General features: G+C 65.3%; 55 protein-coding genes, 2 pseudogenes and 1 riboswitch (2 of these 58 running past the window's edge). Of the genes and pseudogenes, 23 read left to right on the top strand and 34 right to left on the bottom strand.

Annotated features, from left to right (window positions below; all coding sequences use genetic code 11):
- The 8 genes from ACR652_RS01265 to ACR652_RS01230 form a co-directional block, all read right to left on the bottom strand.
- Nucleotides 1–2770 carry the 5' portion of a toprim domain-containing protein gene (locus tag ACR652_RS01265; protein WP_434504702.1) on the bottom strand. 794 nt of this gene lie to the left of the window's left edge, so the window shows 2770 of its 3564 coding nt (coding positions 1–2770); the start codon lies at nt 2768–2770; the stop codon falls past the left edge of the window.
- A gap of 136 nt (nt 2771–2906) precedes the next feature.
- Nucleotides 2907–3332, bottom strand: a complete 426-nt coding sequence (locus ACR652_RS01260) for a hypothetical protein (protein ID WP_434504701.1) — start codon at nt 3330–3332, stop codon at nt 2907–2909.
- Nucleotides 3333–3401: 69 nt separating this feature from the next.
- Nucleotides 3402–3596 (bottom strand): helix-turn-helix domain-containing protein, encoded by a 195-nt coding sequence (locus tag ACR652_RS01255; RefSeq protein WP_434504700.1) that lies wholly within the window; start codon nt 3594–3596, stop codon nt 3402–3404.
- 195 nt (nt 3597–3791) lie between these two features.
- Nucleotides 3792–4547, bottom strand: coding sequence for a hypothetical protein (locus ACR652_RS01250; protein ID WP_434504699.1), 756 nt, complete (start codon nt 4545–4547; stop codon nt 3792–3794).
- The gene (locus tag ACR652_RS01245; RefSeq protein WP_434504698.1) at nt 4547–4798 is read right to left on the bottom strand and encodes a hypothetical protein; all 252 of its coding nucleotides are present in this window, start codon (nt 4796–4798) and stop codon (nt 4547–4549) included. Before ACR652_RS01245 ends, ACR652_RS01250 begins: the two co-directional genes overlap by 1 nt.
- A gap of 70 nt (nt 4799–4868) precedes the next feature.
- Complete coding sequence (locus ACR652_RS01240; protein WP_434504697.1) at nt 4869–5054, bottom strand: hypothetical protein; 186 nt, start codon at nt 5052–5054, stop codon at nt 4869–4871.
- A gap of 91 nt (nt 5055–5145) precedes the next feature.
- On the bottom strand, nt 5146–5385 hold the full coding sequence (locus ACR652_RS01235) for a DNA-binding protein (RefSeq protein ID WP_434504696.1): 240 nt from the start codon (nt 5383–5385) through the stop codon (nt 5146–5148).
- Between the two features lie 64 nt (nt 5386–5449).
- A complete protein-coding gene (locus tag ACR652_RS01230; RefSeq protein WP_434504695.1) occupies nt 5450–5638 on the bottom strand; it encodes an Arc family DNA-binding protein in 189 nt (62 codons plus the stop codon).
- A gap of 98 nt (nt 5639–5736) precedes the next feature.
- Here ACR652_RS01230 and ACR652_RS01225 point away from each other — a divergent pair, with 98 nt between their 5' ends.
- From ACR652_RS01225 to ACR652_RS01215, 3 genes and pseudogenes are all read left to right on the top strand, one after another.
- Nucleotides 5737–6117: an Arc family DNA-binding protein gene (locus tag ACR652_RS01225; protein ID WP_434504694.1), complete on the top strand. Its 381-nt coding sequence runs from the start codon at nt 5737–5739 to the stop codon at nt 6115–6117.
- Between the two features lie 2 nt (nt 6118–6119).
- Nucleotides 6120–6473: pseudogene (locus ACR652_RS01220) on the top strand (site-specific integrase); the annotation flags it as partial.
- 9 nt (nt 6474–6482) lie between these two features.
- Nucleotides 6483–7325 carry a tyrosine-type recombinase/integrase gene (locus tag ACR652_RS01215; RefSeq protein WP_434504841.1) on the top strand — a complete coding sequence of 281 codons (843 nt, stop codon included), beginning with the start codon at nt 6483–6485 and terminating at the stop codon, nt 7323–7325.
- A gap of 85 nt (nt 7326–7410) precedes the next feature.
- Here the strand turns inward: ACR652_RS01215 and ACR652_RS01210 are convergent, their stop codons facing one another.
- Both ACR652_RS01210 and ACR652_RS01205 read right to left on the bottom strand, forming a co-directional pair.
- Nucleotides 7411–8013 (bottom strand): OmpP1/FadL family transporter, encoded by a 603-nt coding sequence (locus ACR652_RS01210; RefSeq protein WP_434504693.1) that lies wholly within the window; start codon nt 8011–8013, stop codon nt 7411–7413.
- A 117-nt stretch (nt 8014–8130) separates the two neighbouring features.
- A complete protein-coding gene (locus ACR652_RS01205) occupies nt 8131–8358 on the bottom strand; it encodes a sulfurtransferase TusA family protein (RefSeq protein ID WP_434504692.1) in 228 nt (75 codons plus the stop codon).
- 201 nt (nt 8359–8559) lie between these two features.
- On the opposite strand from ACR652_RS01205, the gene ACR652_RS01200 reads away from it, so the two are divergent.
- The gene (locus ACR652_RS01200) at nt 8560–9303 is read left to right on the top strand and encodes a L,D-transpeptidase (RefSeq protein WP_434504691.1); all 744 of its coding nucleotides are present in this window, start codon (nt 8560–8562) and stop codon (nt 9301–9303) included.
- Between the two features lie 517 nt (nt 9304–9820).
- Here the strand turns inward: ACR652_RS01200 and ACR652_RS01195 are convergent.
- The 3 genes from ACR652_RS01195 to ACR652_RS01185 form a co-directional block, all read right to left on the bottom strand.
- A complete protein-coding gene (locus tag ACR652_RS01195) occupies nt 9821–10024 on the bottom strand; it encodes a hypothetical protein (RefSeq protein ID WP_434504690.1) in 204 nt (67 codons plus the stop codon).
- Between the two features lie 121 nt (nt 10025–10145).
- Nucleotides 10146–10631, bottom strand: a complete 486-nt coding sequence (gene dsrE2, locus ACR652_RS01190) for a sulfur carrier protein DsrE2 (protein WP_434504689.1) — start codon at nt 10629–10631, stop codon at nt 10146–10148.
- Nucleotides 10632–10649: 18 nt separating this feature from the next.
- Nucleotides 10650–13133: a cation-translocating P-type ATPase gene (locus ACR652_RS01185; protein ID WP_434504688.1), complete on the bottom strand. Its 2484-nt coding sequence runs from the start codon at nt 13131–13133 to the stop codon at nt 10650–10652.
- 142 nt (nt 13134–13275) lie between these two features.
- Nucleotides 13276–13369: riboswitch (TPP riboswitch) on the top strand.
- A gap of 193 nt (nt 13370–13562) precedes the next feature.
- On the opposite strand from ACR652_RS01185, the gene thiC reads away from it, so the two are divergent.
- Complete coding sequence (gene thiC / locus ACR652_RS01180; protein WP_434504687.1) at nt 13563–15383, top strand: phosphomethylpyrimidine synthase ThiC; 1821 nt, start codon at nt 13563–13565, stop codon at nt 15381–15383.
- Between the two features lie 150 nt (nt 15384–15533).
- Here the strand turns inward: thiC and ACR652_RS01175 are convergent, their stop codons facing one another.
- Nucleotides 15534–15686, bottom strand: coding sequence for a hypothetical protein (locus tag ACR652_RS01175; protein WP_434504686.1), 153 nt, complete (start codon nt 15684–15686; stop codon nt 15534–15536).
- A gap of 105 nt (nt 15687–15791) precedes the next feature.
- Between ACR652_RS01175 and ACR652_RS01170 the strand changes: the two genes are divergently transcribed.
- The 9 genes from ACR652_RS01170 (at nt 15792) to cysG (ending at nt 26510) form a co-directional block, all read left to right on the top strand.
- Nucleotides 15792–16004 carry a hypothetical protein gene (locus ACR652_RS01170; RefSeq protein WP_434504685.1) on the top strand — a complete coding sequence of 71 codons (213 nt, stop codon included), beginning with the start codon at nt 15792–15794 and terminating at the stop codon, nt 16002–16004.
- A gap of 116 nt (nt 16005–16120) precedes the next feature.
- Nucleotides 16121–16663, top strand: coding sequence for a molybdopterin adenylyltransferase (mog, locus tag ACR652_RS01165; RefSeq protein WP_434504683.1), 543 nt, complete (start codon nt 16121–16123; stop codon nt 16661–16663).
- Nucleotides 16664–16813: 150 nt separating this feature from the next.
- The gene (gene dapB, locus ACR652_RS01160; RefSeq protein WP_434504682.1) at nt 16814–17629 is read left to right on the top strand and encodes a 4-hydroxy-tetrahydrodipicolinate reductase; all 816 of its coding nucleotides are present in this window, start codon (nt 16814–16816) and stop codon (nt 17627–17629) included.
- A gap of 13 nt (nt 17630–17642) precedes the next feature.
- Nucleotides 17643–18269 carry a 2,3-bisphosphoglycerate-dependent phosphoglycerate mutase gene (locus ACR652_RS01155; RefSeq protein ID WP_434504681.1) on the top strand — a complete coding sequence of 209 codons (627 nt, stop codon included), beginning with the start codon at nt 17643–17645 and terminating at the stop codon, nt 18267–18269.
- Between the two features lie 30 nt (nt 18270–18299).
- The gene (locus ACR652_RS01150) at nt 18300–18923 is read left to right on the top strand and encodes an alpha-ketoglutarate-dependent dioxygenase AlkB family protein (RefSeq protein WP_434504680.1); all 624 of its coding nucleotides are present in this window, start codon (nt 18300–18302) and stop codon (nt 18921–18923) included.
- A gap of 229 nt (nt 18924–19152) precedes the next feature.
- The gene (locus tag ACR652_RS01145) at nt 19153–19548 is read left to right on the top strand and encodes a cytochrome c-554 (protein WP_434504679.1); all 396 of its coding nucleotides are present in this window, start codon (nt 19153–19155) and stop codon (nt 19546–19548) included.
- 279 nt (nt 19549–19827) lie between these two features.
- Nucleotides 19828–22296: a TonB-dependent receptor gene (locus ACR652_RS01140; RefSeq protein WP_434504678.1), complete on the top strand. Its 2469-nt coding sequence runs from the start codon at nt 19828–19830 to the stop codon at nt 22294–22296.
- Nucleotides 22297–22480: 184 nt separating this feature from the next.
- Nucleotides 22481–24907, top strand: a complete 2427-nt coding sequence (locus ACR652_RS01135) for a TonB-dependent receptor (protein WP_434504677.1) — start codon at nt 22481–22483, stop codon at nt 24905–24907.
- Nucleotides 24908–25091: 184 nt separating this feature from the next.
- Nucleotides 25092–26510, top strand: a complete 1419-nt coding sequence (gene cysG, locus ACR652_RS01130; RefSeq protein WP_434504676.1) for a siroheme synthase CysG — start codon at nt 25092–25094, stop codon at nt 26508–26510.
- Between the two features lie 4 nt (nt 26511–26514).
- Here cysG and mazG read toward each other — a convergent pair whose 3' ends face one another.
- The 6 genes from mazG to metG form a co-directional block, all read right to left on the bottom strand.
- The gene (gene mazG / locus ACR652_RS01125) at nt 26515–27315 is read right to left on the bottom strand and encodes a nucleoside triphosphate pyrophosphohydrolase (RefSeq protein WP_434504675.1); all 801 of its coding nucleotides are present in this window, start codon (nt 27313–27315) and stop codon (nt 26515–26517) included.
- A gap of 78 nt (nt 27316–27393) precedes the next feature.
- Nucleotides 27394–28071: a cold-shock protein gene (locus ACR652_RS01120; RefSeq protein ID WP_434504674.1), complete on the bottom strand. Its 678-nt coding sequence runs from the start codon at nt 28069–28071 to the stop codon at nt 27394–27396.
- A 589-nt stretch (nt 28072–28660) separates the two neighbouring features.
- Nucleotides 28661–29455 carry an MBL fold metallo-hydrolase gene (locus ACR652_RS01115; protein ID WP_434504673.1) on the bottom strand — a complete coding sequence of 265 codons (795 nt, stop codon included), beginning with the start codon at nt 29453–29455 and terminating at the stop codon, nt 28661–28663.
- The gene (locus tag ACR652_RS01110) at nt 29452–30243 is read right to left on the bottom strand and encodes a TatD family hydrolase (protein WP_434504672.1); all 792 of its coding nucleotides are present in this window, start codon (nt 30241–30243) and stop codon (nt 29452–29454) included. The genes ACR652_RS01115 and ACR652_RS01110 overlap by 4 nt, the downstream gene beginning before the upstream one ends.
- Before the next feature lie 134 nt (nt 30244–30377).
- Nucleotides 30378–31187, bottom strand: a complete 810-nt coding sequence (locus tag ACR652_RS01105; RefSeq protein ID WP_434504671.1) for a class I SAM-dependent methyltransferase — start codon at nt 31185–31187, stop codon at nt 30378–30380.
- Nucleotides 31188–31312: 125 nt separating this feature from the next.
- Complete coding sequence (metG, locus tag ACR652_RS01100; protein ID WP_434504670.1) at nt 31313–32878, bottom strand: methionine--tRNA ligase; 1566 nt, start codon at nt 32876–32878, stop codon at nt 31313–31315.
- A gap of 150 nt (nt 32879–33028) precedes the next feature.
- On the opposite strand from metG, the gene ACR652_RS01095 reads away from it, so the two are divergent.
- Both ACR652_RS01095 and ACR652_RS01090 read left to right on the top strand, forming a co-directional pair.
- Nucleotides 33029–33268 carry a hypothetical protein gene (locus tag ACR652_RS01095; RefSeq protein WP_434504669.1) on the top strand — a complete coding sequence of 80 codons (240 nt, stop codon included), beginning with the start codon at nt 33029–33031 and terminating at the stop codon, nt 33266–33268.
- A gap of 220 nt (nt 33269–33488) precedes the next feature.
- Nucleotides 33489–35297: an alkaline phosphatase family protein gene (locus ACR652_RS01090; protein WP_434504668.1), complete on the top strand. Its 1809-nt coding sequence runs from the start codon at nt 33489–33491 to the stop codon at nt 35295–35297.
- Between the two features lie 42 nt (nt 35298–35339).
- Here ACR652_RS01090 and ACR652_RS01085 read toward each other — a convergent pair whose 3' ends face one another.
- Nucleotides 35340–36542 (bottom strand): MFS transporter, encoded by a 1203-nt coding sequence (locus ACR652_RS01085; protein ID WP_434504667.1) that lies wholly within the window; start codon nt 36540–36542, stop codon nt 35340–35342.
- Nucleotides 36543–36746: 204 nt separating this feature from the next.
- Here ACR652_RS01085 and ACR652_RS01080 point away from each other — a divergent pair, with 204 nt between their 5' ends.
- The 4 genes from ACR652_RS01080 (at nt 36747) to ACR652_RS01065 (ending at nt 40126) form a co-directional block, all read left to right on the top strand.
- Nucleotides 36747–37208 carry a hypothetical protein gene (locus ACR652_RS01080; RefSeq protein ID WP_434504666.1) on the top strand — a complete coding sequence of 154 codons (462 nt, stop codon included), beginning with the start codon at nt 36747–36749 and terminating at the stop codon, nt 37206–37208.
- A 340-nt stretch (nt 37209–37548) separates the two neighbouring features.
- Nucleotides 37549–38475, top strand: coding sequence for a hydroxymethylbilane synthase (gene hemC, locus ACR652_RS01075; protein ID WP_434504665.1), 927 nt, complete (start codon nt 37549–37551; stop codon nt 38473–38475).
- Entirely contained in the window at nt 38472–39185 is a 714-nt protein-coding gene (locus ACR652_RS01070; RefSeq protein ID WP_434504664.1) for a uroporphyrinogen-III synthase, read from the top strand. The genes hemC and ACR652_RS01070 overlap by 4 nt, the downstream gene beginning before the upstream one ends.
- A 380-nt stretch (nt 39186–39565) precedes the next feature.
- On the top strand, nt 39566–40126 hold the full coding sequence (locus ACR652_RS01065) for a cytochrome b (protein ID WP_434504663.1): 561 nt from the start codon (nt 39566–39568) through the stop codon (nt 40124–40126).
- A 259-nt stretch (nt 40127–40385) separates the two neighbouring features.
- Here the strand turns inward: ACR652_RS01065 and ACR652_RS01060 are convergent, their stop codons facing one another.
- From ACR652_RS01060 to dusB, 11 genes and pseudogenes are all read right to left on the bottom strand, one after another.
- The gene (locus ACR652_RS01060; protein ID WP_434504662.1) at nt 40386–40712 is read right to left on the bottom strand and encodes a DMT family transporter; all 327 of its coding nucleotides are present in this window, start codon (nt 40710–40712) and stop codon (nt 40386–40388) included.
- 4 nt (nt 40713–40716) lie between these two features.
- Nucleotides 40717–42063 (bottom strand): GTPase HflX, encoded by a 1347-nt coding sequence (hflX, locus tag ACR652_RS01055; RefSeq protein ID WP_434504661.1) that lies wholly within the window; start codon nt 42061–42063, stop codon nt 40717–40719.
- Nucleotides 42064–42068: 5 nt separating this feature from the next.
- Nucleotides 42069–42332: an RNA chaperone Hfq gene (hfq, locus tag ACR652_RS01050; protein ID WP_434504660.1), complete on the bottom strand. Its 264-nt coding sequence runs from the start codon at nt 42330–42332 to the stop codon at nt 42069–42071.
- A 165-nt stretch (nt 42333–42497) separates the two neighbouring features.
- Entirely contained in the window at nt 42498–43034 is a 537-nt protein-coding gene (locus ACR652_RS01045; protein ID WP_434504659.1) for a hypothetical protein, read from the bottom strand.
- Nucleotides 43035–43143: 109 nt separating this feature from the next.
- Nucleotides 43144–43650 (bottom strand): hypothetical protein, encoded by a 507-nt coding sequence (locus ACR652_RS01040; protein ID WP_434504658.1) that lies wholly within the window; start codon nt 43648–43650, stop codon nt 43144–43146.
- A gap of 60 nt (nt 43651–43710) precedes the next feature.
- The gene (locus tag ACR652_RS01035) at nt 43711–43938 is read right to left on the bottom strand and encodes a hypothetical protein (RefSeq protein WP_434504657.1); all 228 of its coding nucleotides are present in this window, start codon (nt 43936–43938) and stop codon (nt 43711–43713) included.
- Between the two features lie 562 nt (nt 43939–44500).
- The gene (locus ACR652_RS01030) at nt 44501–45865 is read right to left on the bottom strand and encodes a sigma-54-dependent transcriptional regulator (protein ID WP_434504656.1); all 1365 of its coding nucleotides are present in this window, start codon (nt 45863–45865) and stop codon (nt 44501–44503) included.
- Nucleotides 45865–48120: an ATP-binding protein gene (locus ACR652_RS01025; RefSeq protein ID WP_434504655.1), complete on the bottom strand. Its 2256-nt coding sequence runs from the start codon at nt 48118–48120 to the stop codon at nt 45865–45867. Before ACR652_RS01025 ends, ACR652_RS01030 begins: the two co-directional genes overlap by 1 nt.
- A 230-nt stretch (nt 48121–48350) precedes the next feature.
- Nucleotides 48351–49826 carry a nitrogen regulation protein NR(I) gene (ntrC, locus tag ACR652_RS01020; RefSeq protein ID WP_434504654.1) on the bottom strand — a complete coding sequence of 492 codons (1476 nt, stop codon included), beginning with the start codon at nt 49824–49826 and terminating at the stop codon, nt 48351–48353.
- A gap of 28 nt (nt 49827–49854) precedes the next feature.
- A pseudogene (locus ACR652_RS01015) lies at nt 49855–51041 on the bottom strand (two-component system sensor histidine kinase NtrB).
- Nucleotides 51038–52084: a tRNA dihydrouridine synthase DusB gene (dusB, locus tag ACR652_RS01010; RefSeq protein WP_434504653.1), complete on the bottom strand. Its 1047-nt coding sequence runs from the start codon at nt 52082–52084 to the stop codon at nt 51038–51040. The pseudogene ACR652_RS01015 and the gene dusB overlap by 4 nt, the downstream one beginning before the upstream one ends.
- 97 nt (nt 52085–52181) lie before the next feature.
- Here dusB and ACR652_RS01005 point away from each other — a divergent pair, with 97 nt between their 5' ends.
- From ACR652_RS01005 to ACR652_RS00995, 3 genes are all read left to right on the top strand, one after another.
- Nucleotides 52182–53387 (top strand): bifunctional 2-C-methyl-D-erythritol 4-phosphate cytidylyltransferase/2-C-methyl-D-erythritol 2,4-cyclodiphosphate synthase, encoded by a 1206-nt coding sequence (locus tag ACR652_RS01005; protein ID WP_434504652.1) that lies wholly within the window; start codon nt 52182–52184, stop codon nt 53385–53387.
- 316 nt (nt 53388–53703) lie between these two features.
- Nucleotides 53704–54126: an alternative ribosome rescue aminoacyl-tRNA hydrolase ArfB gene (arfB, locus tag ACR652_RS01000; RefSeq protein WP_434504651.1), complete on the top strand. Its 423-nt coding sequence runs from the start codon at nt 53704–53706 to the stop codon at nt 54124–54126.
- A gap of 5 nt (nt 54127–54131) precedes the next feature.
- Nucleotides 54132–54629 (top strand): CinA family protein, encoded by a 498-nt coding sequence (locus ACR652_RS00995; protein ID WP_434504650.1) that lies wholly within the window; start codon nt 54132–54134, stop codon nt 54627–54629.
- Between the two features lie 117 nt (nt 54630–54746).
- On the opposite strand, the gene ACR652_RS00990 is transcribed toward ACR652_RS00995, so the two are convergent.
- Both ACR652_RS00990 and ACR652_RS00985 read right to left on the bottom strand, forming a co-directional pair.
- Nucleotides 54747–54962 carry a hypothetical protein gene (locus ACR652_RS00990; protein ID WP_434504649.1) on the bottom strand — a complete coding sequence of 72 codons (216 nt, stop codon included), beginning with the start codon at nt 54960–54962 and terminating at the stop codon, nt 54747–54749.
- Nucleotides 54959–55595: the 3' portion of a hypothetical protein gene (locus ACR652_RS00985; RefSeq protein ID WP_434504648.1), read on the bottom strand. 110 nt of this gene lie beyond the right edge of the window; only the last 637 of its 747 coding nucleotides appear in the window; its start codon lies off the right edge, out of view — the gene reads right to left on this strand; its stop codon occupies nt 54959–54961. Before ACR652_RS00985 ends, ACR652_RS00990 begins: the two co-directional genes overlap by 4 nt.

Raw genomic sequence — 55595 nt, 5'->3', positions numbered from 1 at the left:
GCGGCACATCGTTGAACACCACGATGTCGAGGGGCTCGTGGGCCTTCCGATTGACACCGCGCCCCCGGCCGATGGCCTGAGTAATCTCGTCGACGCAGGAGGCCCGCACGAGGGCGTCGACAAGCGGGCTTGGGTGAACCCATGTCGTGACCCATTCCTCGACCACGCGGCCGTCCCTGAGCCTGCGCAGGCGCTTGCGGCGTCCCTTCCTGAAAAACTCGCCGTCGCGGACGGTAAGGTCGGGGGCGGCGCCCGTCAGGATGCCAAGCTGTTCCTCGTAACTTGCCGGTGATCCAAGTTGCCTGCCCAGGATGACGACAAGGCGAGCGTCTCCATATTTGTTGCTGCCGCGGATGTTCCCGAAATGCTCGACGCCGATGTTCAGTTCAGGGTCAAACTGAAATTCCTCGGATTCCTCGACTGCCTTGTAGGTGACGACAAGAGTCTTGCCGCCGAACTTTTTGGCAAGGCGGATGATCCGGTCGCGAGCCTCGATCCGGTTCTTCTTGCGCTCTTCCTGCTGTTTTTCCGTCGGCTTGTCGCTTGGGCATAGCTGGTTCATCGCGTAGGACCGGCCTTCGGACTGATGAACGGTCTGATATGGAGCATCAACCCTGACGACGCCGAAATTCTGCGCGAGGCCGCCAAGATATTGGTGAAGCAATTCCGGCTTAAGGTCGGCGTCAATGAAGAGCTTTGGCGTGATCAGATAGTCCATATGGATTTCGTTGCGCTTATGGATCACAAGCTCGCGATGGCCGGTCTTACGGTTCTTCGCGATCTTCAAGAGCCCGGAACGCTCGGGACCATCCTCACCTAGCAATTTCGCGATGGCGGTGAACATATTCACCCTAGCGCGAACGAACCTATTAATCGTGCGCAGACGCCAGTCCTTCTGTTCGTTCTTCCTGATCACGAACTTCCATTCGTCGACGGCTGCGGCCACCATCATCTCGCTCGTGACGCCGAGCTTTGAGAACGACTCGCGCCTGACATATCCAAGCGGTTCGTCCTTCAACGCCTCGAATACGGCGCGCCGCGCCAGATGAAGGTGGTGCGCGATTGCCGATAGCTCGTCTACTACATTGCCCGGCGCTTTTGCCTTCTTGGACCCTCTCTTCTTTTGGGCCATCTCGCCGTCGATCTCGTCTATGGCGATCTTTCTTGTGTTGCTATCGCTTGCGATAGCGGGAATGAAATCCTCGTCAATGACGACGGCGGCGACGCCATTCGTGACATCCCCCCTGTCTATAGGGACATACTTCTCGGAGATTTGCTTTAGGATAGGCCGAAAAAGCAGATGGTGCGAACTAACAACAACGTCGATATTGATAACTCTGAATTGGTCGATATACGGACATCCGTCGCGATGCGGACAATCCTTGTTGCAGACATCATCTTCGCTTAAAAGCTCGGTCGCTTCCTCGTGCTCTTTCGCGATCGCGCACATTTTGGGGCTTTTTTGGTCGTCGTCGAACGGGTCTATCTTTACCTGACGCCCCTTTATGACTTTGACAACGAACTGATCCTTATATCCTCTCCGCGCAAATTCTTCCCTTATGTCGTCTACGATCTCATGGGACAGCATGTGGTTCGGCACGAGATATTGCACGACGCCTTTGTTTCCGTCGCGGCGAAGCTCCAATGTCAAATCAACGAGAAACCGTATTGCCGTCTTCGATTTGCCGACGCCGACATCGGGAGAAAACAGGTAGAAGGGAATTTGTCCGACAATCTCAAATTTGTTCCAGCGTTTGGCGTCGGCGAACATCTCGCAGATGACGGATGTTGTGATCCTGCGGGCTTCGTCCGCGGTCTCGAATCTGACGACGCCGGTCTGTTCCCTCTGATTGCTCTCCTCAGCGTTTATTCCGCCGCCCTGCGGGTCGTTTCCGTCGGGGACTGGCGGGAAGAAGCAGTCCATAACCGCGAGGGGGCCGTATATGGCAGCGTAGTCGTTCCAATCGCTCGGCGCTTTGTAGTCCTCATCCTCGACGATGCGCGCCTGGTATTGCTGGCGATCGAAGGGCGGGATCATCTCCTTGGTGCCAACAAACTCGGCGACCTTCTCCGCAGCCTCAATGCCGGGATTGAATCCGCGCCTTATCTCGGTCCCAAAGTCGTCGTCGGCCGCGACGACGATCTCTGCACCCGGATGCAGTTCCAGCAGCTTCTCGGCAACCGGCATGAGATTTCCGGCGTCGAAAGCGACGACCACCGGAATCCCGGTCGTCTCGAACAACGTCGCGCCCGTGGCGTAGCCTTCACAGATGATGAGCCGCTCGCCAATCTCGCCGATGGTGAAATAGGAGCCGCTCATGGGGGCGTCTTTCTCAAACAGCTTTTTGCCGCCCGGAAAGATACGCTGGATGTTTACGGGCGCGCCGTCGCGATAGACCGGGACGAGCAGGGTGTTGCCAGACTGGCGTAAGCCATGCGCCAGGACGCCCTTGCGCGTCAGGTAGGGGTGATCGTTCTTGGCGGGTCCGGCGGCGCTCCAGCGCCTGCCTACGCGGGCTATGGCGGTGGCGCGCTCCGCCTCCTCGATGCGCTCACGCTCGGCTTTCTCTGCCGCGTAGCGGGCGCGGTCGGCGTCCGACAGCGTGCGAACGCCACGCGCGTTCCACGTGAAGTAAGAGTTGGGATCGCGGTGGCTCTTGGCCCAACCGCCCGGAAACTCGCCGTCGTAGAACCTATATTCGCCGGCGTCGTTGCGCTTGTTCTTCGGATCAACTGAGAAGCGGTGCTTCTTGCCGTCGGCGATGATCATGCTCGGCGCGCAGCCGAGACGCCTCTCTATCTCTCTTTGAACGCCCCTTCAGGATCAGCACACGGGACGGCGCGGTAGTGGTCGTCTTCGATCTCAATGTCGTAAGGGTCGAACCAGTCGTCGTTGTTGAAATTGGTCACAGCGCGCCCCCTTCGGGAGAGGCGATTACGCGCGGGGCGGCCGGGCCATCGCTGGACGACGTGCTCGCCAATGCGGCCTTGGCGGGCCTGCGGGCGGGCCTGCGGACGGGCCTACGCGCGCGCGCCAAATGGCGAGGGGCGAAGGCGCGCTTGGCGGCCGCGACGCGACGGGCGGCAATTTTCCGGCGCAGCGCGATCGCTGCGTGGTGCTGCGCGATCACGACATTATGGCGCCGGATTTCATCTCGGCATTGCTCGATGCCGGACTCGATCTGAGCCTTGATGGCGGCGTCGGCCTCGACGGCCTTGGCGGAGTAGATTTTGTGAAGCTCGCTGAAATAGGCGCGCCAGTATTTTGCTTTGGCTATTTCGACGGAATCGACACCCTCGGATTTGCGCGGGGGCGCGTTTGTGCTAAACATTTTTCGTTCTTTCTTGTTGCTGCGAAATACTCCCCCGGATTGCCGTCCGGGGGTTTCGCGTTTTACGGGTTAGGCGGCAGCCGGAAGTCCTTCGGACGCGATGCGCGCAACCTCCTCGTCGGGGATCGCTGTGCATCCACCCATTTTGATGGTCCTCACGCGCCGCTGTGCGATCCACCTGTAAACACTCGGGACGCTAACGCCCCAAGCCTTCGCGGCCTCCGGAACGCGCCATGCCTTGCGGACTGTTGATACGGCGCTCATGCGATCATCTCCTGTATTGCGATCGATTGTTGCTGATTGGCTGTGAGAATACGCCTTGCTGAGTCGGAGGCAAGATATTGTGTCGAATATTAACAGGCAGACAGTGTGTGGAGAAAACCAGCTCCGAATTTACGGTATCAGTAAATCGAAAAAAGTAAGGCCAGCCGTTGCTGGCGAGCCCTTGGTGGCGGCGGCTTAGGCGGCAAAAATTCCCGGCCGCACAGCCGGATGGTTCCTTTTCAGGAACGCCCGGATAGACGCTCCTGAGAAGTTCTCGAAAGACGTGTGCTCGTGCTCGGTATCTTCTTCCTGATAGGGCTCGTATTCGCTCATCCACGCAGCCAGATCGGTGACGGCGGGCCAGATACGGGAGTCTGCCATCAGCAGTTGCGCGTAGCGCCACGCATAGGTTTCGAGCGCGTAACGGAAGTATGGCGAGCGGTCCAAAACGCTCTTTCCGATTTTAGAGATGCCATCGTGGTCGCTTTCCGACGAGAAGAGCGTCCTGATCGGGAGCTTTCTCTCCAGGCAATACATCCGCTCGGCGGCGGGGCCGGCGGCGATGGCTATGGCGGTCGCGGCAAGGACTGGCGCATAAGCGCGGCGCCTGGTGAGGCTGGCGACCTTTCTGACCTGGCTCGTGGTCCTGGAGGTGTGCCCGAACGACGCAATGGTGGCCTCGCCGGGGTTGTATTCCGCGCAGATTTGAATGCCGCCTCGGCCGATGCCGAGACCGAGCACGTAGAAGGCGACCGTATGGCCGGCCTCGTGGATGCAAGTGACTTCGTTCGCCCACATAACAGCGTGGGGGGCCTGCTTCTCATCGGCAAACATGCCGGCGTGGTAATCGCAAAAGGCCGGGCGCGGCGGCTCTGATGTGAAGCGCGCAATGCGCTCTCGCTCCTGTGCGATGAATGACTCGAATGCGTCTTTGACGGCAGCGGTCTGCATCACGCCGCCTCCCTTTCGAGAACGCCCGTCATAACGAGCAAGCGCCGCCGGAGCACGATCTCGGGCTCCGCAGTCGGTTCTGAAATCGCGATCCTGAGAAGCAGCACGGAGCGTCGCATCTCAAGCTGGCGGGCCTGAGATTTGCCGGCGGCGGTGCGCGGCAGGCTCCAAACCTCCCTCGAAAGGGCGGCGTAGCCGTCGACCAGACTTTTGATAGTGGGGGCGGACGATGTATGCGTGTCGTAAGTCATAACCAAGCCTCTTCCTTGATTGTGGCTAGGGCGTCCGACGCGCTTGAGACCGCACCGGACGCCCGCTTTCTCAGGCGGCTTTATTGGCGATATTCCATTTTCCCCAATCAACAACATCTTCATGATCGACAGCCATCGACTGGCCCAGCGCGGCGTTGATCGGCTCGATAACGATCTTGTCGCCAACTTCAGTCATCCTCACGCGGACGGTGACGATGTGGCCTTCGGACTCGTTGCGCTCTTCGTTATTTGACATTGTCTTTCTCCATTTACGTGATGTGCGCCGCAGACCCCGGCGCTGGGGATTCCTTCGGCTCGCCTCGGCCTTGGGCGTCTGGTGAGCCGCCTTACGCGGCCTCCTCATCTTTTACGGAAGGCGTAACTGCCCGAACTTCGCGCTCGGCGATGAACGCCAGGAGGACTGACTTGCGGGCGTGAATGCCAGCGCCGAGGCGGAACACAGGAAGCTCTCCACGTTCGATCAGGTGATATACGCGACGGCGTTTCTTTGGGTCGCCGAAGAGGAAGACGGCGATTTCGTCCGCGCCATCGAGCACGTCGCCGGCGATGTTGTTTTCCTGAGCCATGGCAAACCTCTCCCGATCGCCGCGAATGTCGGCGTCTAAGTCCTCGAACATCTGGTAGCTGGCCTTATTCAGCCGAGCGGGCGGCCCCTCGGCGCGAGGCTTTCGCCTTGGCCTCGTTGGCGACGAAGTTCCTGAAGATGTGCACGGCCTCCTGATTGAGGCTGCGCACATTGTCCTCCGCGCGCTCCTTTAGAGCAGCCAGCAGCGTAGCCGGCACGCGCAGTCGAATGTGGATAGTCGGCTCCCGTGACATATGCCCTCACACCAAAATGGCACACTGGGTGCCTGTATGTGCCTAGACATATGACAGGGTTCGGCCTATGTCAAGAACACTATGTGCCGGAGTGTGCCATGACGGATGAGGGCGAAAAGAGACGGCGGCCTTGGGATAGGGCAACACCGAAAGAATCGGGCGAAAGGCCAGGGCGGCCGTGGGAGAAGACGGGACCGGAATCGGACGACAAAGACGAGACGCACATGCGCATCCGCGTGCCGGGCGCGCTGCGGCAACAGCTTATCGCGCTGGCCGAACAAAACGGACGCTCGCTCAACGCCGAAGTGGTCGCGCGACTCGTGGCGTCTTTAAGAGATAACCGTGAGCTTGAAGATGTGGTCAGGCTCGCGGATTACCACGGTAAGCGGCTCGACAATCTCGAAAACGCGATGCGCGACGTATTTGCTCGGCTCCTGCCGGGTGAGAGGTTTTTCAAGCCTAAAAATAGAGAGGATTGAGCATGTCAGTCCGCAAACGCCAATGGATAACAGGGCAGGGCGAAAACCGCGAAGCCTGGGTCGTTGAATATACGGACGCGATCGGCAAGCGTCGGCGGAAGACGTTCAAACGCAAGAAGGAGGCCGACGCCTACGACGCCAAGGTGCGAGTCGATGTTCGAGCCGGGGTGCATGTAGCGGACTCGGCGTCTGTGACGGTCGCGGAAGCTGCGGACCTATGGCTTGATGCGTGTCGGAACCGAGGGCTCGAACGCACGACGATTGCTCTATACGCCGACTACTGCCGGTGTCACATTGTCCCATTCCTCGGGAAGACTCGCCTATCCAGCCTAACGCGCGCCGCCGTCCGCGACTTCGAGGACCGGTTGCGCCGCGGCGACGGGCCAGCGGTTGGTCGCGTGTCGGGGCCGCGCTCCTCCTTCACCGTCAAGAAGGTGCTGGTCGCCCTCTCTTCACTTATCAGCGACGCCCAAGAGCGCGGCTTGGTCGCGATCAACGCCGTGCGCGATATGCGGGCCCGGCGCGTCCGCGGCCTTGAGACGCGTGCCGAGAAGCGCCAGCGGGGGAAACTCAAGGTTGGGGTGGACATTCCCTCGCCCGAGGAAATCCGGTCGCTTATCGGCAACTTGAGAGGGCGATGGCGGCCGATCCTGCTGACGGCGATCTTTACCGGGCTGCGCTCGTCGGAGCTTCGGGGCCTTCGTTGGGGCGATGTAGATTTCAAGAAAAGCGAAGTCCACGTTCGTCAGCGCGTCGATCGATTCGGCGAGATGGGTGCGCCGAAGAGCGCAGCCGGAGAGCGGGCCCTACCGGTCCCCCCTAGTCTCGTCTCGGCGCTGAAGGAATGGCGGCTGGCCTGTCCGCTGGGCGAACTCGATCTTGTTTTCCCGACCAGCACTGGCCGGCCACTTGGTCATGGCGACGTAGTTGATCGAGGGCTGTTGCCGACGCTGGTCGCGGCCGGCGTTGTCGACCGCGAGGGCAGGGCGAAATATGGCGGGCTGCACGCGCTGCGCCACTTTTATGCGTCGTGGTGCATCAACCGCAAAACCGATGGTGGGCTCGAATTGCCGCCAAAGGTTGTGCAGACGCGGCTAGGCCATTCCACGATCGCGATGACGCTCGACGTTTACGGCCACTTGTTCCCGTCTGGCGACGATGGCGCAGAGCTTGCGGCGGCCGAGACGCTACTTCTCTCAGGCGGCTGAGCGGCCGATTTTCATGCGACAACGCCGCGACATGATGAGCTTTCAAGAGAACCAATATCTTACAAAACAATGAGTTAAGCAGCGACTAGAAAAGATTGAACATCTGGACCGCAAGCGTCGGCGCGAAACCGAAGGTGAGGGGGCCCAGCGGCGTATTGAATCGGCGCGCGTAACCGAAGCTCGTGAATCCCTGTTGCAGATCGACCCCCGTGAAGCCGCCGCCGAACAGGCCGCCTCTGGGCGGATGCCAGTATCCCCAGCCGTAGGACGTGTTCACGCCGCCATTGGAATAGCTGGCGACGCTCCATGCGGACGCATCGTCGATGGGCTGGATGTAGCCGCCGTTGGGCACGGGAAACCAGGGGCGGCCGCTTTCGACGCGCCCGGGCGAGATGACGCGCACCGGGCCGTTCGTGTCATAGCCGCGCTCGACATTGACGACCGTCATGCCGACGCCGAACTGCCGATCCAGACCGACGATGCCGGCCGGGTTCACGGAGAGGGCCATGGCGTCGCGCTGATCGGCCGTGCCGGCGCCCCCGAGCGCCTTCTGGCGCGGGCCGTAGCCGATCAGGAAATAACCATCGGCGGCTTGCGCGCCGGGGGCACCGGCCAGAAAAAGCGCCATGAGGGCGAGCGAAAGACGGCGTTGGGAAAATCTGTGCTGCATCGGCGTGACCCAAATCAAAAGTCACGCCTACGTTAGCACCGCCGCCTTGTGTCGGCATTATGGTTAACAACGGATCGCCGAAAACCGGGCCGCTGTGCCCTCCGCGCAACAGGGCGCAGAGGCGCAAGACGGGAGTCAGGCCTTGCGGCGCAGCACGTAGCGGAAATGGCCGTCCGCCTCCTCGGCGCTGACCAGCTCGTCGCCGGTCTGCCGCGCGAAGGCGCTGAAATCGGCCATGGAGCCGGGGTCGGTGGCCAGCACTTCGAGCGTCTCGCCGATTCCGATTTCCTTGAGCGCCTTTTTGGTGCGCAGAATCGGCAGGGGGCAATTGAGGCCGCGCGCGTCGACGGTCCGTTCAGTCATGATTCGTCCATTGCTGATCTGGGCGACAGGCGCGTCGCCATTCGGTGAACCCCTGCATAATGCGCCGGCGGTTTCGATCGCAAGCGTCACGTGACCGGCCATATTTGCGCCCCGGCCGCGAAACAGCGTAAGCTTTCGGCGGACGCGCACGCATGGCGCGGCCTCACATAGTCATCCATCCACACAGGGCAGGTGGAGCCGATGTCGCTACGGACCTATTGCAAAGCGGCCGCATGGGCTGCGCTTGCCGCGAGCGCCGGACTCGCCGGATGCGCGAGCACGCAAAGCAGCCAGACTGTCGTCGCCGCGGCGCCCCCGCCGGTCCTCCGGCCCGCGCCGGACCCCCGCGTCGCGGAGCCTGCCGCCGCGCCGGCCGGAGCCGTCTACGCCGAGACAAAAGACGGCGCCTTCACCGTGCCCGGCGTGAAGCCGGGGCAGGTGGATCAGGCCTTCCTGCGCAAGAATGTCGCCTATTCGACCAAGGAGCCGCCGGGGACGATCGTGATCGATCCGGTCAACCACTATCTCTACCATGTCGAGGAGGGCGGCCGCGCCACCCGCTACGGCGTAGGCGTGGGGCGCGAGGGCTTCGCCTGGGCGGGCGAGGCGACCATCAAGAGCAAGCAGGAATGGCCCGACTGGTATCCGCCCAAGGAAATGGTCGAGCGCCGGCCCGATCTGAAAAAGCAGCTCGTCGAACTGCAAAGCGGCCTCGGCATGCACGGCGGCCCCGGAAATCCGCTGGGCGCCCGCGCCATGTATCTCTGGCAGGGCGACAAGGACACGCTGTTTCGCATCCACGGGACCAATGAGCCCTGGACGATCGGGCAGAGCCAGTCCTCGGGCTGCATCCGCATGATCAATCAGGACGTCATGGACCTCTATGAGAAGACGCCCGCCGGCGCGCGGGTCGTGGTTCTTCCCGCGAGGGTCGCAGGCCGCTGACGCAACGCGTCAGCCGCCCGCGAATTTCACGACGGCGGTGACGATCTCGGTGACCAGCATCGAGAACAGGACGGCGTTGGCAATGGGCGCGCGGATGAACATGCCGGGAAGATGGGGCAGGGGGCGGGCGCTTCAATAAGCAAAAGCCGAGCGTTCAAATGCCGCAGGCGCCGGCCACAGGCGTTGGCGCGCGAAATGCTGGCGAGCTTCCCGCGCCAGCCGGCGTCGCGGCGCGCACGGAGCCGGCGCTCAGGGGCCGACCGCGAAAACCAGCGAAATCAGAAAGACGACGAGCGAAAACTGGAGCGCTAAAACCACCGGGTCTTGCGCGATGTTTGAGAGAATCGTCTTCAGGCGCCGCATCCGGTGAAGAATGCCCAAAATCTTGCGGTTTAGATAGAGCCCGCGAGCACAGCCGGGATGAGACCAGGGCTCCGGCGAAAGCGCGCCGAAAGCCTCGTCCCGGCGGCCTCTCCCCCTCCCGCATACGGAGAGGGGGAGACGTCGCGCGGGCGCGTTACTTCTTTTCCGGCTCGGCGGCGGCGGGAGCCTGCTGCTCCTGCTTCTGCTCCTGCTGTTGCCGCTTGTAGTCATGCGAGGCCTTGGTCCCGCGATGGATGCGGACCTTGTGCTTGTGGCTGTAGCCGGTGACATGGGCCGAAGCCGCGACGGGCGCGATGGCGACGGCGGCGGCGAAGACAGCGAGAATGAGTTTCTTCATCTTTTCCTCCCGATCAGGGCTGACGAAGCGCTTGAACGGCGCTTCGCGGCTCGGCAGAACACCACTTCATCCCCCCTGAAAAGAGGGTGGGCGCTCAAATTGGCCGAGCCCGGCCCGACAATCAGACAAAAAGATTTATGTGCGCTTTCGCCGCTTCCTCAAGATAGGTCGCCGCGCCGCCGAAGCAGACGCCTTCGATCATGTCCTCATTCTTGAACTCGAAGAGGTCCATGGTCATCTGGCAGGCGACGAGCTTCACGCCGCTTTCGAGCGCGATGTCGCGCAGCTCCTCGATGCTGGCGACGCCCTTCTTGGCGATCATGTTCTTCATCATCGCGGTGGCGCCCATGGTGACGCCCGGCAGCGCGGCGACGAGGTTGGGCATACCCATATGCATGCCGCCCATGGGCATTTTCATCGCGGGGTTGCCGAGCGGCGAAACCTCCAGATCGAGCGTCTTCTTCAGCAGGCCGAGGCCGTAGAAGGTGAAGAACAGCGTCGCGTCCATATCCATCGCCGCCGCCGTCGTCGCGAGGATGAAGGGCGGGTAGGCCCAGTCGAGCGTGCCTTTTGAAACGATGATGGACAAAGACTTGCGATCGGACATGGGGCCTCCTTGCCGGCGTCACATGTCGATGAGCCGGCGCCACATCCCATACCAGCCGCCCGCGCTCATTGCGAGCAGCGCGGCGACCGCGAGATCGGCGGTCTCCGGCGCCTCGAAGCGCAGAAGTCCGGCCAGCGGCGGAAAATAGAGCCCGGCCGCCACGACCGAAAGCGCCGCCGCCGCGATCGCCCAGAAAAACAGATTCTCCCGCGCGAAGGGCGAGACGCCCCTGGGGAGCGCGTCCGAGAGGGCGAGCGTCAGATTGGCGACGATCAGCGTGGCGAAGGCCAGCCCGCGCCCTCTCGCTTCGGGGACGCCGACGCTCGCCGCGAGGACGTAAACGCTGAGCACCGCCAGAAAGACAACGAGGCCCTGAATCGTCCCGAGCACCAGGTCGCGCGTCCCGAACAGCGGCTCGTTCTGCGGGCGCGGGGGGTTCAGCATCGCGTCCCGCTCGCCTGGCTCGGCCTCGAAGGCGAGCGAGCAGGTCGGGTCGATGATCAGCTCCATGAGCACCACATGCGCGGGCAGCAGCATGGGCGGCAATCCCATCAGGATGGGCGCCAGCGCCAGCCCGGCAATGGGCACATGAATCGCCGTGATATAGGTCAGCGCCTTGCGCAGATTGGTCGAAATGCGTCGCCCCAGCGCGATGCCCGCGACGATCGAGGCGAAATTGTCGTCGAGCAGCACGATATGCGCGGCCTCGCGGGCCACGTCGGATCCCCGCTGCCCCATGGCGACGCCGATATGCGCCGCCGCGAGGGCGGGAGCGTCGTTCACGCCGTCGCCCGTCATGGCGACGATATGGCCGTCCGCCTTGAACGCCTCGACCAGCGCGAGTTTGCTTGTCGGCATGACCCGCGCGAAGACGCGGATGTCCCGGATCTTGTCCGCGAGCCCCTCCGCCGTCGTCCCGGCGATTTCGGCGCCGGTCAATACGCCGCCGGACGTGTCGATGCCGGCGGCGCGGGCGATGGCGAAGGCAGTCGCGGGGTAGTCGCCGGTGATCATGGCGACCGAAACGCCCGCGCGCCGGGCGGCGGCGACCGCCTCGGGCGCGTCGGCGCGAATCGGGTCCTCGAACGCCACGAGTCCGCGCAGGACGTAAGGCGCGCCGTCCGGCTCCCCGGCGTCCGGCTCTGTCTCTGCGACCGCCAGAACGCGCATTCCGTCGCGCGCCATCTCGTCGATGACGGCGTGGTAGCGGGCGCGCGTCCCGGGATCGGCGCCGGCGAGACGCAGGATCGCCTCCGGCGCGCCTTTCGCGGCCTTCAGCGCGCCGCCTTCGACCCGCCAGCTCTGGATGAAGGCGAGCAGCTCGGGCTTGATCGGAAAACTTTCCGTCGCCGTCCCCGCCGCCGGAATCTCCAGGCGCTCGGCAAGCGCATGAACCGCCCGGTCCATGGGGTCCACGGGATTTTGGGAGGAGGCGCGCAAGGCCGCGAGGATCAGCCGGTGCTCTTCGGCGTCCGGCGCGTCGGGAACGGGCTCGATGGCCCCGCCCGTGTAGAGCGCCGAGACCGCCATGCGGTTTTCGGTGAGCGTGCCGGTCTTGTCGACGCAGAGCAGCGAGGCGGAGCCGAGCGTCTCCGTCACGGAGGACCGGCGCACGAGCACGTTGCGGCGCGCCAGCCGAAAGGCCCCGAGGGCGAGAAAGATCGCCAGCACCATGGGGAATTCTTCCGGCAGCAGGCCAATCGCGAGCGTGATGCCGGCAATCGCGCCCTCGAACCAGTCGCCGTGGACGAGACCATAGGTCACGATCACCAGCGCGCAGAACGACAGCGCGAAGGCGCCGAGTTTCGCGACAAGCGCGCCGGTGCGCTTTTGCAGCGGGCTCGGCTCCCCCTGAATGGCGGCGAGCGAGGCGCCGAGGCCGCCGACCGCCGTGCGCGGGCCGGTGCGCGCCACCCGGGCCACGCCCGAGCCGCGCACGATCAACGAGCCGGCGTAGAGGAACGGCGTATGATCGCCGCCGGGATCGGGAAAATCGGATTGCGCGGCCTCGTCGGCGAAGGTCTTGGTCACGGGCGCCGACTCGCCGGTCAGGATCGACTCGTCGACGACCAGAGCGTCGCCCGCGATCAGCAAGGCGTCGGCGGGAACGCGCTGGCCCTCGCCCACGAGAACGATGTCGCCCGGCACGAGGTCGCGGGCCGGGATGCGCCGCTCCGCGCCGTCGCGACGCACCTGCGCCATGGGCTCGGCAAGCCGCTGCAACGCCTGCAGGGCGCGCTCGCTGCGCAACTCCTGAAACACGACGAGGGAGATCGAGGCGCTCGCGCCCGCCACCATGAACAGGCCCTCGCCCAGATCGCCGACGAACAGATAGAGCGTCGCCGCCGCCGCCAGCAGAAAGAACATCGGCTCCTTCAGCGTGCGCAGGGCGATCTTCAGGACGCCGGGGGGCGGCGATTCGGGTGGAGCGTTTGGACCGAATTGCGCAAGCAGCCTTGCGGCGTCTTCGGAAGTCAGGCCCGAAAGGCTCGGCTGCGTCATGGAGAATCCGGCTTGGAGAGGTAAGTCGGAATGTAGTTCACCGCGCGGCAAAGTTGAAACCCGGGCTGCAGAGACCCAGTCGCATGAAGCGGGGGCGGTGCGCCGCCGCCTTGCGACGCCACGGCGAACGCGCTAGCTTTCATCCAATGGCGAGGGGCGCCGCCTGCGCGGCTGAGAAGCACCCGTCGAACCTGATCCGGGTCATGCCGGCGGAGGGAATGCCAGCTTGAGACCATCCGCGGTCTTGATGTCGATTCCCCGCTTTGGCTTGACCCCCTCCCTGACCCTCCCCCTTGCAGGGGGAGGGAACGGGGTTGGCGAAACCCTCCCCCCTTTCAGGGGTGGGAATGACCGGCGCCGCCGCCTCTCCCTCCCCCTGCAAGGGGGAGGTCGGGGTGGGGGCCGCTCGGAGGCGAAGGAAGCGCGACCATGAACCTGCACGACAAACGCACCCCTCTGAGCGTCACCACCGGCCCCATCGGCAGGTCGCGCAAGGTCTATTCGTCGCCGGCCGGGCGCCCCGACATCCGGGTGCCCTATCGCGAGATCCCGCTCGACCCCTCATCCGGCGAGGAGCCGCTGCGCGTTTACGACCCCTCGGGCCCCTATAGCTGCGAGAATTTCACGCCCGACCTGTCGGCGGGACTGCCGGCGGCGCGGCCGTGGCTGGCGACGCGCGCGGGGCTGGAGACCTATCAGGGCCGCGACGTGAAGCCCGAGGACAATGGCTTCGCCGAAGGCGACAGGCTCGTGCCGCCATGCCCGGCCGAGCGCAAGCTTTATCGCGCCGCCGGCGCCGCCCCGGTCACCCAGCTTGAATTCGCCCGCGCCGGGATCGTCACCGAAGAGATGATCTATGTCGCGCATCGCGAGAACCTGTGCCGCGAGCGCGCGCTCGACGTGGCCAGGGAGCGCATCGCCGACGGCGAGAGTTTCGGCGCCGACATTCAGGAGTTCATCACCCCGGAATTCGTGCGCGAGGAGATCGCGCGCGGCCGGGCGATCATTCCCGCCAATGTGAACCACCCCGAGCTGGAGCCGGTCGTCATCGGCCGCAACTTCCTCGTGAAAGTGAACGCCAACATCGGCAATTCGGCCGTGACCTCCTCCGTGGCGGAGGAGGTCGAGAAGATGGTCTGGGCCTCGCGCTGGGGCGCGGATACGGTGATGGACCTCTCCACCGGCCGCAACATTCACAACATCCGCGACTGGATCATCCGCAATTCCTCCGTGCCCATCGGCACCGTGCCGATCTATCAGGCGCTGGAGAAAGTCAGCGGCGACGCGCTGAAGCTCGATTGGGAGGTCTTCAAGGACACGCTGATCGAGCAGGCGGAGCAGGGCGTCGATTACTTCACCATCCACGCCGGCGTGCGCCTCGCCTATGTGCCGCTGACGGCGAGCCGGGTGACGGGCATCGTCTCGCGCGGCGGCTCGATCATGGCGCGCTGGTGCCTCTCCAAGCACAAGGAAAGCTTCCTCTACGAGCGCTTCGACGAGATTTGCGACATCATGCGCAAATATGACGTCTCCTTCTCGCTCGGCGACGGCCTGCGTCCGGGCTGCAACGCCGACGCCAATGACGCCGCGCAATTCGCCGAGCTGGAGACTCTCGGCGAACTGACGAAGATCGCCTGGGAGAAGGGCTGTCAGGTCATGATCGAGGGCCCCGGCCATGTGCCGATGCACAAGATCAAGGCCAATATGGACAAGCAGCTCAAGGCCTGCGGCGAGGCGCCGTTCTACACGCTCGGCCCGCTCGTCACCGACATTGCGCCGGGCTACGACCACATCACCTCGGGCATTGGCGCGGCGATGATCGGCTGGTTCGGCACGGCCATGCTCTGCTACGTCACCCCGAAGGAGCATCTCGGACTGCCCGACCGCGACGACGTGAAGACAGGCGTCATCACCTATCGTATCGCGGCCCATGCGGTCGACCTCGCCAAAGGCCATCCGGCGGCGCGCGAGCGCGACGACGCCATGAGCCGCGCGCGTTTCGATTTCCGATGGACGGACCAGTTCGAGATCGGCCTCGATCCGGATACGGCGCGCGAGTATCACGACGAGACCATGCCGAAGGAAGCGCACAAGGTCGCGCATTTCTGCTCCATGTGCGGCCCGAAATTCTGCTCCATGCAGATCACGCAGGACCTGCGGAAGGAGGCCGCGGCCATCGCCGAGCGCGGCATGGCGGAGAAAGCGGAAGAGTTCCTGGAGAAGGGCGCGGAGATTTATGTGAGGGAGTAGGCCCCGCACCCCAACCCTCTCCCGCTTCGCGGGAAACGGGCCTTCATCCAGAACGCAGATCGCGAGCGTCCCCTCTCCCGCCAAAGCCCGTCGAAAGACGGGCGTCCTCACGGACACCCTATGGCGGGGGAGGGACAGGGAGGGGGTCTCTCAGGCGCCGTAAACCCGCGAAAGCGCCAGCTCGATTCCCGGCGGATCGAGCGTTACCGCGCCTTCACGGAGAATATGCGTGAGAATCTGGCCATTGGAGCGGCGCTCGTGATGAATGATCAGCGGCGCATCGGGGTCGATGACAACGCCCATTTTGGCGAAGAACGCGCCCGTTTTGACCACAAATCGCCTGTGCGAGAGGCCGACAAGGGCGCACCCTCACAATAGAAATTGGTTCGACCTTGGGAGGAAACGTCAATGTCCAATCACGAAACGCACCTGCCAAAAGACAAATACACGGGCATGCGGACCTTCGACTTCGCCATCACGCCCAACGTCATCATCTGCGCGGCCGCCGGCGCGGTGCTGGGGGCGATCCTCGCTTATTGGGGAACCACGGACATCGGCATCGTCGGAGCGACGAGCTTCGTCTTCCTGATCCTTTCGGGCATCTTCGGAATGTTCGTCTGATCCGGGCGGCTGGGGGGCCGACGGTTCAAAGCGCCCGGTCGTAAGGCCGGGCGCTTGCTTTTTCGGCTGCTGACAAACATCCCGTGATGCGCCAAAAGGCGGCGGGAGATTTCGTCATGACTGAAACGCAACGTTCCGCCGTCATCGGCGTCGTCACCGCCTCCGACCGCGCCAGCGCCGGCGTCTACAAGGATGAGAGCGGCCCGGCCATCGAGGCCTATCTGACGGCGGTCCTGACCACGCCCTTCCGCATCGAACGGCGGATCATTCCGGACGGCTTCGAAAGCGTGCGCGACACGCTCATCGACCTCGCCGACACCGTCGGCTGCGATCTGATCGTCACGACGGGCGGGACGGGACCTAGCCCCCGCGACCTGACGCCCGAGGCGACGCTCGCCGCCTGTCCGCGCGAACTGCCCGGCTTCGGCGAGCTGATGCGGCAGGTCTCGCTCTCACAGACGCCGACGGCCATTCTCTCCCGGCAGGTCGCGGCGCATCGCGGCAAATGCCTGGTCATCAATCTGCCGGGCAAGCCGGCGGCGATCGAGCTCTGCCTGAACGCCGTCATGCCCGCCGTGCCCTATTGTCTCGACCTCATCGGCGCCGCCTGGATCGAGACCGACCCAGCCCGCGTGAAAGCCTTCCGGCCGAAGAAGTAACTGCCCGTACGGGCAGGGCATCCTGTCCCGCCGCGACAAATCGAAGGCTTCTCTTGGCCGGTTGCGGTCTGTATAGGGAGATGCGCGTCTGAGGGCCCGAGTCGCCTGTTCGCGCGTTGTGAAGAGTGTCGCAGGCGAGGGCTTCGAAAGATGAGCGAATTGCGTCTGGTCGTGGTGGGCGCCGCGGGCCGCATGGGCCGTATGCTGACGCAGACCATCCCCGACACGCTGGGCGTCCGGCTCGTCGGGGCGCTTGAGAGCGCGGGGGCGCCGTCGCTCGGCGCGGATTGCGGCTCTGCCTTCGGTTTGCCGAAGACGGGCGTCCCGATCACCTGCGACATCGGGGCCGCGTTGGCCGGAGCCGACGCAATCATTGATTTCTCGACCCCCGCCGCCACGCTCGCGGTCGCCCAGGCCGCCGCGCAGGCGCGCGTGGCCCATGTCATCGGCACGACCGGCCTCTCGGCCGACGAGCTGGCGCTGATCGCCGAGGAGGCGCGTGAAACCGCTGTTGTGCGGTCCGGCAATATGAGCCTCGGAGTCAATCTGCTGGCGGTGCTGGTCGAGAAGGCCGCGAAGGCGCTCGGTCCCGGCTGGGACGCCGAGATCGTGGAGATGCATCACAAGCTGAAGGTGGACGCGCCCTCGGGCACCGCGATCCTCCTCGGTGAGGCCGTGGCGCGGGGCAGGGGAATCGAACTCGCCGAACACAGCGCGCGCGGGCGCGACGGGCTGACCGGCCCGCGCAAGGCCGGCGACATCGGCTTCGCGGCGCTGCGCGGAGGCACGGTCGTCGGCGATCACACGGTGATTTTCGCGGGCATGGGCGAGCGCATCGAGTTCTCGCACCGCGCCGAGGACCGGGGCATTTTCGCGCGCGGCGCCATCGCCGCGGCGCTCTGGACCCGCGGCAGGGGGCCGGGTCTCTACTCCATGGCCGACGTTCTCGGCCTCTCCGGCGCCTGATCGCGAGGCCTCCATGAGCATGCATCGCACCCTCGTCCTCGTCCGTCACGGTCAGAGCGAATGGAACGCGAAAAATCTTTTCACCGGCTGGAAAAATCCGGACCTGACGCCGCTTGGAATCGAAGAGGCCCGCCGCGCCGGGCGCGAGCTGCGAAAGCTCGACCTCCTCTTCAGCGTCGGCTTCACCTCCTCGCTCTTGCGCGCGCAGCACACGTTGCAGCTCATCTTCGAGGAGCTGGGCCAGTCCAATGTGCCGACGGTCAAGGACCGCGCGCTCAATGAGCGCCACTACGGCGACCTCTCCGGCCTCAACAAGGACGAGGCGCGCGAGAAATGGGGCGAGGAACAGGTGCGCCTGTGGCGGCGCTCCTATGACGTGCCGCCGCCCGGAGGCGAGAGCCTCAAGGATACGGTGGCCCGCGTCGTGCCCTTTTACGTGCAGCGCATTCTGCCGCCGGTGATGCGCGGCGAGCGCGTGCTGGTCGCGGCGCATGGCAATTCGCTGCGCGCGCTGTGCATGGTGCTGGAGCAGATGACGCCGGAAAGCATCCCGACGCTCGAACTCGCGACCGGCGTGCCGATCATCTACCGGCTCAACGCCGACTCGACAGTGGCCACGAAGACGGTGCTGGAGCCCTGATGGGGCGAAGGGCGCCCTCGTGAGGCGTGCATGCCAGAAATCGCCCCCGGCGCTTTCCATTATTCCGGCTTCCTCGACGCCGGGGCGCAGGCGCGGCTGGCGCGCGACATCGCGGAGGTGATCGCGCAGGCGCCGCTCTTCGTCTCGCGCATGCCGAAATCCGGCCTGCCCATGTCGGTGCGCATGACCAATTGCGGCCCGCTCGGCTGGATGAGCGACAGGGACGGGGGCTACCGCTATGAGCCCGCCCATCCCGAAACCGGCGCGCCCTGGCCGCCCATGCCGCGAATGTTGCTCGACATATGGGCGGAACTGACCGGCTATCCGAAGCCGCCCGAGGCCTGCCTGATCAACGTCTATTCCGACGAGGCGAAAATGGGCCTGCATCAGGACCGCGACGAAGCGGATTTCAACGCGCCGATCCTCTCCCTGTCGCTTGGCGCCGATTGCCGTTTCCGCCTCGGCGGACCGAAGCGCGCGGACCGGACGATCGCCTTCACGCTGTCGGGCGGCGACGCGCTGGTGTTGTCCGGCCCCGCCCGCCGCTCGTTCCATGGCGTCGACCGCATCCTGCCGTCGATTCTCACGCCTTTGCCGGCGCCGCTCATGGGCGTCGGCGCGCGGGTGAATGTGACGATGCGGCGCGTAACCTGACGGCCGCCTCGGGGCAGGAGCCTGTGACCCCGGTTCAGACGCCGTTCAGCCGCATGCGGATACAAGCAGGCAAGGAGACGGCAGGGTGGCGGTATTGTGTCGGGGCGCCCCACGTTGTAGTTTCCAAGCCGTCTAAAGTGCGCTGATAAGCGCGACCTTTGGTAAGGCGCGTTTCAAGAATAGGACGGTCGCGCCAAGCGGGCCGTCGAGGAAGAGGAAAGGATCAAGGATGAAGACGATTTCCCTGCTGACGTTCGCTGCGAGCGTCGCTTTCGCCGCTTCCGCCGGCCAGGCCTTCGCCGCTGGCGACGCCGCCGCGGGCGAAAAGGTCTTCGCCAAGTGCAAAGCCTGCCATCAGGTCGGCGAAGGCGCCAAGAACGCCGTCGCGCCGGAGCTGAACGGCCTGAACGGCCGCAAGGCCGGCTCGGTCGAGGGCTACAACTATTCGGAGCCGATGAAGACCTCCGGCATCACCTGGGACGAGGCGTCCTTCAAGGAGTTCATCAAGAACCCGAAGGCCAAGGTTCCGGGCACCAAGATGATCTTCCAGGGCCTGGCCTCGGACGGCGATCAGGAAAACGTCTGGGCGTATCTCTCCCAGTACAACGCCGAGGGCAAGAAGTAATCCAGCCCGCGCGCGTTTCGTGACGAAAGCGGCCCTGATTCAGGGCCGCTTTTTGTTTCCTTTATGCAACAGTCAATAAATAAAAGTATTGTCTGAAAAGAACGCTTCCAGACAACGCCTATGTTGTCTTTCTCTCAGAAAAAGAGACAAATCTGTAAGATTTCCAAGGTTGCGGACTTCAGGTTGACTGGGCTTTTCGCGCTGCAATACTCGACAGGAGAGGGCGGCTGGCGACAAGCCTCGCAAGCGGCCCGTCGACATCGGGAGCGTTTCGCGGCCATGCGCAGTAAAGTCTATAACGGATACGGCTTTCGTCTCTGCGCCTCCACCGCCGCTCTGATTTCCTTCGCGCACTCCGCCTCGGCCCAGCAGGCTTTGCCGACCATCGAGGTCGGTCACGCGCGCAAGACGGTCGCCCATGTCCAGGCGCCGCGCCCGGCGCGTCCCGTCAACGCCGCCCCCGCCGCCGCCGCGCCGGCAACGAGCGCGGCGCCATCCTCGGGGCAGGGCGACGGCTTCGTGCCGGCGGGGATGACGCTTGGCGGCGGCCCGAGCGGCGTCGTCGGCTATGTCGCGCGCGGCACTTCGACGGCGACCAAGACCAATACGCCCATCATCGACATTCCTCAGTCGATCACGATTCTCACCAAGCAGCAGCTACAGGATCGCGCCAGCTTCAGCCTCCAGCAGGCGCTGACCTATGTGCCCGGCGTCACGGTCACGGCGGGCGAGGGCAACAAGGATCAGATGACCATTCGCGGCCAGAGCACCTCGGCCGACTTCTTCAAGGACGGCGTGCGCGACGACGCGGAATATTACCGCGACCTCTACAACATTCAGGCGGTCGAGGTCCTCAAGGGTCCGAGCGCGCTGACCTTCGGGCGTGGCGGCGGCGGCGGCATCGTCAACCGCGTCACGAAAAAGGCCGACGGCGAAACGATCCGCGACATCGAGGCGAGTTCCGGCAGTTTCGGCCGCAAGCGCGTGACGGTCGATCTGGGGCAGGCGCTGTCGGACACGCTGGCCGTGCGCCTCAACGCGCTCTACGAGCAGTCCTACGGCTTTCGCAACTTCTTCAAAATGGAGCGCTACGGCGTCAATCCGACGCTGACCTGGAAGCCGCTGGAAAAGACTTTCGTCACGCTCAGCTACGAGCATTATCACGACCGGCGAATGAACGACCGGGGCATTCCGTCGCTCGGCGTGGGGTCCTTCGTGGAGGGCTTTCCCGCCGGACTCGCCGCTTACATCCCCGGCTATCCGGCGAAAACGCCCAATTACACTTTCTTCGGCGATGTGTGGCCGAGCCCCACGACCAACAATTACGCGCGCGTCGACGTGAATTCCGTCGACCTCAACATGGAGCACAAGACCGACTTCGGCCTCGAAATCCGCAACCACACGGTCTTCGCCAATTATCAGAAGCGTTATGCCAACACCTTCCCCGGCGAAAACGTCCTGCTCTTCGAGGGGCCGCCCGGCGGGCAGATGGAGATCGAGGGCTATGTGCACAACACGCCTCGGCGCAACGTCTTCAACCAGACGGATCTCGTCTATCGCTTTCAGATGACGCCGGAGATCAAGCATACGCTGCTAGCGGGCTCGGAGATCGGCAATCAGCGGTCGGCGAGCGAACGCAACCTCTCCTGCTTCGGCACGCAGCAAACGAATTATCTGATCAACTGCGATGGCTCCGCGACCGTGGTGGACGCGCCCTTCCTCGCGCCGTCCATTCTCAATCCCATAGCCTATGGCGACCCGCGCGAGCGCCGCTACACGGACCTGAACGTCGCCTCGGGCTATGTGCAGGATCAAATCGAGGTGACAAAATATGTCGACATCCTCGCCGGCGTGCGGTTCGATCACTTCGATCTGACCTTCCGCGGCGCGGATTTCCCGCTGCCGCCGGGCGCCGATCCCAACGCCCAGGCCACCGAGCAGGCGGAAGGCGAAATCGTCGACAGCCTCAACCAGACCATCCACAGCGTGACCAACAAATGGTCGCCGCGTCTGGGCGTGGTCTTCAAGCCGATTCAGGACCTCTCCTACTATTTCGCCTATTCGCGCTCCTTCCTGCCGGCGTCGAGCGACCAGTTCGTCGTTCTGACCCCCTCGCTGGCCGCGTTGCAGCCGCAGGGCTTCGAGAATCTCGAAGTCGGCATGAAGTATCAGATCACGCCCCGCCTTCTGCTCACCGGCGCGCTCTATCAGCTCAACCGCTCGAATCAGCCCGTCACCGTGAACGCCTTCAACGCCGTCGCCGCCAATACGCGGACGCGGGGCGGTGAAATCGGCCTCGTCGGCTATGTCACCGACCTCTGGCAAGTCTCGCTCGGCTACGGGCTTCAATCGGCGCGTGTGCTGAACGCCAACGCCGCGCCCGACCCCGTCGATCCCTGGCTGACCTACGCCGGCAAGGTCACGCCGAACGTGCCGCGCAACACCTTCTCCTTCTGGAACAGATATGACGTATCGTCCGTCTTCGACGCGGAGCCGGGCGTGCTCGGCGTCGGCGCGGGCGTCGTCTACAACGCCAAATTCTATGCGGCGATCGACAACGCCGTGATCGTGCCGGGCTACGCCCGCGTCGATGCGGCCGCCTATCTGAAGTTGAGCAAGACCGTGACGGCGCAGCTGAACATAGAAAACCTCCTCGGAGCGAACTATTACGCTGGCGCGACCAACAATAATAATATCATGCCAGGAGCGCCACGCTCGGCTTTCGTAACTGTAAATGCGAAGTTCTGATAAATTCTTTCAATGAAGCAATAATGGCCAGCCATCGCTGGCCTTTTTTATTTATCGGATTCGTTCCAAAATTAGAACATTTCTGATTTATTGCTGAATCTATTTGTCGAAACAAGGCGGAAACAATAGCCTGAGGGCATGAGCGTGGTTGGAGCCGCGCAGATTTTTGCTCTTCAGGATGCCGATGATGACGACATGGAACCGCTCACGTAACGCGCGTCTCCTCACCAGCCTTTGCGCGATCACCGCCGCCCTGGCGGCCGGCGAGGCCGCAGAGGCGCAGACAACCTTGCCCGCGATCCACGTTGGCGGCGGCCGTGCGGCGACGCGGGGTCCCGCGCCGCGCGCGGCGGGTCCCGTGCGCGCCACGCCGCTCGTCGCCGCCGCGCCTCAGCCCGGTTCGAACGACGGGTCGGGCTCGGGCTTCATTCCGGCGGGCGCGCAGGTGTGGCGCGGGCCGACCGACGTCCATGGCTATTTCGCGGGCGGCACGTCGACGGCCACCAAGACCAACACGCCGATTCTCGACATTCCGCAGTCGATCACCATTCTCACCAAGCAGCAGCTCGAGGATCGCAACAGCCTGACGCTCAATCAGGCGCTGACCTATGTGCCGGGCGTGACGGTGGCGCAGGGCGAGGGGCAGCGCGACCAGGTCACCATTCGCGGCCAGCCGACGACGGCGGATTTCTACACGGACGGCGTGCGCGACGACGCCGAATACTACCGCGACCTCTACAACATTCAGGCGGTCGAAGTGCTCAAGGGGCCGAGCGCGCTGATCTTCGGGCGCGGCGGCGGCGGCGGCGTGGTCAACCGCGTGACCAGGAAGGCCGACGGCCTGACGCGCCGAAACATGCAGGTCAGCACCGGCAGCTTCGGCCGCAAGCGCCTGACGATCGACGTGGGGCAGGCGATCAACGATCAGCTCGCCTTCCGCGTGAACGGCCTGTTCGAGCAGTCCTACAGCTTCCGCGACTTCTTCAACATGCGGCGCTGGGGAATCAATCCGACCTTCACCTGGAAGCCGCTCGAAAAGACCTTCATCACCCTCAGCTACGAGCATTACCAAGACCATCGCGAGATGGATCGCGGCGTGCCGTCGGTCAATTTCATCCGCGATCCGGCCGTGCTCGCGGCGCAGGCGCTCGGTTTCGGCTATCTCTATCCCGGCTATCCCGCGCCGACCGGGCGCTCGACCTTTTTCGGCAATCCGGCCGTCAATTACGCCAAGACGGACGTCGACCGCGCCGTCGTCTCATTCGATCACACGACCGACTTTGGCCTCAACATCAAGAACCAGACCGTCTACGCCAATTACGAGAAATTCTACCAGAACACCTTCGCCAACAGCGGCGTCAACTTCCTCAACGGCGCCTGCGCGGGGACGACGCCGCCCTGTGTGCAGCTCTCGGGCTACAACCACAACACGCCGCGCCAGAATGTCTTCAGCCAGACGGATCTGACCTATACGCTTGAGATGACGCCGCAGATCAAGCACGTCCTGCTCGGCGGCATGGAGTTCGGCAACCAGAAAACCGACAGCAACCGCAACAATGCGCGCTGGCTCGATCCCTTCAACGGGTCGGTGACCTACAACACCTCTTTCGGCTTGCCGACCGTCTTCGCGCCGGTCGTGTTCAACAATGCGCTGGTCGGCGGATTCCGCCGCCACACCGACCTCGATCTCGCCGCCGGCTATGTGCAGGATCAGATCACCATTACGAAATATATCGACGTCATCGCGGGCGTGCGCTTCGACAGCTACAATCTGAAGTTCGTCAATAATCTGGCGATTCCAAACCCCACGCCGACCAATTACTGGGGCCAGACGCTCTACAGCAACACCGGCAAATGGTCGCCGCGCGTGGGCCTTGTCGTGAAGCCCTTCGAGCAATTGTCGCTCTACGGCTCCTATTCGCGCTCGTTCCTGCCGGCGGCGGGCGATCAGTTCAACACCATCAGCATTTCAGCGGCGAACCTTCAGCCGCAGGGCTTCGAGAATGTGGAGGCGGGGTTCAAGGCGGAAATCACGCCGACGCTGCTGTTCACCGGCGCGCTCTACAATCTGAACCGCTCGAACCAGGCGATCGCCATCGACGCCTTCTACAATGTTCTCACCAACACCCGCACCACGGGCGGCGAGCTGAGCCTCGTCGGCTATCTCACGAAGGAATGGGAAGTCTCGCTCGGCTACGGCAACCAGCACGCCTATGTGACAAGCTCCGACCGCAATGCGGCGCAGGCAGGGGGCGCGCTGTTCTTCACCGAGAAGGGCAAGAACGTTCCCTCCGTGCCGCAGAACACCTTCTCGTTCTGGAACAAATATGACGTCTCGTCTTTCGTCGGCCTCGCGCCCGGCGTGCTCGGGGTCGGCAGCGGCGTGATCTACAATGACAAGTTCTATGCGGCGCTGGACAACACCGTCATCATCCCCGGCTATGCGCGTTGGGACGGCGCGGTCTATCTCAAGATCAGCGACAACCTGTCCGGGCAGGTGAATGTGGAGAACATCCTCGGCGCCTTCTATTACGCCTCGGCGAACAACAACAACAACATCATGCCCGGCGCCCCGCGCTCGGCCTATGTTACGGTCAACGCCAGGTTCTAAGAGCGAGAAGAGGAGGGGGCGCGAATGGCTCAGGCGACAGCGGACAACCGTGAGCTTCAGGCCACGGCGATCGCGGTTCTGTTCTCCAAAGGCGAATGAGGACCGTCGTCCGAGGGGCGGCCGGCGCCTTTTGCCGCGCTGCGCAATGGGCTATGCGTGAGCCATCATCAGACAGGCTCCGACCGTGACGCGTAAACCCGACGAAGTCTCTTCCGACATCATGCAGCCTCTCGAAACGCTGCCGGTTTTCTACCCGCTCGCCGGCAAGCGCGTGGTGGTCATCGGCGACGGGGAGGGGGCGGCCTGGAAGGTCGGCCTCGCCGCCGCCACGGGCGCGCAGGTGGAGGTCTTCGCCCGCGACGCCTGCGAGAAGCTCAGGGAGGTCGTGGAGGGGCGGGACAATGTCACGCTGCACGAGCGCGCCGCCGCCGCCGGAGACTTCGCGGGCGCGACCCTCGCCTTCGCCGCGACCTTCGACGACGCCGAGGCCGACGCCGCCCGAAAGGCCGCCGACGCCGCGGGCGTCGCGCTCAATCTCGCCGACCGGCCGGCGATGAGCGACTTCATCATGGGCGCCATCGTCAACCGTTCGCCGCTCGTCATCGGCGTCTCGACCGGCGGGGCCTCGCCCGTTTTCGCGCAAGCCGTGCGCGGGCGGATCGAGTCGCTCGTGCCGGCGAGCTTCGCGGCCTGGGCCAGGGCGGCGCAGGACTGGCGCCCGCAGGTGTTGTCCTCCGGCCTCGACTTTCTCGCCCGCCGCGATTTCTGGCGGCGCTTTACGCGCCTGGCCTTCCGCGACATCGAGCGCGCGCCCTCCGGGACGGATCGCGACACCCTGCTGGCCGAGGCCCGCGCGGCGGGCGAGGACGCCCAGCGCGGTCGCGTCACGCTGGTCGGGGCAGGGCCGGGCGATCCCGAATTGCTGACGCTGAAGGGCATGCGCGCGCTCGCAGGGGCCGATGTGGTGCTGTTCGACGATCTGGTGCCGGCGAGCATTCTCGATTTCGCCCGCCGCGAGGCGACCCGGATCAATGTCGGCAAGCGCGGCTATGCGCCGTCCGTCCGGCAGGAGGAGATTACGGCGCTGCTCGTCGATCTCGCGCGGGCGGGCAAGAACGTCGTGCGGCTCAAGGGCGGCGATCCGCTCATCTTCGGCCGCGCCAATGAGGAAATCGCCGCGCTACGCGAGGCGGGTTTCGACATCGAGATCGTGCCGGGCGTGACCGCCGCCTGCGCCGGCGCGGCCGCGCTCGGGGCCTCGCTCACCAGCCGCGAGACGGCGCGGCGCGTGCAGTTCATCACCGCCCACACCAAGGACGGCGAGTTTCCCGAGGATTTCGATTGGGGCGCGCTCGCCGACCGGCGCGCGACGACGGCCGTCTATATGGGCAACCGCACCCTGCCCGCCCTGTCCCGGCGATTGCTGGAGGAGGGCATGGCCCATGATACGCCCGCCTTCCTCGTCGAGCGCGCGTCAACGCCCGAGGAACGCATCATTCGCGGCACCATCGCCAGTCTGCCGGAGACGGTCGCCACGGAGAAGCTCGTGGGGCCGGTCATGGTGCTGATCGGCTGGGCGCTGCTGGAGAGCCTGGCAGGGTAGAGCGCTACCGCTTCTCCAGCTTCTTCGCCTCGACCCAAAGCGTTTCCATCTCATCAAGGGACGCCGCCTCGGGCGTGGTTCCCATTTCGCTCAATCGCCGCTCGATATGATGGAAGCGGCGCTCGAACTTGGCGTTGGCGCCGCGCAGCGCCTGCTCGGGATCGACATTGGCGTGGCGCGCCAGATTGGCGACGACGAAGAGAAGATCGCCGATTTCTTCCTCGACCGCCCTGGCGTTGACCTCGGGCGCCGCGAGTTCCTCGGCGATTTCCCCGGTTTCCTCGCGAATCTTGTCCATGACATGCGCCGCATTGTTCCAGTCGAAGCCAACTTTCGAGGCCTTCTGCTGAAGCTTGACGGCGCGGGTTAGCGCGGGCAGGGCGAGCGGCGCCCCGTCGAGAAGGCTCTCCGGCGCGGAGCCGCCCTTTGCGGCGCGCTCGGCCGCCTTGATCTCATCCCATTGCGCCGTCACGCCCTCGGCGGTCAGATCGCCGCCCCCGGCGAAGACATGAGGGTGGCGGCGGATGAGCTTGTCGCAGATGGCGGCGACGACGTCCGGGAAAGCGAAGACCCCCTGCTCCTGCGCCATGCGCGCGTGGAAGACCACCTGAAGCAGAAGATCGCCGAGCTCGTCCCGCAGGTCATCGAGATCGCCGCGCTCGATGGCGTCGGCCACCTCATAGGCCTCTTCGACCGTATAAGGGGCGATGGAACGGAAATCCTGTTCGAGATCCCAGGGGCAGCCGGTCTGCGGGGTGCGCAGGGCGGCCATGATCTCGATGAGACGGGCGATGTCGCCGGACATGCGGGCGAAGTCCTCTCACAAATGGAAAACGCCGCGTCCCTTGGCGGAACGCGGCGTCGAAACGCGGTCGATCGGCGATCAGTCCAGCGTGATGGACAGCGCCTCGCGGCCCTTGGCCGTGTCGACCACCTGCATGGTGACCGGCTGGCCTTCGAGCAGGCGATTGACGCCCGACGGGCCGAGGATCGAGATGTGGACGAAGACGTCCTTGCCGCCGTCGTTCGACTGAACGAAGCCGAAGCCCTTGGTCTCGTCGAACCATTTGACCTTGCCGGACACCGGCACGGCGCTCGACGGATCGGGAGCCTGGCGGCGGGGGCGGGGACTGTCAAAGCCGCCACCACCGCCTCCACCGCTACGCGGCGGCGGGGCGCGCTCGGAGGCTCCGGCGAGATCCACTTCGAGAATGCGGGAGACCTGCTGGCCCTTCACGGAGCTTGTCACCTGCACCTGCAGCTTGGCGCCCGGCGGGAGAGCGTCATAGCCCGCCGCCTGAACCGCGCCGATGTGGAGGAAGGCGTCGCCCGTGCCATTGGCGAGCTCGACAAAGCCGAAGCCCTTGTCGGCCTTGAACCATTTGACGATCGCGTCAACGGCCGGCTCGTTGCTCATCACCGGGGGCGCCATATCCGGGAAGCCGCCGCCGCCGAATGACGTTCTTGGCGAACGGCTGGGCCGCGGGGCGTCGTAGCCATACGGACCGTCGTCATCGAACCCGCGCTTGCGAGGTCCCCGGAAGTCTCTACCTTTGCTCATCTTTTACCTGCTCGTCTCCGCCAAAAACGGCAAGACTTTTATGTCAAACGCGTGCGCCCAAGCGAACCCCTTCGAACTCGCAATCTGAGTCCGTTGGAAGACGATGGGATGTTGCCAGTTGAATGCCATATAGTCCCGCGCGGAAAGCCTTTTACCAGATAAAGAGCCAATCTGGCCAGAATTTTTCGTGGACATGCTGAAAAAACCCAAGAATTCCTTACCCGTGGCCAGGCTCGCGCCGCTTTCGGAGCTGTTTCCAACTGTCACCGCCGGCCTCGCCGAAGCGTTCAACAATTTCAATTAAATCGCCCCGTCAATGCCTTGAGACGATCGCCGAGTCACGGCCGGTAACAGTTCCGCACATGGCGGGCGCATGCGGCGATCGCGGGGGTTGGCGACGCTCGCGGTCTTCGATGACCGCCGCGTCCGCGCCTGTGACCTTGGACAGGGCCGGACACTGATGGACGACCCCGAAAGACAAGCGGCTGCTCAGTTCGGCGAGTGGCGGAGAACCATCCCAAGCGCCGATGGGGAAGCGTCGCCGCTTCGGTGAAAGGACGAATCGCATAATCGATATTATGGAACCTAATCAGACCTCAATCCGGAGCCCGTCATAGGCCGGCTGGACATTGGCCGGCAGGACGGCGGTCAGCGCGTCATAGTCGAGATCGACGTGAAGGTCGGTCAGGATGGCGCGGCGCGGCCGGTACTGATCGATCAGCGCCAGCGCCTGATCGACGGACAGATGCGTGCCGTGACGCTGCCAGCGCAGCGCGTCGATGATCCAGAGGTCGAGCCCTTCCAGAAAGCGCGCGCTTTCCGGCGGAATGGCGTGAAGGTCCGGCGTATAGGCGATGTTCCCGAAGCGGAACCCGAGCGCGTCCATGTCGCCGTGATCGAGGCGGAACGGCGTGGCCTCGATCGCGCCGCCCGGACCCTCAATGGTCACCGGACGGCCGGGATGCAGCCTGTGCTCGGTCATCAGCGGCGGATAAAAGCTGCCCGGCGGCGTGACGAAAATGTAGCCGAACTTGTGCGTAACGTCGCGCGAGGTCGGCTCGTCCATCCAGGCCGGGATGCGGCGGCCGTTGCGGATTACGAGGCCGCGCACGTCGTCGATGCCATGCGTGTGGTCCGCATGCGGATGCGTGTACAGGACGGCGTCCAGACGGATGACCTCCGCCGCGACGAGCTGTTCGCGAAGGTCCGGTCCGGTGTCGACCAGCGCCTGCGTCCCATCCTGCCAATGGCCTCGCGTCACCAGGATCGAACAGCGGCGGCGGCGATTCTTGGGGTTTTCGGGATTGCACTTGCCCCATCCCTGCCCGACGCGCGGCACGCCGCCGGAGGAGGCGCAGCCGAGAATGGTGACGGCGAGAGTCACGCGGCGGCATCCAGCGGCGGCATCCTGGAGAACAGCCGGAGAGCGTTTTCCGTCGTCGCCCGCGCCAGCTCGGCCTCGGAAACGCCCTTGATCTCCGCCAGCAACCGGGCCGTGTCGACGACGAAAGCCGGCTCGTTGCGCTTGCCCCGATGTGGCACGGGCGCGAGGAACGGCGCGTCGGTTTCCACCAGCATCCGCTCCAGCGGCGTCGCCTTCGCCGTCTCGCGCAGCTCGGCCGAGTTCTTGAACGTCACCACGCCGGAGTAGGAAATGTAGAGGCCGAGGCTGATGGCCGTCTCCGCCAGTTCACGGCTGGAGGTGAAGCAGTGGAGCAGGGCCGGGAAGGCCCCCTTCCCCATTTCCTCCTTCAGGATCGCCGCGCAATCGGCGTCGGCGTCGCGCGTGTGGATGACGAGCGGCAGCCCGGTTTCGCGCGCGGCCGCGATATGGGTGCGGAACACCCGCTGCGCCACCTCGCGCGGCGCGTGGTCGTAGTGATAGTCGAGCCCCGCCTCGCCCAGCCCCACGCATTTGGGATGCCGGGACAGGCTCACGAGCTGTTCGACGGTCGGCTCGGCTTCCTCATGGGAGTGATGGGGATGCGTGCCGACGGTGAAGAAGACGTCCGGATAGGCCTCCGCCACGGCCTTCACGCGGTCGACGCGCGACAGATGCGTGGAGATCGTGATCATCCGTCCGACGCCGCGGGCCCTGGCGCGCGCGACGATGTCCGCCTGTTCGGGCGCGAAATCGGGAAAGTCGAGATGGCAGTGGGTGTCGATGAGCATCACATCAGGTCCGGGAAAGGCGGTCGGTCAGGGGTCATGGGCGGATGTGTAGCGCGTCGACCGACAAGGGGCCAACTGGATCAGGAGATAGTCCTCGTGGCGGCCGCCAGGAACACCCCGGCCCCGGTCTCTCCCTAAGCCTTTGAGGCGTCGAACACGATCGCCTGCATCGGCAATTGCGCCGGCGCGCCGAATTCTTCGGCCAGCGCGGCCGTAAGGGCCTCGACCACGGCGTCGGCGGCGACCCGGCCGCGCGCGCGGATCTGCTCGATCAGCGGGCTGCCGAAGACCAGCCCGCGCGCGAAGACCTCCGTATCGCTCAGCTTCTGCACGCGCGGGACCACGCTGATCGCCAGATTTGTGAAGCCGGCGGCGAACAGCGCTTCCTTGATCGGATCAATGTCCGGCCAGGAAAACGGCGTCTGAAGAAATTTCGGCGGATCGTAAGGAAAGAAACGGTCCACGACCTCGATTCCGATGCGGGCGAAGGGATTGTAGCGCGGCGCGTCCCAGACGTTGAACAGCAGACGCCCGCGCGGCTTGAGCACGCGTCGCGCCTCCCGCAGCGCGGCGTTCTTGTCGGGAAAAAACATCCAGCCGAACTGGCACAGGACGCAGTCGAAAGACCCGTTGGGGAAGCGCAGAGCGAGCGCATCGGACGTTTCGAACGTCACCAGCTCGTCCGGCCGGAATTTCGCGCGCGCCGCCTCCAGCATCGGCGCGCTGAGATCCGTCGCCGTGAGCGTCGCGGCTGGATGCAGCCTGTCGCGCAGCACGCGCGTCACGAGCCCCGTTCCCGCCGCGGTCTCCAGCACGGCGCGCGGCGCGCGCAGCACCGCCCGGCGCGCAAGGTCTTCGGCATAGGCCTGGAAGAGCGCCGGGCCCAGCAAGCGGTCGTAGTAATCGGGAATATCGCCGACGAAGCGCGCGGGATCCGAGGTCATGTCACGACTATAGAGACACGGAGACGGCCGCGCGAGGTTGACGGACCGGCGGCCGGTTACTTTTCTGCGACGCGACGCGGCACGACGCGCCGGCGCGGGGCCAACTCGTCAATGCCGACAGGCGTTTACGCCTCCCCTTCCTCCGCTTCCACAAAACGCGGGAAAACGGGGGACGGCGGCGGCAGCGGCGCGCCTTCCTGCAAGGCGTCGGCTTCGCCGGCATGGGCGAAGTCGCGCTCGTCGGGCCCGACGGCCAGAAGATCGAGCAGCTTGCCCGCCGCCTCCGGAATGAAAGGCTGGAGCGGAATCGCCACGCGGCGCAGCGTTTCAGCCGTGACATAGAGGATCGTCGCCATCCGCGCCGGATCGGTCTTCTTCTTCGCCCAGGGCTCTTCGCCCGCGAAGTAGCGATTCGCCTCCGCCACCACGCGGAAAATCTCGGCGAGCGCGTGATGCGGCGCGTAATCGTCCATCGCGGCGCGCGCCTTCTCCAGCGCGGCCGACGCCTGCGCGAGAATGTCCCGGTCCGCGTCGGTCAGTTCGCCTTTTGCGGGAACGGCGCCGGCGCAGTTCTTGGCGATCATCGACAGCGACCGCTGCGCGAGATTGCCGAGGTCGTTCGCCAGATCGGCGTTGATGCGCATGACGATCGCCTCATGCGAGTAATTCCCGTCCTGCCCGAACGGAATTTCCCGCAGGAAGAAATAGCGAAGCTGATCGACGCCATAGCGTTCGGCGAGCCCGATCGGATCGACGACATTGCCGAGAGACTTCGACATCTTCTCGCCGCGCGAGAACAGGAACCCGTGCACGACGATCTGTTTCGGCAGTGGCGCGCCCGCCGACATCAGGAAGGCCGGCCAATAGATGGCGTGAAAGCGGGTGATGTCCTTGCCGATGACATGCGCGTCCGCCGGCCAGAAGCGCGCCCTGTCGCCCTGCCCGGTCAGCCAGCCGGTGGCGGTGATGTAATTTGTGAGCGCGTCCACCCACACATACATGACGTGATTGGCCGTCGTCTGCGCGCTCGGCGGGATGGGAATGCCCCAGTCGAAGGTCGTGCGCGACACGGAGAGATCCGACAGGCCGCGCTTCACGAAAGCGACGATCTCGTTGCGGTAATGCTCCGGCGTGATGAAGTCCGGATGCGCCTCGTAATGGGCGAGGAGCTTCTCCGCATAGGCGGAGAGCCGGAAGAACCAGCTTTCCTCCTCCACCCATTCGACCGGCGTGCCGGTGGGGGCGAACTTCTTGCCGTCGCGCTCGGTCAGCTCGCTTTCGTCGTAATAGGCTTCGTCGCGGACGGAATACCAGCCGGAATATTTCGACAGATAGATGTCGCCATTGGCCTCCATCCGCCGCCAGATCTCCAGCACCGTCTGCTTGTGGCGTTCCTGGGTGGTGCGCACGATGTCGTCGGCGCGCGCGTTCAGCGCCTCGCCCATGCGCGCGAATTGCGCCGCCGTGCGGTCGGCCAGCCCCTGGGGGGTCAGCCCCTCCTTCTCGGCCGTGCGCTGCATCTTCTGGCCATGCTCGTCCATGCCGGTGACGAAGAGCACGTCATGGCCGTCGAGGCGCTTGAAACGGGCGAAAGCGTCGGTGGCGATGCGCTCGTAAGCGTGGCCGATGTGGGGCGCGCCATTCGCGTAGGGAATGGCCGTGGAGATCATGAAGGTGGGGCGCTCAGACATGCAGGCCGAGATAGCGCGCTTTTGCGGCGCGGGAAAGTCTGCGCCTTCGCCATTTCACGGGATCGGCGGGACTGTGGGCTTCCCCGAATCGCAAGACTCCCCTTCCCGGCCGTGGCGCGCTATCTTCCGGCGTTCTCCGGAGGCGGCGGGATGGGCTTTTCGAGGCAGCCAAGGGACATTGCGCGACGGCTCGGCGAGAAAAGCCGCGCCAGGAGCGATGGCTGGCGGCGCGAGACCTTCACGCTCCCGCGCACCGATGCGCGCGCCAAGGCGCGCGAATGGTTCGACCGCTATCCCAAGGCCGCCTACATGACCGAGATCGAGTTCTGGCGGGAGCTGGAGGACGGCCGCATAGAATTCGTGATGCGGCGGCTTCCAAGCGCGGACTGATCCGCTCAAGCAATTGGAAATTATTTGTTTTGTCCAATGCGGCTTCGGAATCAGAGGCCTGCCGGCGTGCGCCCCCCGCCGGTCACCTGAACGCAGTTAAACCGACATCCCGTCGAAACAATCCAGACCCAGTTTCCCGGCCGACACCGGGTTGTTTCGCCGTCTTCAACGTCGTTGCGCACGCAACGGGCGAACGCCGGTGCTTTGCCGGAGGACTTTCATGCGATCAAAATTCATCTTCAAGTCGCTGTGCCTGGCGTCGAGCGCCCTCTGCGCGGCCCCCGCTCTCGCTGCGCCGCTGTCCAGCCCAGTTACCCCCATCAAGCACGTGATCATCGTGCTCGGCGAAAATCACACCTTCGATAACGTCTTCGGCACGTACAAGCCGACCAGGGGCCAGACGATCGACAATCTGCTCAGCAAGGGGATTGTCACCGAAGACGGCGCGCCCGGGCGGAATTTCGATCTTGCGAAACAGCGGATCGGCGCCAATGGCCCGCGCACGGCCGTCTACAACGCCGAAACGCTGTCGGTGGGAGCCTATGCGACCCTGCCGCGGCCCTACACAACCTATGCGCTGGGACTGACCTCGGGCGTCGAGGACACGCGCTTTCCGGCGGACATGCCGAATGGCCCCTTCCAGATCACCCGCTACGTTCCCTATCTCTCCTTCACCGGCGACCCGGTCCATCGGTTTTTCCAGATGTGGCAGGATATCGACGGCGGCAAGCACGACAAGTTCGTCTGGGTCGAGGAGACGATCGGAACCGGGTCCAACGGCGCGCCCTACCCCGCTGGCGGCTTCAATCCGCACGAAGGCGCCATTTCGATGGGCTTCTATAACATGAACCCCTACAAGGACGCGAAAGGCGCGCCGCATCAGGGCGACGGCTCGGTCTTCAAGGCTCTGGCCGACACATACGCCATCAGCGACAACTACCATCAGGCGATCATGGGCGGCACCGGCGCCAATTTCCAGGCGATCATCACCGGCCACGCCGCCTTCTACACCGATCCTCTGAAGCTGGACGGTTCGCCGGCGACGCCGCCGACCAACCAGATCGAAAATCCGAATCCCGCGCTCGGCACGAACAATTATTACATCCAGGACGGCTACGGCGGCGGCTCCTATGTCAACTGCGCCGATCCCATGCAGCCCGGCGTGGCGGCCATCGACAAGCAGCTCTACAAGAACGGCGTCGGCAGAAACGGCTGCGCGCGCGATCATTTCTATCTGGTCAACAACTACAGCATGTATTGGGACCAGAGCAGCAGCAAGCCGGTCCGGAAGCTCGGCGATGACAAATTCGTCCTGCCTCCCCAGACCGCGCCGACGATCGCCGACGTCATGACGGCCAAAGGCGTCTCCTGGAAGTATTACAGCGCCGATCGTGGCGACGACGTCACGAATTTCAAGGACGCGGTCGACGGCGTCCAGCTTCTCTACCATTCCTACTGCGGCATTTGCGACCCGCTCACGGGCTACGCCACCATCATGAAAAACCCCTCGGAGGAAGCGAAACTCCAGAATTACGGGGCCTTTCTGAAGGACGTGTCGGCCGGGACCCTCCCGGCGGTGTCATTTGTCCGGCCGTTCGAATATCTCGCCGGCCACCCGGCGAACTCGAACAACGGACTTTACGAGCAGTTCGTGGCGTCGCTCATCAAGCATGTGCAGGACAACGCGTCGCTCTGGGCGTCGACGGCCATCTTCATCACCTATGACGAAGGCGGCGGATATTATGATTCGGGCTACGTCCAGCCGGTCGATTTCTTCGGCGACGGAACCCGCATTCCCTTCATCGTGGCGTCGCCCTTCGCGAGGAAGGGCTACGTCGACCACACCTATTCCGACCACGTCTCGATGCTGAAATTCATCGAGCGCAACTGGCGCCTGCCGAAGATCTCGTCGCTCAGCCGCGATAATCTGCCCAACCCGGTGGCGGACGACGAGGCTCCCTACCAGCCCAGGAACGCCCCGGCGATCGGAGATCTCATGACTCTCTTCGACTTCTCCGGGTCGAACTGAGGCGCGACGAACTTGGCGGGGCGGCGCAGGTCGCCCCGCTTTTCATCGACGCGCGCGCATGATGGGATTGCTCAGCAGCGCGAGCGGCAAGGCCAGAAGCAGCGCGACCCAACCCCAGACGAAAGTGCCCGTCGCGTCGCGCAGCGCCCCGAAGGCCGGGGGCGTCAGCACCACGATGATCTGATTGATCGCCAGCGCGAAGCCGAGCATGAAGCCCACCGCGCCGCGCGGCGCCGCCTCGGTGACGAGCGCAATCCACGGTCCGAACCAGCCATAGCCGAAGAAGCCCAGCCAGGCGGCGACGAGCGCCACCGCCCAGACCGGGGCGCCCGGCGCGGCGATATAGGCGGCAAGGCCCGCGAAGATGGCGGCGACGCTGACGGCGAGCGGATAGTCCCGGCCGCGCGGGCTGCGGTCGCTCCAGGCGGCGAGGCCCACGCGCCCCAGCGCGCCGAAGAATTGCGCGAGAAACAGCAGCTTGACGCCAATGTCGACCGGGATGCCAAATCGGTCGCGCAGATCGAGCGGAAGATAGACGGTGATGCAGAACTGCACGCTGACCAATGTCACGCCCGGCAGCACGATGCGCGGCAGGCGCGGCGCGAGTTCGCCGAGCCGTTCGCGCCACAGGCTCGGCGCGCGCCTGCGCTCGGGCAGCGGATCGGGCGGCTGGCGGTAGAGGAGCGCGAAGAGCAGGCCGCTCGCGAGCGCCGCGACGGCGCCGGCGTCGAACGCCGCGCGCCAGCCGTAACGCTCGGCGATCATGGGCAGAATGAGCGCGCCGAGCGCCGCCCCGAGGGGAAGGCCCGCCTGCCGGACGCCCATGGCGAAGCCGCGCGCGCTGGCCGGAAACCACGCCGCCACCACCTTTCCGCCGCCGGGCTGGATGGTGCAGTAGCCGATGCTCGCGACAAAGAGCCAGAACAGGATGTCGCCGTAATGTTCCGCACGGGCCGCCACGAACAGCGAGGCGGCGACCATGGTGGCGCCGGCGCCGACGATCAGCCGCTCGGGGAAACGGTCGAGCAGCAGGCCCGCGATGACGAAGCCGACGATCGGCGTCATCTGCGCGGACGACATGGCGAGGCCCACCTCCGCCGCGTCGAGGCCGAAAGCGGCCTGCAGGAACGGCCCCAGCGCGCCGAGGCCCTGCACGAGGAAACATCCCCCGACCTGCGCCAGCGTCGCCAGCGCGAGAACGAACCAGCGACTGGCGGTGTAGGCGTCGGGTGATTTCTCTGGCACAGGTCGGCTCCGGCGAGGCGAGGCCGAGCCATACCCCAGCCGAAGCCGCAGGACGAGAGCGGCCGGCGCGCCGCAACCGTTGTCCCGGGCGCAATGAGCCTTAAATTCCCCACTATCCACACCGTTGATCATATACTTAGCCGACAGCGGCGGCCTTTTGGCCGAAAGCCTCGGCCCGCTTCTGCGGCTAAAGGGAGCAAAGCGATGCAACGAAGAAAAGCATCCCTCGTTCTGGCGTTGATGGGCGCGCTGGCCTTGCCCTCAGCGGCCCTCGCCGGCCCCCATGGCGGAGCCTACGGCTGGGGCGGCGGGCATGGCGGCGGCGGACATGGTGGCTTCAGCCCAGGCTTCGGGGGCGGACACGGCGGGTTCAGCCCCGGCTTCGGGGGCGGTCATGGCGGGTTCAACCCCGGCTTCGGCGGCGGACATGGCGGGTTCAACCCGGGCTTTGGCCCCGGCGGGCACGGGGGCTTCAACCCCGGCTTCCGTCCCGGCGGCGGCTGGGTCGGCCATGGGTGGCGCGGAAACTATTGGCGCCATCCGGGCTGGGGCGGCTATTATCGCGGCGGCGGTCGCTACTGGGGCGGCCGGTGGTGGCCCTATGGAGTCGGCTACTGCTGGCGGTGGAATCCCTATTGGGGCCGTTGGGTCTGGATTTGCTACTGACCCGCGCAAGCGAGCGGCCGCATCTCGCGGCCGCTCGGATTTACGGCAGGAGGCGCTCGTTCAACTGCGGGCCTGGCGCCGCAAAGGCCCCGCCCGCCGCGCAGAGCGCGCCATCAGCAGAACCATCGCGTCTTCTGCGCTGCTTTGACCAACAGTAACGAATTCTGAGTCGGCGCAAGTTCCTGTGACCATCGGTCTGGTGGGACGAGGCGAGCCTTGCTACATGTGCGCCACCGGCGTTGGGCGAAGCGCCACCGCCCGGAGACCCGGTTCCTCTCTTTAAGGTTTCACGGGGACGTGGCGCCGCAAGCGGCGACTCTCCCCTATCGTGGAAAGCCTCATGACGGTCAGAAGCCTACGCATCGGCACGCGCGGCAGTCCGCTCGCTCTCGCGCAGACCCATATGGTCCGCGCTCTTCTCGCAAAGGCGCATGGCGTCGGCGAAGACCATTTCACGGTCGAGATCATCAAGACCACCGGCGATCAGATTCAGGACCGCCCGCTGTCGGAATCCGGCGGCAAGGGCCTGTTCACCAAGGAACTCGACATCGCCCTGATGGCCGGCGACATCGACCTCGCCGTGCATTCCTCGAAGGATTTGCCGACCCATCTTCCCGCGGAGATCGTCATCGCCGGCTATCTGCCGCGCGAGGACGTGCGCGACGCCTGGATCGGCCGCAATGGCGCGACGATCGACGCCCTGCCCCCCGGCGCCGTTGTTGGCACGGCGTCGCTGCGCCGCGCCGCGCAGGTGAAGCGCCGGCGGCCGGACCTGAAGACCGCCCTGCTGCGCGGCAATGTCCATACGCGCCTCGGCAAGGTGGAAAGCGGCGAAGTCGACGCGACCCTGCTGGCGCTCGCGGGGCTCAAGCGCCTCGGCCTCGCCGATTGCGCCACGGCCCTGCTGCCGCTCGAGGATTTTCCGCCCGCTGTCGGCCAGGGGGCCATCGGCCTCACGGCCCGCGCCGCGGACGCCGCGACCCGAGCCGCGCTGGCGCCCATTCTCGACGAGGCGACGGCGCTGGCGCTGGCCGCCGAGCGCGCGTTCCTCGCCGCGCTGGACGGCTCCTGCCGCACGCCCATCGCCGGCCACGCGACCGTCGCGAATGGCGACCTCTCCTTTTACGGCGAGGTTCTGAAGGCGGACGGCAGCGAGGTGTGGACGACGCGCCGCAAGGGCCGGGCCATCGACGCGGCGATGATCGGCGCGGACGCCGGCAATGAGATCGTCCTGAAGCTGCCGCATGGCGTCGCGGGGCTGATGTGACGACGGCGCTGGTGCTGCGCGCGCGCGAAGACGCCGCGCGCACGGCCCGCAAATTACAGGCCCTCGGCTACACGGTCGTGCTGTCGCCGGTGCTGGAGATCGCCGCAACCGATGCCCCGATCCCGCCCGGCGATTACGACGCGGTTCTGGCCTCGAGCGCCAAGGGACTCGAATGCGCGCCTGCGGCCGCGGACGCCTTCCGGCGGCTGTCCTTTCATGCCGTCGGCGCCAAGACGGCGGCGGCCGCGCAGGCGCGCGGCTGGCGCCCCGAGATCGTCGCCGGCAACGCCGAGGCGATCCTCCCCCTGCTTCTCGGACGTTATACGTCACCCGTACATTTCCTCTATCTCGCGGGGCGGGACCGGCAACCCATGCTGGAGGCCGGCTTGCGCGCCGGCGGACATGCGGTCACGGCGGTCGATGTCTATGAAGCCCGCGCGGCCGAAACGCTGTCGGAGGCGGCGCGCGCGGCCATTGAAGCCGGGCGGGTGGACGTCGCGCTGCATTACTCACGGCGCAGCGTCGAGATTTTCCTGCGACTGGCGACCGCCGCCGGTCTCGGCGGCCGCTTGTCCGAGATGGCCCACGCGGCGCTCTCGGCCGACGTGGCGGCCGCGCTCCACGCAACCGGACTGATGCCCGTCGTGGCGGAAAAACCGGATGAGGCAGGCCTCCTGGAGGCGGCGAAAAAATTGAGGCCGCCATGTTGAGTATTTTACGTTAAACGTAAATTACGCGTATCGTATTTTTTATGAATTACGTTCTGCATATAACCGCGCCGAGTTCATCACCAGCCTCGCGAGGCGATCCCCATACCTCCCCTTTACGGGGAGGTCGTCGGTCGAAGGCCGCCGGGTGGGGTTCGCGCCGCCACAGCCATGTTGAGGCCTCGACCCCACCCGACCCCGCTTCGCGGGGCCACCCTCCCCGCAAGGGGGAGGGATAAGCTCGCGAGCAGCATTCGCTCCGCGCGTCCTGTTCTAACAAAAAGCAAACCTAACATCCGTTATAACGACAACCCGCCGCCTCGCCTTAATTTCAGCGTTCTGCCAGTCAAGATTGCCCCTATCCCGCCAACATGGAGGCCACCATGAACCTGACCCGCGCGGAGACGCGCTACAGCCCGCCTGCCCAGTTCTTCCATTGGGCGACGGTCATCTGCGTTTTTGCCGCCTGGGGCCTCGGTCTGATCGGAGACGATCTCCCCCGCGGCCCGATCCGGCATACGGGCGAATTTGTCCATATTCTGCTCGGCGAGACGGTTGTCCTGCTGCTGGCGTTGCGGCTGGTCTGGCGCTTCATCACGCCGCCGCCCCCGGCCGAACCGACGCGTTTCGGCCTGGCTGGCGCGCTCGCGACCCGTTTCGTCCATCTCGCGCTTTATGGCCTGCTGCTGGCTGCGCCGGTGGTCGGCGTCGTGACCCTCTTCCACGGGGGCGAGGCGCTGTCGCTCTTCGGGCTCTATGACATCCCTTCGCCGTGGCCGAAGAACCGCGAGCTCAAGCACAATTCGAAGGAAATCCACGAATTGCTGGCGCATGCGCTGATCGTGCTGGCGATGCTTCACGCCGCCGCCGCGCTCGCCCATCATTATGTGCTGAAGGACAGCGCCCTGGCGCGCATGTTGCCGTCGGGCGCAAGCCGAAGCTGAAAGGCCGCTTCGGACAAAATAATGGCGGCCGCCTGAAGCTCACAGGCTGGCCACCAGGTCGAGCGTGGCGTCGCAGAGTCACTATGTGCATAGCGACAATCGGAGCTTCCCACCGCTCGATCACATCGTCCCGAAGGACGTGCATCCTATTAATCCGTTGACCGCGCGAATGTTTCCCTGTCGTCGGAAGTTTTTTCAAGACATGGGCGCAAAAGTCATCGCGGAGCGCCCCCGCCGATGAGCCAGCGGCCTCTCAGCGCTACGCGGCGCCGCTCTTGCCGAATTTCAGAATGACGACGCCCGCCGCGATCAAGACAATGGCGAAAATCTCCATGGCCCCGAGGCTTTGCCGGTAAAAGACCCAGCCGAAGAGCGAGATCAGCGCGACGCCGACGCCCGACCACACCGCGTAGGCGACGCCGAGCGGGATGGCCTCGAGGGTGAGCGACAGAAAGTAGAAAGCCGCCACATAGCCGACGACCACGATCAGCGTGGGCAGCGGCTTTGTAAACCCCTGCGCCGCAGGCAGCGAGGAAGAGGCGATCACCTCGGAAAGAATCGCGACGGAGAGATAAAGCCAATGCATGGGGCTAGCCGCTCCCCTGCGCCGGCGCGCCATAGCGGCGCCGCACCTCGTCGACGCGCTCCGGCGCCACGCGCACGACAAGACGCGACCCACCGTCGTCGCGCGTCTCGCGGGAGAGGACTTCGGCATGGGCGTGCAGCCAGGCGAGCCCCTGCCCGTCCTCCGGCTCGACCTCCAGAGAGAGCGTCGTGCGGCTCGCGGCCAGCAGATCCTCGATGCGGGCCAGTAGGTCGTCGAGCCCCTCCCCCGTCAAGGCTGACACCAGCGCCGGCCGGCGCTGCGGTTCGAAGCCGCGCGCGGCCATGCGCATGGCCTCGACCCGCTCGGCGTCGAGCGAATCGATCTTGTTCCAGACCTCGATGATGCGGCCCTCGGCTTCGCCCTTGAGGCCCAGCTCATCGAGAATCGCCTCGACGTCGCGCGCCTGCGCCTCCGAATCTTCATGAGAGACGTCGCGCACATGCAGGATCACATCCGCCAGCGTGACTTCCTCGAGCGTGGCGCGAAACGCCGAGACCAGCATGGTCGGCAGATCGGAGATGAAGCCCACCGTGTCCGACAGCAGCGCCCGCGCCCCATGCGGCAGCCGAATCTGGCGCAGGGTCGGGTCGAGCGTGGCGAACAGCATGTCCTGCGCCAGCACTTCGGCGCGGGTCAGACGGTTAAAGAGCGTGGACTTGCCTGCGTTGGTGTAGCCGACCAGCGCCACCACCGGATAGGGAACGTCGCGGCGCGTCTTCCGATGCAGGCCGCGCGTGCGCTTGACCTTGTCGAGATCCTGCTCGATCCGGCGCATCCGCTCCTCGATCAGACGGCGGTCGGTTTCGATCTGGGTTTCGCCGGGACCGCCAAGAAAGCCGAAGCCGCCGCGCTGGCGCTCCAGATGGGTCCAGGACCGCACCAGCCGCGACTTCTGATAGGCCAGATGGGCGAGCTCGACCTGGAGCGCGCCTTCGCTGGTGCGCGCGCGTTGGCCAAAGATTTCGAGAATCAGCCCGGTGCGGTCGATGACCTTGGCGCCCCAGGCCTTTTCGAGGTTTCGCTGCTGCACGGGCGAGAGCTGGCAGTCCATGCTGACCAGCTCCGCCTCATGCAACTTCACTGTCTCGGCGATCTCCTCGACCTTGCCCTTGCCGAGATAGGTCGCGGGCCGAACCTCATTCAGCCCGACCTGAATCGCGTCGGCAATCTCCAGGTCGATCGCCTCGGCGAGACCGACAGCCTCGATCAGGCGCGCCTTCGGGTCGCGGGATACGGCCGCGGGACCCCTGGAAAGATACGGCCCAACAACAATGGCGCGCGTCCGGTCGCTGCCGTGCGCACGTCTTTCACCTGCATGGTCTTCGTTCAAATTCCCTACCGCTTCGTCTCCACGGGCGCCTCTTCGGCGCCGGGCTCAAACATCTGGATCGGATGACCCGGCATGATTGTGGATATGGCGTGTTTATAGACGAGTTGCGAGTGCCCGTCCCGACGCAGCAGGAGGCAGAAATTATCGAACCACGTCACGATCCCCTGAAGCTTCACGCCGTTGACCAGAAAGATCGTGAGCGGCACTTTGTTTTTCCGAACGAAATTCAGAAATGTGTCCTGAAGATTCTGCGAACGCTCCGACGACATCGGCTTTCCTGTTCTTTTTTAATTGAGCCGAGCGGTTTGACGCCGCCCCCAGCGGTTTTGGTTTTTTTATTGGCCTCCGCGGGCGACATTAGAACCTTTCAACTGACAGAGCGCAAGGCGGAAGTCGCGCAAGCCGATAGTTTGCGCGACTGGCCGCCATGCGCCTCACGTCTCCACATCGCCGCGAGGGCGCAAGCTTCCCACGACCATGTTCACCCTCTCCAGCTTGCTCTCAACCACGAGATCGTCGCAGTTCACAGTGTCTTCAATCAGCTTTCGCGCCCGCTCACCCAAGTCTTCCGGCTGGAGCTCGGAAACACGCAGCACCCCATTCAAGGTGCCCAGCGCAAGCTTGCCGAATTTGTGCACATCATCCTTGGACAGAACGCCCGCCGAAGCCTTCGAGAAGGTTACGTTGAAATATGGACTCCATAGATTGAGGATTTTACCAGCTATATGGCTTTGCTGGGGTCCGGCCGGGCTAACGCGCCAACTTTTCAGCGCGCGACTCGGAAAGGGCACGGGATCAGGCGTTTTGCCGCAGGGGCTGCCGGTGAATTCCTCGCGCATGCCCTTGAGGGCGTCCCTGAGCGCCTCCTCCAGGAACGGAGCGGTCCAGGGCTTCCCCTCCGTCGGCTTTCGATAAATGTCCGGGTCCGTGTTGGCTCGGGTCAATGGGCGGGTTGGATTGACTGTCGACATCAGGGAAGTCCTTTATCCGGTCGTTTGCGGAGAAGAAAAGCGGTACGCAGTCGGGGGATCGCCTCAGGCTCGCAGCTGGAGCGCCAAACAGCCTCGACGGGCGCGCGCATTACGGCGTGGAAGCGGCCAACTCACGCGCCAGGGCCTCGGCCCGCTGCTGGGTCGCGGCGTCGCGCAACTCGTTGGTCGCGCCGGTCACGGTCTGCGTGGTCTGCAAGAGCGTCCCATCTTCGGTGACAGTCCTGATCACGCTGATGGTCGCCATACCCGGCAAGGGCCCCGCCACAATTGGAGACGAGACCGTCATGCGCTTCTGCTGCTTACGCTTCTTCTGCCTGCCCTCGGCTGCATGCGCCGGCGGCTTGGGCGCGACGGCCCGGCTCCTCAACCTTCGTGGCGCCGTTTGCGCAGCCGTCAGACCAGCCTGAAGCGAAGAACCCTCCTCGCTCTGGCGCATGTCGTCGAAGGAGGCGATCGTCTCGACGTCTTCACTGCGGCCCGGACGCACCTGCGCGCCGGAAATTGGATGCTCGCCGATGATCTCTTCCTGAGGGTCCCCGACGCCGGGACCCAGAATCACTGGCTCACTCCTTGCGACCCGGCCGACTTCATTCATGACTGCCCCCTCTCCGGTGAGTTTCGAAGACCCTAATCCGGTCCGGCCGACGTTGCTGTCTCAAACGTCACAGTTCGAGGCTCTTCCCTGGCCTTCGTCGGGAGGCGCACATGTCTTTCCCAGGCCCACCGCCATGACCGCGTGGAAGATCTTCAACTTCTGCTCGGCGGAAAGATTGGGATCGGCGATGGCCCCGTTGATCCTGTCACGCGCCACGGCGAGCAAGGGCTCTTTGTCTTTGAAACTGATGTTCGCCGAGAATCGCACCGCAGTGTCGAGCTGGCGCAAGGCGAACTTCCCGATGCGCCGTAGTCGCTTCTCGCTGGGCGGGGTTGGTTCCCGCACGATCTTCTCGAAAGTCTCGCGCCACGCCTGCGAAGGCGACAAGTCGTATGAGAGAGGCTGGCCGCTCGGCGGAGCCATTCGGACGCGCCGACTTGCGAGCGGTCGAATTTGGCGCGGGGAGGGTTCGGGCGTTCCGCCGACCGGAGCATTGCGAAATTGCTCGCGCATCTCTTCCACGGAGGCTCGGAGCATGTCTTCCAGAAACGGAAGGACCTTCGGCCTTTCGCCCCCTGGGGCGGGCGCTCGGCCAACTCCTGGGGCTGATGGGAGGGAGCCGAAAAGGCCCCGCTGAACCGGGGAGACTCAGTGCTGGACATCGGGCGCTCCATTTTGAGGATGAACGCCTCAGCCTACAGCGCGGCCATTGATTGTCACGAACGCGGGAGTTGCAGCCTCGCCCCTATCCTGTTCAGACGCGGGAGAGCCACTCTCGCCCACGCCTCGATCGCCTCGATGCTCAACTTCAACAGGAACATGAGGACTGCAAATCAAGATATTGAAAACGCTAGTCTATCGCCAGCGACTTCAACTTCCTGTGGAGCGCCGAGCGCTCCATGCCGATGAACTCCGCCGTGCGTGAGATATTGCCGGAAAAGCGGTTGAGCTGCGCCACGAGATATTCCCGCTCGAAGACTTCGCGCGCCTCGCGGAGCGGCAGGCTCATCAGTTTCTCGCCCCGGACGCCGGCGGGCGTGGCCGGCACCAGCTCGCCCACATCGGCCGGAAGCATGTCGGCGGTGATGACCGCGCCGGGCTCGCCGGCGGTCAGGATCATCAGCCGCTCGACGTTGTTCTTGAGCTGGCGGATGTTGCCCGGCCAGTCGTGAAGCTGGAGGACGGCGAGCGCGTCCTCGGCGATCTGGCGTCTCGGCATGCCGGAGGCCAGCGACATGTTCTCCATGAAATACTGGATCAGCGCCGGGATGTCCTCGCGCCGTTCCGCCAGGGACGGCACGCGGATCGGCACCACCGCGAGCCGATGGAAGAGGTCTTCCCGCAGCGCCCCCTCTTCGATGGCCAAGGCGAGGTCGCGGGCGGAGGACGAGATGACCCGCACGTCGACCTGCACCTTCGTCGTGCCGCCGACGCGCTGGAAGGTCTGGTCCACGAGCACGCGCAGGATTTTGGCCTGCGTGTCCTTCGGCATGTCGGCGATCTCGTCCAGGAAGAGCGTGCCGCCATGGGCCTCCTCCAGCGCGCCGATCTTGCGCTCGCCGTCCGCCCCTTCGCGGCCGAAGAGCTCGATTTCCATGTTTTCGGGCGTGATGGTCGCCGAATTGATGACCACGAAGGGCCCGCCCGCCCGCGCCGACGCTTCGTGGATGCAGCGCGCGGCCAGCTCCTTGCCGGTGCCGGGAGCGCCGGTGATCAGCACGCGCGAGTTCACTGGGGCGACGCGGGCGATCAACTGTTGAAGCTGGTTGGCGGCGGGCGAGGAGCCGACGATGCGGTCGAAGGCGCCGGCCCTCTGGCGCAGGGCGGAGAGCTCGCGGCGGAGCTGATAGGCCTCCAGAGCGCGCTCGGCGACGAGCACCAGCCTGTCCGCCTTGAACGGCTTCTCGATGAAGTCATAGGCGCCGATCTTGATGGCGCTGACGGCCGTCTCGATGTTGCCGTGCCCGGAAATCATGACCACCGGCAGGCCCTTGTGCTGCTTCTGGATCTGCTCCAGCACCTGAAGCCCGTCGAGCCGCGAGCCTTGCAGCCAGATGTCGAGGAAGACGAGATGCGGGCGCCGCGCGGCGATGGCGGCCAGCGCCTCGTCCGCGTCCTTGGCCGTGCGCGTGCCATGGCCTTCGTCACCCAGAATGCCCGCGACCAGCTCGCGGATGTCTTCTTCGTCGTCGACGATGAGAATGTCGCTCGCCATCAAGCCCCACTCGCTTCAGGAGATTGAGCCGTTTCCAGCTCTTTTTTGTCTTTTCCGGCCTCGGCCAGCGGCAGGATCAGCCGCACGCAGGCCCCCCGCCCCGCCGGCGCGTCGAGCAACTCGAGACGCCCACCGTGATCCTCTATGATTTTGGCGACAATGGGTAACCCCAGGCCTGTGCCGTCCGCGCGCGTCGTCATGTAGGGTTCGAGCAGCCGCTGGCGGTTGATCGCCGGGAAGCCCTTGCCATTGTCGATGACGTCGATCTCCGCCATGCCGTCGCGGCGCGAAAGCTTGATCTCGACCCGGCCCTTCTCGGCCGCGTCCTTTTCCTCACGCGCGGCGATGCCCTCGACGGCGTTCTTCACGATATTGGTCAGCGCCTGCGACAGCAGCCGGCGGTCGAATTGCGCGTGAATGGGGGCGTCCCTGGAGGTCTCGACAATGTCGACGTCGGCGTTGCCGACCCGCATCAGAAAGGCCACCTGCCGCACGCATTCGTTGAGGTCGTCCCGCTCGGGCCGCGCCTTGGGCATGCGGGCGAAGGACGAGAACTCGTCCACCATGCGCTTGATGTCGTCGACCTGACGCACGATCGTGTCGGTGCATTGGTCGAAAATCTCGCGGTCGACCTGGATCAGCTTGCCGTATTTGCGCTTCAGCCGCTCGGCGGAAAGCTGAATGGGCGTCAGCGGATTCTTGATCTCATGAGCGATGCGGCGCGCCACGTCCGCCCAGGCCGAGGTGCGCTGCGCCGTGACCAGATCGGTGATGTCGTCGAGCGTGACGACGAAGCTGGGATGCCCCTCGTCCGCGCGCCGGGCGGAGGTCACGCGGATGTTGAAGGTGCGTTCGGACACGCCGCGCTTGATGGTGATCTGGCTCTGCACGGCGCGCGGGAACAGCTCCAGCGCGTCGGTGAGCAGCGGCGCGATCTCCGGCATGACGTCGGCGATGCTGGCGCCGACGGTCGCCTGCCCCTTGGCGTCCGTGAGGGACAGCTCTTCGGCCGAGCGGTTCAGAATGGTGACGATTCCGTCTGAATCCACGCCCATGACCGCCGCCGGCACGCCGGCGAGCACCGCCTCGGTGAATTCGCGGCGCTCGTCGTTGAGGCGGTTCGCCTCCAGCAGACGGTTCTGCTGAAGGTTCAGCTCGGTGGTCATGTTGTTGAACACGTCTCCGAGCCGCGCCAGCTCGCCATGCGAGCGGTCGACTTTCACCCGCACGTCGAGATTGCCGGCCGAAACCTGATCGGTCGCCGCGATGAGCGTGCGGATCGGGCTGACCAGGCGGTCGGCGAAGTCCAGGCCGAACCAGATCGAGGACAGCAGCATGATGGTCGTCAACAGCGCATACATCAGCACGAAGGCGCGCTGCACGGCGGCGCGATAGCTGTCGAACTCGTCGTAGCGGGTGATGAGCGTCTCGGCCTGTTTGGGGAACTCGACGGCCAGCGGGTCGATGGGCCGGGTCACGTAAAGAAAGGTGTTCTCGAAGGCGTGAAGCGCGCGCAGGGCGACGAAGCTCTTGCCGTCGTCGATCATCAGGCAGAGCGGCTCGCCTCTGCGCGCATTGTCGAATTCCGATTGCGGGGGCGCGATGACAATCGCCGAGGCGTTCTTGGCGACGTCGACGCGGTCGATGATCTCGCCATCGGACTTAACCAGCGCCGCCACCGAAAACCCCAGGAAATTCGCGCGCGACGTGAAGATCTGGTGGAAATAGTTGCGGTCGGTGATGAACAGCACGCGCGCCCGGTCGAGATCGGAGGCGGTCAATTGCGCCTCCTGCAACAGCGCCTGACACTGGCTCGACTGAAAGGCTTCGGCCGCCTGGGCGGTGTTGTGGACGAAAACCTTCACATTGGACATGAAGGCGGGATTGAGCGCGCGCTCCAGCGTCAGCCATCCGGCGATGGCGAGCATGATCGCCGGCACCAGGGCGATGACCGAAAAGACGGCCACGATCCGGGCATGCAGCCGCGCCGCCGCCTCGCCCCGCCGCCACACCTTGTAGAGGCGGCTCGCCTTGACGACGACCATGACCAGCAAGACGCTGACCAGAACGCCATTGGCGATGAGCAACGGGAACAGCCGGTCGTCGGTCGGCGACAGAACGCGAAGTTCGGTGGTGGCGAGGAAGGTGGCGAGGGCGCAGGCGACCGCGCCGAGAACGATGACCGGCCCGAACCAGGCGCGCGGCCCCGCGCCCTTGCGGCCATCTGAAAGCGCCTGTTCGCCAGCCTGATCCATGCAGCGAGTTATAGGCTGCGGGCGCTACTGTTGCAAATGTGCAACGGGCGTCAGCAGGGCCTTATGCAGGGTTTTGTTGGGTGGGCGGCCCCCTCCCCAACCCTCCCCCGCTTCGCGGGAGAGGGAGCAGAGCCGAGTCTTCATCGAGAACGGCGATCGCGAGCGTCCCCTCTCCCGTGAAACGGGGGAAGGACAGGGAGGGGGTAATCCAGCGCCCGCCCGGCTCCCCGTCACCTCGGCGAACGCATCAGCCGTATGTCCAGATCGTTGACCTTCTTGCGCAGCGTGTTGCGATTGAGTCCCAGGAGCTCCGCCGCCTTGATCTGATTTCCCCGCGTCGCCGCCAGCGCCGCCGATATAAGCGGAATCTCGATCTCACGGATGATCCGGTGATAGAGGCCCGGCGGCGGAAGCTGGTCGCCGCAGTCGCGGAAGAGCTTGGCGAGATGTTGCTCCACGGAGGTCGAGAGCGTCTGGCCGTTCTCCAGCTCCCGCGAGGGCGCGGCGGCGCCGTTGCCGGTGGGCTTCTCGGACACCGCCTGCCGCAACTCATGCTCGAGTTCGGCCTCGACCAGCGCGTCGGAGATCACCTCCTGCGGATGCAGGGCGGCGAGACGGCGGATCAGATTCTCCAGCTCGCGGATATTGCCGGGCCAGCGATATTTCTTCATCCGGTCGAGCGCGGACTGCTCGATGAATTTCTGCGGCAGGCCCTCGTTCGCCGCCTGCTTGAAGAAGTGATGGACGAGGTCGGGAATGTCCTCGCTGCGCTCGCGCAGCGGCGGCAGGCGCAGCGGCACGACGTTGAGCCGGAAATAGAGATCCTCGCGGAACAGGCCCTGCTGGATCAGGACGCGCAGATCCTTGTTGGTCGCCGCGATGATTCTGACATTCGTCTTGATCGGGGTGCGGCCGCCGACGGTCGTATATTCGCCCTGCTGGAGCACGCGCAGCAGGCGCGTCTGCGCCTCCATCGGCATGTCGCCGATTTCGTCGAGAAAGAGCGTGCCGCCCTCGGCCTGCTCGAAACGGCCGGCCGAGCGCTGGTTGGCGCCGGTGAAGGCGCCCTTCTCGTGACCGAAGAGCTCGCTCTCGATCAGGTCGCGCGGGATCGCCGCCATGTTCACGGCAACAAACGGGCCTTTCTTGCGCTTGCCGTAATCGTGCAGCGCGCGGGCGACCAGCTCCTTGCCGGTGCCGGACTCGCCGTTGATCATGACCGTCAGATCGGTCTGCATCAGCCGGGCGAGCGAGCGGTAGATCTCCTGCATGGCGGGCGAGCGGCCGACGAGCGGCATGCCCTCCATTTCCTCGGGGCGCTCCTCCTCGCCGATCTTGCGCGGCTCGGCCATGGCGCGGCCGACGATGCCGACAAGCTCCTTCAGGTCGAAGGGCTTGGGCAGATAGTCATAGGCGCCCCTCTCCGACGCGCGGATGGCGGTCATGAAGGTGTTCTGCGCGCTCATCACGATGATGGGCAGTTCGGGCCGCAGCTTCTTGATGCGCGGCAGCAGCTCGAAGGCGTTTTCGTCGGGCATGACGACGTCCGTCACGACGAGATCGCCCTCGCCCGACTGCACCCAGCGCCACAGCGTCGCCGCCGTGCCGGTGGTGCGGACCTCGTAGCCCGCGCGCGACAGCGCCTGCGCCACGACCGTGCGGATGGCCGCGTCGTCGTCGGCGACAAGGATTTCGCCTCTCGTCATCAGACCATTCTCCTGCGCTGACGATGCGTCACGAACGTCCCTCCCCCCTGTCCGGCGCGGGTCTGTCCGAGGTCTTGGCGCGATACATGGGCATGAGAATTCGGAAGGTCGTGCGTCGGGGAAGAGATTCGCATTCGACAATGCCGCCGTGGTCGTTGATGATCTTTGCGACCAGTGCAAGACCCAGGCCAGTCCCGGATGACTTTGTCGTGACAAAGGGATCGAAAAGATGCGCCGCGATGTCGTCCGGCACGCCCGGACCATTGTCGCGCACGCAGAACTCCAGCGGCAGGCCGACCGGACTGCGCGCGCCCAGCGCCCGCAGGCTCACACCGGGCCGGAACGCGGTCGAGAGCTCGATCTCCCCGTCCACGGCGTCATCGCCAATCGCCTCGGCGGCGTTCTTCACGAGATTGAGGAAGGCCTGAATGAGCTGGTCGCGGTTGGCGTAGACCGGCGGCAACGAGGGGTCGTAATTCTCGACGAACCGCACGCGCCGCGCGAATCCGGTCTGCGCCACCTGCTTCACGTGGTCCAGGACGGAATGGATATTGACGCGCTCGCGCTTGAGCGGCCGCGCGTCCGAAAAGACCTCCATCCGGTCGACGAGGCGGACGATCCGGTCGGTTTCCTCGCAGATCAGCCGCGTCAGCGCCCGGTCGGCGTCGGAGAGACCGCTTTCGAGAAGCTGCGCCGCGCCGCGAATGCCGGACAGCGGATTCTTGATTTCATGCGCGAGCATGGACGCCAGGCCGGAGACCGAGCGGACTGCGCCGCGGTGGCTGAGCTGTCTGTCTATTTTATCAGCAATTGTACGTTCTTGCAGCACAACCAGCACGAGCCCGTCCGGCTCCGACAGCGGCGCGCAATGGACGTCGACCCGCCGGTCGCCCTCCTGACCGGGGCGCCCGAGGTCGACCTTATATTCGTTGATCGCCGCACCACGGTCGCGGACATGCTGGATCAGCGTCAGCAGCGGCGAGCCGAACGGCAGAAGCCGTTCAAGAGTCTGGCCGATCAGCAGCGGCTTGCCCAGCTCGAAGAAGGACTCGGCGGCGGCGTTGGCGTCCTCGATCACGCCCTCGCGCGAGACGGTGAGGATCGCGTTGGGCAGCGCCTCCAGGACGCAACTGCGGCCGCGCTCGTCGATGATCTTCAGCGGCTTGAAGTCCGTGCGGCGGGAGCGTCGCGTCCGGAGCGATCAGACATGCTCATGCGGCGACCTCTTGCATCCCTTCGTTGAAAATGGCCTCGATGAGCCGAAACGCCTCCTCCGGCCCCTCGGCCGTGACCAGCGCGCGGCGCAACCCGGCGACATCCGCGCGCGCCGCGCCGAAGGCGAGGTCCACATAGGCGGCGAGATGCTTGCGGGCGTGACGCAAGCCCGCGCCCTCCCCCATCTGCGCAATCAACCCCTCGAGATGCTCACGCGCCACCGCGCCGCGCTCCGCGAGACCCGGCTCCGCGCGGCGGCGGCCGACGGCAAGATAATAAGCAATGTCGCCCACGAGCCACGGGCGGCCCTGCGCCGCGCGGCCAACCATGACCGCGTCGGCGCCGGACGCCTTCAGCATGGCGGCGGCGTCCTCCGGGCTCTGGCAGTCGCCATTGGCGACAACCGGAATCGAGACCGCCTGCTTGACCTTCGCGATCGCCGGCCAATCCGCCCGGCCCGTGTAGAACTGCTGGCGCGTGCGCCCGTGGACGGTCACCAGCGCCACGCCCTCGGCTTCCGCCCGACGGGCCAGTTCAGGGGCGTTGCGCGACGACTCGTCCCAGCCGAGCCGCATCTTGACCGTCAGCGGCGCGCGGATGGCCGCGCGGGCGGCGGCGATCAGCGCCGTCGCCTGATCCAGATCGCGCATCAGCGCCGCGCCGGCGAGACCGCCGGTCACGCGCTTGCAGGGGCAGCCCATGTTGATGTCGACCCAATCCGCGCCCGCCTCTTCCGCGTGTCGGGCGGCGACGGCGATCTCTTTCGAGTCGCGGGCGGCGATCTGGATGACGCGCGGCGCCGCACATGTCTCATCGGAAACGGCCAGCCGCAGCGCCGTCTCGCGGTCGCCGCGGGCGACGCCCGACGCCGTGATCATCTCGCAGATGGTCGCGCTGGCGCCGTAACGCTCGGCGATCCGCCGCATGGCCGGGTCGGTGACGCCCGCCATCGGAGCCAGAAGGGCGCGGCCCGACAGTCTGACCGGGCCGACGCCGAGCGCCGGCCGCGCCCAATCTGAGCCTATTTTTTCGGCACTATCCATCTTGCCTATACCATAAGCAGGCGATTTCGCAGTTGCAACATTTTTGAACGCTCCGGTCAAGATTTGACGACGGGTTGGAAAAGCGACACAGAGCGGCATGGTCTTCCAGAACGAACTTTCCATCCTTGTCGTTGCCGGCGGGCGCGGCTCCCGCGCGGGCGAGGGCTTGCCCAAGCAATACCGCAGCGTCGCCGGCATGAGCGTGCTCGCCCGCACAATGCAGGCGATGCACGCCGCCGCGCCGCAGGCGCGCCTGAAGGTTGTCATCCACCCGGACGACCGCGCCCTTTACGAGGTAAGCGTGGCCGAGCTGGGCGCAAGCGCCCGGGCGGCGCTTTCCGAGCCGGCGCTGGGCGGCGCCATGCGGCAGGAGAGCGTGCGCAACGGTCTGGAGGCGCTGGACCGCGAAGGCGCGCCTCGGATCGTCCTGATCCACGACGCCGCCCGCCCCTTTGCGGACGCCCCGCTCGTCGCCCGCGCGGTCGAGGCCGCCCGCGATCATGGCGCGGCCGTGCCGGGCGTGCCGCTCAACGACACTGTGAAGGAAATCGATGCGTCCGGCTTCGTCGTCGCGACGCCGGACCGCGCCCGGCTGCGCGCCGTGCAGACGCCGCAGTCCTTCCGCTTCCCGCTGATCCTCGCGGCCCATCGGGCGGCGGCGGCCGGCGGGCGCGAATACACCGACGACGCCATGATCGCCGAGGCCGCCGGCCACGCGGTTTTCGTGTTTCCGGGCAGTCCGGACAACTTCAAGCTCACCACGCCAGAGGATTTCGCCCGCGCCATGGACCAGTTGAAAGCCCCCTCCCTCGCGGCCCTGCCCGACGTGCGCATGGGTCAGGGTTACGACGTCCACGCCTTCGCCGAAGGCGACAAGGTATGGCTCGGCGGCGTCGCCATTCCCCACAGCCATGCGCTCGCCGGCCATTCCGACGCAGACGTGCTGATGCACGCCATCACCGACGCCGTGCTCGGCGCCATCGCCGAGGGCGACATCGGCGCGCATTTCCCGCCCTCCGATCCGCAATGGAAAGGCGCGGCGTCCGAGATTTTCCTGGCCCACGCCTGCAAGCTCGTGCGCGATCGCGGCGGCATGATCGCCCATATCGACGCGACGGTGGTCTGCGAAGCGCCCAAGGTCGGCCCGCATCGCGAGGCGATCCGCGAGAGCCTCGCCCGCATCATGGGGCTGGACGTGGGCCGTGTGGCCATCAAGGCGACGACGACGGAGAGGCTCGGGTTCACCGGCCGGCGCGAGGGGATCGCGGCGCTCGCGATCGCGACAGTGCGGCTGCCGGAGTGAGGCGGACGGGGCGGGTGTTGGAACAAGTGTAAAATTTGCCAGCGTTCGTATTTTTGTAAAATTGCCTGGCTGTCATTGCCGGGCAGACCCCCTCCCTGTCCCTCCCCCGCTTCGCGGGAGAGGGAACGCTCACGATCCGCATTGCTGATGAAGGCCGCGCTTTGCCCCCTCTCCCGCGAAGCGGGGGAGGGTTGGGGAGGGGGCGCCGCCGGCGAAATGACGCGCTCCGCCGCCCCGCCTTGACAACCGGCCCGGTTCGGCCGCCGATAGAAATGAAAAGCCCCTCCCACCCTTCCGACCCGAAAGGCTCGCCAGGATGATCCGCGTCACGCCCTCCCTCTGGCTCGAAGAGGGAGAAATCTCCTATGAATTCCTTCGGGCCTCGGGACCCGGCGGCCAGAACGTGCAAAAGGTCGAATCCGCCGTTCGTCTTCGCTTTGACGTAAGGCATTCACCCTCTCTTACGGATTACGTAAGGAACAGACTGGAGCGGCTCTCGGGCTCTCGCCTGACCAAGGATGGCGTCCTGCTCATCGAGGCGCAGCGTTACCGCACGCAAGAACGCAATCGCGCGGATGCCCTTGAGCGCCTCATCGATCTCGTTCGCGAAGCCGCCGCGCCGCCCCCGCCGCCGCGCCGCAAAACCAAACCCACGCTCGGCTCGAAGCTGCGGCGGCTCGAAGGAAAGAAGCTGCGCGGCGGCGTCAAGGCGCTGCGCGGCAAGCCGGCTCAGGACTGAAAACCATGGAAAACTCCAAGGAATTTACGATTATCGTAAAAGCTAAGCACGCTTCATTACGTATTACGTCAGCCGAATCCTGCACCGGCGGGCTGGTCTCCGCGGCGCTGACCGACGTCCCGGGCGCGTCGGAGGTTTTCGACCGCGGCTTCGTCACCTATTCCAATGAAGCGAAAACCGACTTGCTCGGCGTCCCTGCCCGGCTCATCGCGGCGCATGGCGCGGTCAGCGCCGAGGTCGCCCGCGCCATGGCCGAGGGCGCGCTCGCGCATTCGCTGGCGGATATCGCCGTCTCGGTCACGGGAATCGCAGGGCCCGGCGGCGGCTCGGCGGAGAAGCCGGTGGGTCTTGTGCATTTCGCCTGCGCGCGGCGGGGCGGCGGCGTGGTTCACGCCGAGCGGCGCTTCGGCCCCCTCCCCCGCGCCGCCATCCGCGCCGCAGCCGTCGAACAGGCGCTCGACCTCCTGATCGAGGCGGTCGACGCAATGAGCGTGACGAGGTGAGGAACCGGCGCCGCGCGCGCAGCCGGACGAACGTGGCGGAGATGCGTTTGGACGAGTCTTCCGACCGTGCCGCCTCGCCCGGCGATCCCATCTTAGGCCGGCGCAGAGGCGCAAAGATCACCCGCCCGCGACGATCCCCGAAGTGTCGCGCAGGCTGTCCAACGGCTGATCGGCCATGCTGAAGTAATCCACCCCCAGCAGCGGATCGGCACGGCAGCGGGCGCCGTTGCGGATGGCGGCGGCGACACGCTCGGCCCCGCCGGGGCCGGAGAGCGTGGCCGCGTAGCTGTGCGTCACGAGGCTCTGAAGCAGGCCGGTCTCGTAAATGCTCACCGCGCCGACAAAGCCCAGCATGGCGCGCGGCTGGCGGCGGCCATGAAGGCGGTGACTTCGAGTTCGCCGATGGCGGTCGTGTCGTAACCGGCGATCACATGCACCCAGTCGTGCTGCGCCAGCGCGGCGTTGGCGCCGCCGATCTCGCCCGGCAGCCGGAAGCCCCGTTGCGCGTAGAACTCGGACAAGGCGCGGCCGAGACTTCCTTCCGGGCAATCCTTCAGCCGCGCCCAGCGCGCCGTCTCCTGCGGGTCGTCCTCGACGCTCAACGCATAGGCGGCGTCGCCGTAGTGCGCCAGGAGCGTCTGGAAGCGCGGATCGTCCTGCGCGTCGCCCTCCCCGATCCAGTTGAGCCGGTAGAAATCGGCCGTCGCGCGCGCCGCCGACTGGCTGGCCAGATCGCGCGCGAGCAGGAGCACCCGATCCTCCACATCGAGCGCGCGCGCCCAGCTCTCCACCGAAGCCTGGAGCGCCGGCGGAATGGGACGGCACATCATCTCGAGCGTCACCATCAGCTCGATGAGCTCGTGGCGCTGGGCCTCCGTGAGCGCCGCAGCGACATCGGAGGGCGACGCGGGCGCGAGCCTGTCGAAATCCGCCGAAAATCCGAGCAGCCGCTCGAAGAGGATCGCC

It is taken from the genome of Methylocystis sp. (genome assembly GCF_051061225.1).
Classification (GTDB): Bacteria; Pseudomonadota; Alphaproteobacteria; order Rhizobiales; family Beijerinckiaceae; genus Methylocystis.
The sequence above is the reverse complement of the archived record's forward strand: the minus strand, read 5'-3'. Positions and strand labels throughout refer to the sequence as shown.

Excerpts from the sequence above, each read along its gene's own strand:
- ACR652_RS01260 (WP_434504701.1), bottom strand. The coding sequence starts at position 3,332 with ATGTTTAGCACAAACGCGCCCCCGCGCAAATCCGAGGGTGTCGATTCC.
- ACR652_RS01255 (WP_434504700.1), bottom strand. The coding sequence starts at position 3,596 with ATGAGCGCCGTATCAACAGTCCGCAAGGCATGGCGCGTTCCGGAGGCC.
- ACR652_RS01250 (WP_434504699.1), bottom strand. The coding sequence starts at position 4,547 with ATGCAGACCGCTGCCGTCAAAGACGCATTCGAGTCATTCATCGCACAG.
- ACR652_RS01245 (WP_434504698.1), bottom strand. The coding sequence starts at position 4,798 with ATGACTTACGACACGCATACATCGTCCGCCCCCACTATCAAAAGTCTG.
- ACR652_RS01240 (WP_434504697.1), bottom strand. The coding sequence starts at position 5,054 with ATGTCAAATAACGAAGAGCGCAACGAGTCCGAAGGCCACATCGTCACC.
- ACR652_RS01235 (WP_434504696.1), bottom strand. The coding sequence starts at position 5,385 with ATGGCTCAGGAAAACAACATCGCCGGCGACGTGCTCGATGGCGCGGAC.
- ACR652_RS01230 (WP_434504695.1), bottom strand. The coding sequence starts at position 5,638 with ATGTCACGGGAGCCGACTATCCACATTCGACTGCGCGTGCCGGCTACG.
- ACR652_RS01225 (WP_434504694.1), top strand. The coding sequence starts at position 5,737 with ATGACGGATGAGGGCGAAAAGAGACGGCGGCCTTGGGATAGGGCAACA.
- ACR652_RS01205 (WP_434504692.1), bottom strand. The coding sequence starts at position 8,358 with ATGACTGAACGGACCGTCGACGCGCGCGGCCTCAATTGCCCCCTGCCG.
- ACR652_RS01200 (WP_434504691.1), top strand. The coding sequence starts at position 8,560 with ATGTCGCTACGGACCTATTGCAAAGCGGCCGCATGGGCTGCGCTTGCC.
- ACR652_RS01195 (WP_434504690.1), bottom strand. The coding sequence starts at position 10,024 with ATGAAGAAACTCATTCTCGCTGTCTTCGCCGCCGCCGTCGCCATCGCG.
- dsrE2 (WP_434504689.1), bottom strand. The coding sequence starts at position 10,631 with ATGTCCGATCGCAAGTCTTTGTCCATCATCGTTTCAAAAGGCACGCTC.
- ACR652_RS01185 (WP_434504688.1), bottom strand. The coding sequence starts at position 13,133 with ATGACGCAGCCGAGCCTTTCGGGCCTGACTTCCGAAGACGCCGCAAGG.
- thiC (WP_434504687.1), top strand. The coding sequence starts at position 13,563 with ATGAACCTGCACGACAAACGCACCCCTCTGAGCGTCACCACCGGCCCC.
- ACR652_RS01175 (WP_434504686.1), bottom strand. The coding sequence starts at position 15,686 with ATGGGCGTTGTCATCGACCCCGATGCGCCGCTGATCATTCATCACGAG.
- ACR652_RS01170 (WP_434504685.1), top strand. The coding sequence starts at position 15,792 with ATGTCCAATCACGAAACGCACCTGCCAAAAGACAAATACACGGGCATG.
- mog (WP_434504683.1), top strand. The coding sequence starts at position 16,121 with ATGACTGAAACGCAACGTTCCGCCGTCATCGGCGTCGTCACCGCCTCC.
- dapB (WP_434504682.1), top strand. The coding sequence starts at position 16,814 with ATGAGCGAATTGCGTCTGGTCGTGGTGGGCGCCGCGGGCCGCATGGGC.
- ACR652_RS01155 (WP_434504681.1), top strand. The coding sequence starts at position 17,643 with ATGAGCATGCATCGCACCCTCGTCCTCGTCCGTCACGGTCAGAGCGAA.
- ACR652_RS01150 (WP_434504680.1), top strand. The coding sequence starts at position 18,300 with ATGCCAGAAATCGCCCCCGGCGCTTTCCATTATTCCGGCTTCCTCGAC.
- ACR652_RS01145 (WP_434504679.1), top strand. The coding sequence starts at position 19,153 with ATGAAGACGATTTCCCTGCTGACGTTCGCTGCGAGCGTCGCTTTCGCC.
- ACR652_RS01140 (WP_434504678.1), top strand. The coding sequence starts at position 19,828 with ATGCGCAGTAAAGTCTATAACGGATACGGCTTTCGTCTCTGCGCCTCC.
- ACR652_RS01135 (WP_434504677.1), top strand. The coding sequence starts at position 22,481 with ATGATGACGACATGGAACCGCTCACGTAACGCGCGTCTCCTCACCAGC.
- mazG (WP_434504675.1), bottom strand. The coding sequence starts at position 27,315 with ATGTCCGGCGACATCGCCCGTCTCATCGAGATCATGGCCGCCCTGCGC.
- ACR652_RS01120 (WP_434504674.1), bottom strand. The coding sequence starts at position 28,071 with ATGAGCAAAGGTAGAGACTTCCGGGGACCTCGCAAGCGCGGGTTCGAT.
- ACR652_RS01110 (WP_434504672.1), bottom strand. The coding sequence starts at position 30,243 with ATGCTCATCGACACCCACTGCCATCTCGACTTTCCCGATTTCGCGCCC.
- ACR652_RS01105 (WP_434504671.1), bottom strand. The coding sequence starts at position 31,187 with ATGACCTCGGATCCCGCGCGCTTCGTCGGCGATATTCCCGATTACTAC.
- metG (WP_434504670.1), bottom strand. The coding sequence starts at position 32,878 with ATGTCTGAGCGCCCCACCTTCATGATCTCCACGGCCATTCCCTACGCG.
- ACR652_RS01095 (WP_434504669.1), top strand. The coding sequence starts at position 33,029 with ATGGGCTTTTCGAGGCAGCCAAGGGACATTGCGCGACGGCTCGGCGAG.
- ACR652_RS01090 (WP_434504668.1), top strand. The coding sequence starts at position 33,489 with ATGCGATCAAAATTCATCTTCAAGTCGCTGTGCCTGGCGTCGAGCGCC.
- ACR652_RS01080 (WP_434504666.1), top strand. The coding sequence starts at position 36,747 with ATGCAACGAAGAAAAGCATCCCTCGTTCTGGCGTTGATGGGCGCGCTG.
- hemC (WP_434504665.1), top strand. The coding sequence starts at position 37,549 with ATGACGGTCAGAAGCCTACGCATCGGCACGCGCGGCAGTCCGCTCGCT.
- ACR652_RS01065 (WP_434504663.1), top strand. The coding sequence starts at position 39,566 with ATGAACCTGACCCGCGCGGAGACGCGCTACAGCCCGCCTGCCCAGTTC.
- ACR652_RS01060 (WP_434504662.1), bottom strand. The coding sequence starts at position 40,712 with ATGCATTGGCTTTATCTCTCCGTCGCGATTCTTTCCGAGGTGATCGCC.
- hfq (WP_434504660.1), bottom strand. The coding sequence starts at position 42,332 with ATGTCGTCGGAGCGTTCGCAGAATCTTCAGGACACATTTCTGAATTTC.
- ACR652_RS01045 (WP_434504659.1), bottom strand. The coding sequence starts at position 43,034 with ATGTCGACAGTCAATCCAACCCGCCCATTGACCCGAGCCAACACGGAC.
- ACR652_RS01040 (WP_434504658.1), bottom strand. The coding sequence starts at position 43,650 with ATGAATGAAGTCGGCCGGGTCGCAAGGAGTGAGCCAGTGATTCTGGGT.
- ACR652_RS01030 (WP_434504656.1), bottom strand. The coding sequence starts at position 45,865 with ATGGCGAGCGACATTCTCATCGTCGACGACGAAGAAGACATCCGCGAG.
- ACR652_RS01025 (WP_434504655.1), bottom strand. The coding sequence starts at position 48,120 with ATGGATCAGGCTGGCGAACAGGCGCTTTCAGATGGCCGCAAGGGCGCG.
- ntrC (WP_434504654.1), bottom strand. The coding sequence starts at position 49,826 with ATGACGAGAGGCGAAATCCTTGTCGCCGACGACGACGCGGCCATCCGC.
- dusB (WP_434504653.1), bottom strand. The coding sequence starts at position 52,084 with ATGGATAGTGCCGAAAAAATAGGCTCAGATTGGGCGCGGCCGGCGCTC.
- ACR652_RS01005 (WP_434504652.1), top strand. The coding sequence starts at position 52,182 with ATGGTCTTCCAGAACGAACTTTCCATCCTTGTCGTTGCCGGCGGGCGC.
- arfB (WP_434504651.1), top strand. The coding sequence starts at position 53,704 with ATGATCCGCGTCACGCCCTCCCTCTGGCTCGAAGAGGGAGAAATCTCC.
- ACR652_RS00995 (WP_434504650.1), top strand. The coding sequence starts at position 54,132 with ATGGAAAACTCCAAGGAATTTACGATTATCGTAAAAGCTAAGCACGCT.